At 71.7% G+C, this 57,671-nt stretch carries 39 protein-coding genes, 1 rRNA gene and 1 pseudogene (1 of these 41 running past the window's edge); 23 read left to right on the top strand and 18 right to left on the bottom strand.

Annotation, left to right across the window (positions count from 1 at the left end):
* On the bottom strand, positions 1-71 hold the 5' portion of the coding sequence (locus ABZ312_RS26200) for a 5-(carboxyamino)imidazole ribonucleotide synthase (protein WP_500328635.1). Its footprint begins 1,069 nt before the window's first position; the window shows 71 of its 1,140 coding nt (coding positions 1-71); the start codon lies at positions 69-71; its stop codon lies off the left edge, out of view.
* A 163-nt stretch (positions 72-234) separates the two neighbouring features.
* On the opposite strand from ABZ312_RS26200, the gene ABZ312_RS26195 reads away from it, so the two are divergent.
* Positions 235-732, top strand: a complete 498-nt coding sequence (locus ABZ312_RS26195; protein WP_500328698.1) for a GtrA family protein — start codon at positions 235-237, stop codon at positions 730-732.
* Positions 733-739: 7 nt separating this feature from the next.
* On the opposite strand, the gene ABZ312_RS26190 is transcribed toward ABZ312_RS26195, so the two are convergent.
* A complete protein-coding gene (locus ABZ312_RS26190) occupies positions 740-2,008 on the bottom strand; it encodes a sensor histidine kinase (RefSeq protein ID WP_500328634.1) in 1,269 nt (422 codons plus the stop codon).
* Positions 2,009-2,045: 37 nt separating this feature from the next.
* On the bottom strand, positions 2,046-2,720 hold the full coding sequence (locus tag ABZ312_RS26185; protein ID WP_018559726.1) for a response regulator transcription factor: 675 nt from the start codon (positions 2,718-2,720) through the stop codon (positions 2,046-2,048).
* Positions 2,721-3,062: 342 nt separating this feature from the next.
* Between ABZ312_RS26185 and ABZ312_RS26180 the strand changes: the two genes are divergently transcribed.
* On the top strand, positions 3,063-4,565 hold the full coding sequence (locus tag ABZ312_RS26180; RefSeq protein WP_500328633.1) for a peptide MFS transporter: 1,503 nt from the start codon (positions 3,063-3,065) through the stop codon (positions 4,563-4,565).
* Between the two features lie 514 nt (positions 4,566-5,079).
* Here the strand turns inward: ABZ312_RS26180 and ABZ312_RS26175 are convergent.
* Positions 5,080-6,423: a UDP-glucose dehydrogenase family protein gene (locus ABZ312_RS26175; protein WP_500328632.1), complete on the bottom strand. Its 1,344-nt coding sequence runs from the start codon at positions 6,421-6,423 to the stop codon at positions 5,080-5,082.
* Between the two features lie 180 nt (positions 6,424-6,603).
* On the opposite strand from ABZ312_RS26175, the gene ABZ312_RS26170 reads away from it, so the two are divergent.
* On the top strand, positions 6,604-7,671 hold the full coding sequence (locus ABZ312_RS26170; protein WP_500328631.1) for an LCP family protein: 1,068 nt from the start codon (positions 6,604-6,606) through the stop codon (positions 7,669-7,671).
* 83 nt (positions 7,672-7,754) lie between these two features.
* On the opposite strand, the gene ABZ312_RS26165 is transcribed toward ABZ312_RS26170, so the two are convergent.
* Positions 7,755-8,984, bottom strand: a complete 1,230-nt coding sequence (locus tag ABZ312_RS26165) for an LCP family protein (protein ID WP_500328630.1) — start codon at positions 8,982-8,984, stop codon at positions 7,755-7,757.
* 118 nt (positions 8,985-9,102) lie between these two features.
* Complete coding sequence (locus ABZ312_RS26160) at positions 9,103-9,366, bottom strand: DUF1876 domain-containing protein (RefSeq protein ID WP_499512179.1); 264 nt, start codon at positions 9,364-9,366, stop codon at positions 9,103-9,105.
* 117 nt (positions 9,367-9,483) lie between these two features.
* Here ABZ312_RS26160 and ABZ312_RS26155 point away from each other — a divergent pair, with 117 nt between their 5' ends.
* Complete coding sequence (locus ABZ312_RS26155) at positions 9,484-10,026, top strand: acyl-CoA thioesterase (protein WP_018559720.1); 543 nt, start codon at positions 9,484-9,486, stop codon at positions 10,024-10,026.
* A gap of 20 nt (positions 10,027-10,046) precedes the next feature.
* Here ABZ312_RS26155 and ABZ312_RS26150 read toward each other — a convergent pair whose 3' ends face one another.
* The gene (locus tag ABZ312_RS26150) at positions 10,047-11,492 is read right to left on the bottom strand and encodes an LCP family protein (RefSeq protein WP_500360290.1); all 1,446 of its coding nucleotides are present in this window, start codon (positions 11,490-11,492) and stop codon (positions 10,047-10,049) included.
* A 74-nt stretch (positions 11,493-11,566) separates the two neighbouring features.
* On the opposite strand from ABZ312_RS26150, the pseudogene ABZ312_RS26145 reads away from it, so the two are divergent.
* Positions 11,567-12,619: pseudogene (locus ABZ312_RS26145) on the top strand (glycosyltransferase family 2 protein); the annotation flags it as partial.
* Positions 12,620-12,635: 16 nt separating this feature from the next.
* Here the strand turns inward: ABZ312_RS26145 and ABZ312_RS26140 are convergent.
* From ABZ312_RS26140 to ABZ312_RS26120, 5 genes are all read right to left on the bottom strand, one after another.
* Positions 12,636-14,528 carry an LCP family protein gene (locus tag ABZ312_RS26140; RefSeq protein WP_500328628.1) on the bottom strand — a complete coding sequence of 631 codons (1,893 nt, stop codon included), beginning with the start codon at positions 14,526-14,528 and terminating at the stop codon, positions 12,636-12,638.
* Positions 14,529-14,733: 205 nt separating this feature from the next.
* Entirely contained in the window at positions 14,734-16,383 is a 1,650-nt protein-coding gene (locus tag ABZ312_RS26135; protein WP_500328627.1) for an LCP family protein, read from the bottom strand.
* A 54-nt stretch (positions 16,384-16,437) separates the two neighbouring features.
* The gene (locus ABZ312_RS26130) at positions 16,438-18,204 is read right to left on the bottom strand and encodes an LCP family protein (RefSeq protein WP_500438901.1); all 1,767 of its coding nucleotides are present in this window, start codon (positions 18,202-18,204) and stop codon (positions 16,438-16,440) included.
* 120 nt (positions 18,205-18,324) lie between these two features.
* On the bottom strand, positions 18,325-19,560 hold the full coding sequence (locus ABZ312_RS26125; protein WP_500438900.1) for an LCP family protein: 1,236 nt from the start codon (positions 19,558-19,560) through the stop codon (positions 18,325-18,327).
* 129 nt (positions 19,561-19,689) lie between these two features.
* Entirely contained in the window at positions 19,690-20,442 is a 753-nt protein-coding gene (locus tag ABZ312_RS26120; protein WP_500328624.1) for a TIGR03089 family protein, read from the bottom strand.
* Positions 20,443-20,558: 116 nt separating this feature from the next.
* Between ABZ312_RS26120 and ABZ312_RS26115 the strand changes: the two genes are divergently transcribed.
* The 3 genes from ABZ312_RS26115 (at position 20,559) to ABZ312_RS26105 (ending at position 24,350) form a co-directional block, all read left to right on the top strand.
* Positions 20,559-22,118, top strand: a complete 1,560-nt coding sequence (locus tag ABZ312_RS26115; protein ID WP_500360747.1) for a peptidoglycan recognition protein family protein — start codon at positions 20,559-20,561, stop codon at positions 22,116-22,118.
* Between the two features lie 64 nt (positions 22,119-22,182).
* Positions 22,183-23,265, top strand: coding sequence for a mannose-1-phosphate guanylyltransferase (manB, locus tag ABZ312_RS26110; RefSeq protein ID WP_500328622.1), 1,083 nt, complete (start codon positions 22,183-22,185; stop codon positions 23,263-23,265).
* Between the two features lie 107 nt (positions 23,266-23,372).
* Complete coding sequence (locus ABZ312_RS26105) at positions 23,373-24,350, top strand: DNA-3-methyladenine glycosylase family protein (RefSeq protein ID WP_500328621.1); 978 nt, start codon at positions 23,373-23,375, stop codon at positions 24,348-24,350.
* Positions 24,351-24,402: 52 nt separating this feature from the next.
* Here ABZ312_RS26105 and ABZ312_RS26100 read toward each other — a convergent pair whose 3' ends face one another.
* The gene (locus tag ABZ312_RS26100) at positions 24,403-27,891 is read right to left on the bottom strand and encodes a DNRLRE domain-containing protein (protein ID WP_500438899.1); all 3,489 of its coding nucleotides are present in this window, start codon (positions 27,889-27,891) and stop codon (positions 24,403-24,405) included.
* Positions 27,892-28,185: 294 nt separating this feature from the next.
* On the opposite strand from ABZ312_RS26100, the gene ABZ312_RS26095 reads away from it, so the two are divergent.
* Together ABZ312_RS26095 and ABZ312_RS26090 are read left to right on the top strand one after the other, a co-directional pair.
* Positions 28,186-35,244 carry a ricin-type beta-trefoil lectin domain protein gene (locus ABZ312_RS26095; protein ID WP_500438898.1) on the top strand — a complete coding sequence of 2,353 codons (7,059 nt, stop codon included), beginning with the start codon at positions 28,186-28,188 and terminating at the stop codon, positions 35,242-35,244.
* A gap of 38 nt (positions 35,245-35,282) precedes the next feature.
* A complete protein-coding gene (locus ABZ312_RS26090; RefSeq protein ID WP_500328618.1) occupies positions 35,283-36,185 on the top strand; it encodes a hypothetical protein in 903 nt (300 codons plus the stop codon).
* A gap of 536 nt (positions 36,186-36,721) precedes the next feature.
* On the opposite strand, the gene ABZ312_RS26085 is transcribed toward ABZ312_RS26090, so the two are convergent.
* The 3 genes from ABZ312_RS26085 to ABZ312_RS26075 are packed head-to-tail and all read right to left on the bottom strand — an operon-like array spanning position 36,722 to position 39,529.
* Complete coding sequence (locus tag ABZ312_RS26085) at positions 36,722-37,990, bottom strand: coenzyme F420-0:L-glutamate ligase (RefSeq protein WP_500328697.1); 1,269 nt, start codon at positions 37,988-37,990, stop codon at positions 36,722-36,724.
* A gap of 32 nt (positions 37,991-38,022) precedes the next feature.
* A complete protein-coding gene (gene cofD / locus ABZ312_RS26080) occupies positions 38,023-38,994 on the bottom strand; it encodes a 2-phospho-L-lactate transferase (protein ID WP_500328617.1) in 972 nt (323 codons plus the stop codon).
* A 25-nt stretch (positions 38,995-39,019) separates the two neighbouring features.
* On the bottom strand, positions 39,020-39,529 hold the full coding sequence (locus tag ABZ312_RS26075) for a cysteine dioxygenase (RefSeq protein WP_500328616.1): 510 nt from the start codon (positions 39,527-39,529) through the stop codon (positions 39,020-39,022).
* A gap of 588 nt (positions 39,530-40,117) precedes the next feature.
* On the opposite strand from ABZ312_RS26075, the gene ABZ312_RS26070 reads away from it, so the two are divergent.
* From ABZ312_RS26070 to ABZ312_RS26060, 3 genes are all read left to right on the top strand, one after another.
* A complete protein-coding gene (locus tag ABZ312_RS26070; protein ID WP_018559705.1) occupies positions 40,118-40,381 on the top strand; it encodes a WhiB family transcriptional regulator in 264 nt (87 codons plus the stop codon).
* Positions 40,382-40,534: 153 nt separating this feature from the next.
* Positions 40,535-44,323, top strand: a complete 3,789-nt coding sequence (locus tag ABZ312_RS26065; protein ID WP_500438897.1) for a glycosyltransferase — start codon at positions 40,535-40,537, stop codon at positions 44,321-44,323.
* Positions 44,320-45,801, top strand: a complete 1,482-nt coding sequence (locus tag ABZ312_RS26060) for a DUF5719 family protein (protein WP_500328614.1) — start codon at positions 44,320-44,322, stop codon at positions 45,799-45,801. Before ABZ312_RS26065 ends, ABZ312_RS26060 begins: the two co-directional genes overlap by 4 nt.
* A gap of 46 nt (positions 45,802-45,847) precedes the next feature.
* On the opposite strand, the gene ABZ312_RS26055 is transcribed toward ABZ312_RS26060, so the two are convergent.
* Positions 45,848-46,300 carry a metallopeptidase family protein gene (locus ABZ312_RS26055; protein WP_500328613.1) on the bottom strand — a complete coding sequence of 151 codons (453 nt, stop codon included), beginning with the start codon at positions 46,298-46,300 and terminating at the stop codon, positions 45,848-45,850.
* A 302-nt stretch (positions 46,301-46,602) separates the two neighbouring features.
* Here ABZ312_RS26055 and ABZ312_RS26050 point away from each other — a divergent pair, with 302 nt between their 5' ends.
* The 8 genes from ABZ312_RS26050 to ABZ312_RS26015 all read left to right on the top strand — a co-directional run bounded on the left by ABZ312_RS26050 (position 46,603) and on the right by ABZ312_RS26015 (position 54,870).
* A complete protein-coding gene (locus tag ABZ312_RS26050) occupies positions 46,603-47,022 on the top strand; it encodes a DUF3499 domain-containing protein (protein ID WP_078619945.1) in 420 nt (139 codons plus the stop codon).
* Between the two features lie 138 nt (positions 47,023-47,160).
* Complete coding sequence (locus ABZ312_RS26045) at positions 47,161-48,519, top strand: phosphomannomutase/phosphoglucomutase (protein WP_500360454.1); 1,359 nt, start codon at positions 47,161-47,163, stop codon at positions 48,517-48,519.
* Between the two features lie 188 nt (positions 48,520-48,707).
* The gene (locus ABZ312_RS26040; protein ID WP_431967699.1) at positions 48,708-48,887 is read left to right on the top strand and encodes a Trm112 family protein; all 180 of its coding nucleotides are present in this window, start codon (positions 48,708-48,710) and stop codon (positions 48,885-48,887) included.
* A gap of 137 nt (positions 48,888-49,024) precedes the next feature.
* A complete protein-coding gene (locus tag ABZ312_RS26035; protein WP_500328611.1) occupies positions 49,025-50,176 on the top strand; it encodes an SIS domain-containing protein in 1,152 nt (383 codons plus the stop codon).
* Positions 50,177-50,180: 4 nt separating this feature from the next.
* Positions 50,181-51,389 carry a mannose-6-phosphate isomerase, class I gene (gene manA, locus ABZ312_RS26030; RefSeq protein WP_500328610.1) on the top strand — a complete coding sequence of 403 codons (1,209 nt, stop codon included), beginning with the start codon at positions 50,181-50,183 and terminating at the stop codon, positions 51,387-51,389.
* A 96-nt stretch (positions 51,390-51,485) separates the two neighbouring features.
* Positions 51,486-52,430 (top strand): cation diffusion facilitator family transporter, encoded by a 945-nt coding sequence (locus tag ABZ312_RS26025; protein WP_500328609.1) that lies wholly within the window; start codon positions 51,486-51,488, stop codon positions 52,428-52,430.
* A 238-nt stretch (positions 52,431-52,668) separates the two neighbouring features.
* Positions 52,669-54,120 carry an adenosylhomocysteinase gene (gene ahcY, locus ABZ312_RS26020; protein ID WP_500328608.1) on the top strand — a complete coding sequence of 484 codons (1,452 nt, stop codon included), beginning with the start codon at positions 52,669-52,671 and terminating at the stop codon, positions 54,118-54,120.
* 129 nt (positions 54,121-54,249) lie between these two features.
* Positions 54,250-54,870, top strand: coding sequence for a hypothetical protein (locus tag ABZ312_RS26015; protein WP_500438896.1), 621 nt, complete (start codon positions 54,250-54,252; stop codon positions 54,868-54,870).
* A 24-nt stretch (positions 54,871-54,894) separates the two neighbouring features.
* On the opposite strand, the gene ABZ312_RS26010 is transcribed toward ABZ312_RS26015, so the two are convergent.
* Entirely contained in the window at positions 54,895-55,914 is a 1,020-nt protein-coding gene (locus tag ABZ312_RS26010; RefSeq protein WP_500328606.1) for an RDD family protein, read from the bottom strand.
* A 95-nt stretch (positions 55,915-56,009) separates the two neighbouring features.
* Between ABZ312_RS26010 and ABZ312_RS26005 the strand changes: the two genes are divergently transcribed.
* A complete protein-coding gene (locus tag ABZ312_RS26005; RefSeq protein ID WP_500328605.1) occupies positions 56,010-57,017 on the top strand; it encodes a stage II sporulation protein M in 1,008 nt (335 codons plus the stop codon).
* A 584-nt stretch (positions 57,018-57,601) separates the two neighbouring features.
* Positions 57,602-57,671 (top strand): 16S ribosomal RNA (locus ABZ312_RS26000); the annotation flags it as partial.

Genomic DNA, 57,671 nt, shown 5'->3' with positions numbered 1-57,671 from the left:
GGGATGCCCGCCTCGTGGGTCATACGGGCGAGCTGGCCGCCGCCGATCATGCCGACTACCGGGAATGTCACAGTCACCAGGATATCGGGGCACGAATGTCGCACCGACCGCCGTCCCACGGGGGCCCCGGATAGCATGAAGGTCACTGACCAGACACAGACGGGGCCGAACGATCACATGGACGGTGCGACCGGGTCCAGCACCCGCGCAGGACTGCGGAACGGGCTGACCGCGATGACCCGCGAGATCGCCAAGTTCGGGGCGGTCGGCGGGGCGGGGGTCCTGGTCAACATCGGGGTCTTCAACTTCGTCCGGCACGTCACCGACCTCCAGGTCGTACGGGCCAGCATCATCGCGACCGTCGTCGCGATCGTCTTCAATTACGTGGGCTTCCGCTACTTCACCTACCGTGACCGCGACAAGTCGGGCCGTACCCGCGAGCTGACCCTCTTCCTGGCGTTCAGCGCGGTGGGCCTGGTGATCGAGAACGGGGTGCTCTACACGGCGACCTACGCCTTCGGCTGGGACAGCCCGCTGCAGAGCAACGTCTTCAAGTTCATCGGCATCGGCGTGGCGACCCTGTTCCGCTTCTGGTCCTACCGCTCCTGGGTGTTCAAGGCGCTGCCCGTCCGCGAGACGGTGCAGCAGGCAGAATCGTTCCTGGTCGCTAAGGGCACCGAGACCCCCGGCGCCAGGACCGGAACCCACGGCGCCCGGTCCTCCGCGCGCTGAAGGCCGGCTAGCGCTTCTCCGTGCCCCTCCCGCGGGTGGCCCGGTCCTCCCCTGCCAGGAAGAGCGCGAAGACCGGAGGACGCTGCTGCAGCAGCTCCAGCCGGCCTCCGTCGGCCTCGGCCAGGTCGCGCGCGACTGCGAGGCCGATGCCGGTGGAGTTGCGGCCGCTGACCGTGCGCTCGAAGACCCGGGCCCCCAGCTCCGGCGGCACGCCCTGCCCCTCGTCCGTGACCTCGACCACGACCTGCGTCCCGGTAACCCGGGTGGAGATCGCGACCGTGCCGGAGCCGTGCATCAGCCCGTTCTCGATCAGCGTCGCCAGCACCTGGGCCACCGCCCCGGGGGTGCCGACCGCGCGCAGCCGCTTCTTGCCCGCGGAGGTGATGGCCCGGCCCGCGCTGCGGTACGCCGGGCGCCACTCCTCCACCTGCTGCTTGATCACGTCGTCGATGTCGAAGACGACCGCCGAGCCGGTCCGCGGGTCCCGCGCGTTGGTGAGCAGCCGCTGCACGACGTCCGTGAGCCGTTCCACCTGACCGAGTGCGATCGTCGCCTCCTCCTTGACGGCGTCCTCGTCCTCGGCCGTGGCGATGATCTCCTCCAGCCGCATCGACAGCGCCGTCAACGGCGTCCGCAGCTGGTGGGAGGCGTCGGCCGCCAGGCGCCGCTCGGCGGTCAGCATCCGGGCGATCCGCTCGGCGCTGCGGTCCAGCACGTCGGCGACCCGGTCCAGCTCCGGCACCCCGTAGCGCCGGTGGCGCGGTCTCGGGTCGCCCGAGCCCAGGCGCTCCGCGGTCTCCGCCAGGTCGGTCAGCGGGCTGCCGAGCCGGCGCGCCTGGCGCACCGCGAGCACGACGGCGGCCAGCACCGCCAGCAGCGCCACCGCCAGGATGATCAGCAGGGTGCGGCCGATCTCCTGGCTGACCTTGCTGCGGGACTCCTCGACGGTGACGATCTCGCCCTGCTCGCCGGTCTGCCGGGAGGAGATCACCTGGCCCGTGGGCCTGGTGCCGATGGTGATCGGGTCCGCCCCGGGGATCTGCACCAGCGCGTACCGCCCGGGAGCGATCTGCTGGGCCAGCACCTCGCGGCTGATCCGCTCCTCGCCGATCATCCTGCTCTCGACGATGCCGACCAGCCGGACCGCCTCCGAGTCCACGCTCTCCTTGGCGCTGTTCTCGATCGTCCGGGCCTCCACCAGGACGAGGGAGACACCGAAGACGGCGATGACGACGAGCACCACGGCGAGCGTGGACTGGATGAGACGGCGGCGCATGAGTGAAGCGTCTCAGACCGTGAGGGCCCCGGGCGTGCTAGTTCTTCTCGAACCGGAAGCCGACACCGCGCACCGTGGAGATGTAGCGGGGGGCCGCCGCGTCGTCGCCGAGCTTCTTGCGCAGCCACGAGATGTGCATGTCCAGGGTCTTGGTGGAGGACCACCACGTGGTGTCCCAGACCTCGCGCATCAGCTGCTCCCGGGTGACCACCCGGCCGGCGTCGCGCACCAGCACCCGTAGGAGGTCGAACTCCTTCGCGGTGAGCTGCAGTTCCTCGTCGCCCATCCACGCGCGGTGCGACTCGACGTCGATCCGCACGCCCTGGGTGGAGGGATGCTGGGCCTCGGCGGTGCCGCGCCGCAGCAGCGCCCGCACCCGGGCCAGCAGCTCGGCCAGCCGGAAGGGCTTGGTCACGTAGTCGTCGGCGCCGGCGTCCAGGCCGACCACCGTGTCCACTTCGTCGGCGCGGGCGGTGAGCACCAGCACCGGGAAGCCATGGCCTTCGGTGCGCAGCCTCCTGCACACCTCCAGCCCGTCCATTCCGGGCAGCCCCAGGTCGAGCACCAGAAGATCGAAGGAGCCGAGCAGGGCGGCTTCGAGCGCCGCGGGTCCGTCCTCGCGCACCTCGACCTCGTACCCTTCGCGGCGCAGCGCGCGTGCGAGCGGTTCCGAGATGGATGCGTCGTCCTCGGCGAGCAGTACGCGGGTCATGGGCTGATGGTAGTCCGCCCGGAGAAACCGCACGCCGGGCGGGCCGTCACTGTTGTGAGGTACATCTCAAGTCATCCCATATAGCACATCTCGCGCTGCCATAAGGTAACGAAAGGCCCGAAACAGCCCATGGGACCTCTGGCGCGCCCCACGCGTCGAAGGACCCTTCTGCGACGGGACCGGTCCCCACCAGTATTTCAGTCAACGACCTGTAGGCCGGGGCCGCGCCTGTGAAGGCGTCGGCCGTGGATCCCGGTGCGCCTTGGTGCGCCCCGGTGCCGGTCACCCCCCACCCGGGCGCGCACCGCTCTCGCAGCGCGTCCCGAGAAGCAAGGAAAGTCCATGGCGTCCAGCCTGACTGAGGGCCTTGCCGCGCCGAACTCCGGATTCAGCGGCAGGAACTTCCTCGGCCACCCCCGCGGCCTGGTCACTCTCTTCCTGACCGAGACGTGGGAGCGTTTCAGCTACTACGGCATGAGGGCGCTGCTCGTCCTCTACCTGACGGCCTCGGTCGCGGACGGCGGCCTCGGCATGAAGGCCGCCACCGCCTTTGCCATCTACAGCGTCTACACCGCCACGGTGTACCTGCTGGCGATGCCGGGCGGCTGGTTCGCCGACCGCCTGTGGGGCCCGCGCCGTACGGTCGCCATCGGCGGCGCGATCATCATGATCGGCCACTTCCTGCTGGCCGTGCCGGTGAAGGCCTCCTTCTTCGTCGGCCTGGTCTTCATCGCCGTGGGCTCCGGCCTGCTGAAGTCGAACATCTCGACGATGGTCGGCCAGCTCTACCCGGACCGCAACGACCCGCGCCGCGACGGCGGCTTCACGATCTTCTACATCGGCATCAACCTCGGCGCCTTCCTCGCCCCGCTGGTCATCGGCACCGTCGGCCAGCAGGTCAACTGGCACCTGGGCTTCGCCCTCGCCGGTGTCGGCATGGCGCTCGGCCTCGCCCAGTTCCTCATCGGCACCAAGCACCTCGCGCCGGTCTCCAGCGTGGTCCCCACGCCGCTGGACGTCGCCGAGCGCGCCGGCCTGATGAAGAAGGCGCTGCTGTGGCTGGTCGCCGCCGTCGTCTTCTACGGCGTGGTCACTTTCACCGGCCACTTCACGATCAACTGGGTGCTGTGGCCCCTCTCCCTGCTGGGCCTGGCCGTGCCGAGCTTCTACTTCTGGCGCATCCGACGCGACCAGGAGCTCACCTCGGACGAGAAGACCAAGGTCACCGGCTACATCTGGTTCTTCATCGTGGCCGCCCTGTTCTGGATGATCTACGACCAGTCGGGTTCCACGCTGACGGTCTTCGCCTCCGAGCACACCGCGTCCACGCTGTGGGGCTTCGACTTCCCCGAGAGCTGGTTCCAGTCGCTGAACCCGCTGTTCGTGATGGCCCTGGCCCCGGTCTTCGCCGCGCTGTGGATACAGCTGCGCCGGAAGAACCCGAGCACGACCGTGAAGTTCGCCCTCGGTCTCATCGGCATCGGCGCCTCCTTCGTCGTGATGATGCTGGCGCAGGCCGCCGCCTCGGGCGACGCCAAGGTCACCCCGCTGTGGCTGGCCGTGGTCTACCTGATCCAGACCACCGCCGAGCTGTGCCTGTCCCCGGTGGGCCTGTCGGTCACCACCAAGCTGGCCCCGGCCAAGTACGCCAGCCAGATGATGGGCCTGTGGTTCCTCGCCGTGACGGCGGGCGACTGCGTGGCGGCCATCCTCCAGCTGGTCATCGGCGACGGCTTCCTGTCGGAGACCTCCTTCGCGGTCCAGGGCTTCGTGGCGCTCGCCGCGGGCGCGGCCTTCATCGCGTACCGCAAGCGCGTCATCCGGCTCATGGGCGACGTCCACTGACGTCTGTGCCCGCGCACGCGCCGAGGGCCCGGAGCGGCACGCTCCGGGCCCTCGGCGCCTCTATGTGCGGCGCCGCGGTTGTTGCTGTTGCGGTTTCTCCCCCACCCGCCCGCCCGATTGCCCGGCGCGGTCAGTGCGGGCCTGCGCACCGTGTGCCTGGCGTCGGTGCCGCGCCGGGGCACCTCCTCGGCGCTCGCGGCGCTGCCTCACGTCATTCGGTGCCGCGTGCTCCGCTCGTCTCCCCCGGCCGAAGGCTGGGGGAGACGAGCGGCGGACCCGGCGCCGAATACTGCAGGGCCAAACCGCGAGCGCTGTGGGGGTCACCCCGGCCGAAGGCTGGGGGAGTGCGCCGGCGCGGCCCCGACCCCAACCCAACAGTGCGCAGGCCCGCACTGACCGCGCCGGGCAATCGGGCGGGCGGCGGGAAACCGCCCGCCGCAGGCGCAAACAACCCGCACACGACAACGGGCCGCAAGGGGCACCCCGGGCCGGAACCACACCGCACCCCGGAGGGCTACGCGTGGGGGCGGCCCATCGCCCGGAACGTCCAGCCCGCCGCACGCCACACCGCCGGCTCCAGTGCGTTCCGCCCGTCGATGACGTGCCGGTGCCGGGCCACCGCCCCGAGCACCGCCGGGTCGAGCTCGCGGAACTCCCGCCACTCCGTGAGGTGCAGTACGACGTCGGCCCCGCGGACCGCCTCCAGCGCCGTCGCGGCGTACCCGAGCGTCGGGAAGAGCCGCCGCGCGTTGTCCATGGCCTTGGGGTCGTACACGGTGACCTGGCCGCCCTGGAGGTGGATCTGCCCGGCGACGTTGAGCGCGGGGGAGTCCCGCACGTCGTCGGAGTCGGGCTTGAAGGCCGCGCCGAGCACCGCGATGCGCTTGCCGAGGAAGCCGCTGCCGCCGCAGGCCTCGCGGGCGAGCTCGACCATGTGGCTGCGGCGGCGCATGTTGATGGAGTCGACCTCGCGCAGGAAGGTCAGCGCCTGGTCGGCGCCGAGCTCACCGGCGCGGGCCATGAAGGCGCGGATGTCCTTGGGCAGGCAGCCGCCGCCGAAGCCGATGCCGGCGCGCAGGAACTTGTCGCCGATCCGCTCGTCGTGGCCGATGGCCTCGGCGAGCTTCACCACGTCGCCGCCGGCCGCCTCGCTGACCTCGGCCATGGCGTTGATGAAGGAGATCTTGGTGGCGAGGAAGGCGTTGGCCGCCGTCTTGACCAGTTCCGCGGTCGGGTAGTCGGCGACGACGAAGGGGGTGCCCTCGCCGACGGGGGCCGCGTAGACCTCGCGCAGCAGCTTCTCGGCGTGCCCGGAGGCGACGCCGACCACGATCCGGTCCGGGTGGAGGGTGTCCTGGACCGCGAAGCCCTCGCGCAGGAACTCGGGGTTCCACGCCAGTTCCGCCCCGTCCCCTGCGGGGGCGAGCTCGGCCAGGCGGGCCGCCAGCCGTGCCGCGCTGCCGACCGGGACGGTCGACTTGCCGACGACCAGTGCGGGCCGCTGCAGGTGCGGGGCGAGCAGCTCGAAGGCGCTGTCGACGTAGCTCATGTCGCAGGCGTACTCGCCCTGCTTCTGCGGGGTGTTCACGCAGACGAAGTGGATGTCGCCGAAGGCGGCGACCTCCTCCCAGGAGGTGGTGAAGCGCAGCCGCCCGCTGGAGTCCGGCAGGCCGGCGACGTGGCGGCGCAGCAGTTCCTCCAGGCCCGGTTCGTACATGGGCACGCGGCCCGCCGCGAGGGTCTCGATCTTGGCGGGGTCGATGTCCAGGCCCAGCACTTCGAAGCCCAGCTCGGCCATCGCCGCGGCGTGCGTGGCGCCGAGGTAGCCGGTGCCGATCACGGTGAGCTTGAGCGCCATGCGGACGGTCCCTCCCAGGTCGTGGCCTGATTGCGAGGTTGAGCATAGCCCCGGGCGGTGACCGGGCTTTCCCCGGCGCGTGCACCGAAGGGGGCCGGGGCATGGGCATGGCACCGTCCCAGGCGCCACAATGCCCCCTACGCACGCGTGGGGAGCGGGTGCACAGGGTGGGGGTGGATCATGACGACGACGGATCCGGTGGGCCACGAGGAGACGGCGGTCCCGGAAACGGAGCGGGAAGCGGCGCCGGGGAGGACGGCGGAGCCGGCCCGCAGGAGGCGCAGTCGCACCCGGAGGGTGCTGCTGGGCGCGCTGGTCCTGCTGGCCGCGGGGGTGCTGGGGGTGGCCGGGACGCTGTGGTGGACGGTGGACCACTACACCGGCAAGGTGGCCCGCATTCCCAACGTGTTCCCGACGAAGGTGCCCGAGAGCGAGCAGCCGCAGGCCGCCAAGGGCGGTGAAACTTTCCTCCTCGTCGGTGTGGACACCCGCTCCGAGCTGCCGACCACCGGCCGGGACGCCAAGGCCCCGGAGTGGAAGCGCGGTGCCCAGCGCAGCGACACGATGATGCTGGTGCACCTGCCGGCCGACCGCGAGCACGCGTACGTGGTCTCGCTGCCCCGCGACAGCTGGGTCCCGATCCCGGGGAACGGCAAGGCCAAGCTGAACGCCGCCTTCTCCTGGGGTGGCCCGCCGCTGCTGATCGACACCGTGCAGCGGCTCACCGACGTGAAGGTCGACCACCTCGCCGTCATCGACTGGAGCGGCTTCAAGACCCTCACCGACGACATCGGCGGCGTGGACCTGGACGGGAAGCACATGAACGGCGAGGAGGCCCTCGCGTACGTCCGCTGGCGCTACGACCTGCCGCGCGGTGACCTGGACCGCACCCACCGCCAGCAGGCCTTCCTGCGCGCGGTGATCGCCAAGACGCTGACCAAGGACTCCATGAGCAACCCGCTGAAGGCGAAGGAGCTGCTGGACCGGGTCACCGGTGTGGTCAGCGTCGACGACCGGCTCTCCGACGGGGACCTGCGCGACCTGATGTGGAGCATGCGCGGGGTGCGCGAGGGCGACATGGTCTTCATGAACGCCCCGGTCGGCGGGCTCGACATGATCAAGGGCCAGTCGGTGGTGCTGCTCGACGAGAGCGGCACCGCGCGGCTGTGGGAGGCCATGCGCAACGACACCATGGCCGAGTACGTGGCGAACCACTCCCTCGACCGCCTGGGCTCCTCCACCCCGTGAGCCCCGCGGGCGAGCGGGAAGAACGGAGGGGCCGGCCGGGCGCGGTGTGCGCGCCCGGCCGGCCCCTCGGCCGTCCCACGGGGTCAGGAGTCGGGCGTGACCGTGACCTTGTCGTCGTTCTTCAGCTCCGAGACGAGCTGCTTGACCTTCGGCATGTCCCACTTGAGGGCGCTGCCCACGTTGGTGCTGATGGAGCCCGAGGTCGGCATGTTCATCGAGACGCCCTCACCGCCGGAGACGCTCTTCATCGCCCAGAACATCGACACCAGGTCCCACAGGCTCATGTCCTTGTCGACGATCAGCGTGTCCAGGCCCGCGCCCATGGTCGGGTAGAGCTTGAAGGGGTTCAGGACCGTGCTCGGCGTGGCCGTCTGGCCCGCGAGCGCGGCGAGGAACTTCTGCTGGTTCTTGGTGCGGCCCAGGTCGCCCTCGGCCTCCTGGTAGCGCTGGCGGACGAAGGCCAGGGCCTCGTCGCCGTTGAGGGTCTGCTTGCCCTTCTTGATGTGCAGGCCCGAGTTCTTGTCGTCGATGTCGCGGGGGATGTCCAGCTCGACACCGCCGACCGCGTCGACGAGGCCCGCGAAGCCGGCGAAGCCGATCTCCGCGTAGTGGTCGATGTGCAGGCCCGTGTTGTACTCGACCGTGCGCACCAGCAGCGTCGGTCCGTCTATCGAGTAGGCGGCGTTGAGCTTGTTCTGGCCGCGCGAGGCGAACGTCTTGCCGGACTCGGAACCCTTGAACTCGGGGATCGTGACGTAGGAGTCACGGGGGAGCGAGATCAGCGAGTTCCCGTTGTCACCGACGTGCAGGATCATCATCGAGTCGGTCCGCTTGCCCTCGGCGGAGCCGGTGTGCAGCTGCTTCTTCTGCTCGCCGGACAGGCCCTCACGGCTGTCGGAGCCGACGATGAGGTAGTTGGTGCCCTCGCCGGTCTCCGGGCGGTCTATGACCGTGCCGAGGTCCACCTCGCGGCGCACCTTGCCGTCCGCCCAGAAGTAGGTGCCGATCGACCAGGCGGCGACCACGACGACCAGACCGATCAGGACGGCCTTCACCCGCCGCTTGCGGCTGCCGGGCGGTGAGGTGCGGCCGCCGGTGGACGGCGGGCCGTACGAGCCGCCGCCGTGACCGTCGTGGCCCGCGCCCGGGCCTGCGTGACCGGGGACGCCGCTGCCGTACGCCTGCTGGCGCGGCACGCTGCCGGGAGCCGCCGCCGCACGGCGCGGGGACAGCTCGGGGGGCAGCGGCGGCTCGGAGATCTGCTGCTGCCGCTGGTTCCTGTTGTCGGACCAACCGTCGGGCCATGCGTTCATGTACCGCAGTGTGCCCTGCCGCCCTGCCCGGCAGTGCCTCCGTGGCGCTTCTGAAGCAGAGCTGATGCAAAGGTCACAGGACCGCGGTGATGCGGTGACCGGTTGTGTCCGGGTGCTCTCAGCCGGTGAGGTGCGTCGGGGCGTTGGTGTGGGTCTCGATCATTCCGGCGGCCTGTTCCAGCAGTTCGTGCGCCAGGTTGGAGCAGGCCCGGGAGGCGGCCACGTCCTCCCCTATGCGCATGTCCGGCTCGTCGTTCGGATTGCGCCGCGAATAGCCGTGGCCCACCACGCCCGGGGCGCCGTCCCCGGAGAGCGAGGCGGTGCAGGCGGTGCGGCTGCCGTCCTCCTCCAGCGACAGCTTGATCGTCCACGTCTTCTCCATGGCGGATCACCTCTTGGACTTAGGGACGTCGGCCCCTTTCTCAGCATCCGCCCGGCCCCGCCGCCGGGCAAGGTGTGCCCGGCGGGAGCACGGCACGGCAGTGCTTAGGGTGGAGCCATGTTCGAGGAGCCACCCCCGCACCCTGTCCCGTTCAAGCCCACGTCCGCCTCGCGGATCACGCTGGCGCACATCATGACCCACCACGACACGAACCTGCTGGGCACCGTGCACGGCGGCGTGGTCATGAAGCTCGTGGACGACGCGGCGGGCGCCGTCGCCGGACGGCACTCCGAGGGGCCCGCGGTGACCGGCGCCATGGACGAGATGGCCTTCCTGGAACCGGTGCGGGTCGGCGACCTGCTCAAGGTGCAGGCCCAGGTCAACTGGACCGGGCGGAGCTCCATGGAGGTCGGCGTGCGCGTGCTGGCCGAACGCTGGAACGAGTCCGGCCCGGCGACCCAGGTCGCCAGCGCCTACCTGGTCTTCGTGGCCGTGGACGCCGAGGGCGCGCCGCGTCCGGTGCCCCAGATCGAGCCCGAGACCGACCGGGACCGGCGCCGGCTGCAGGAGGCGCAGATCCGCCGCACGCACCGGCTGGCCCGCCGCCGGGCGATCATGGAGCTGCGCGAGAAGCGCGCCGCCGAGGGCTTCGAGGACTGACGGCGCCCGGCGCCCGGCCCTCAGCCGCACGCGACGCGGTCGCCGCGCGCGGGCGGGAGCTCCACCGGCGGCGCCGCGGGCGGGTCCGGCTCACCGGCCCGCACCGGGGTCACGCCGTCGTAGTCCGCGCCCACGGTGATCCGCAGCGTCGACCCCAGCCCGGAGACCGCCCGCAGCTCGGCGTACGGCAGGGCCGTCCCCAGGGCCTTGGCGGAGCGGTCCCAGCCCGGGTCGTAGTGGATGACCGTGTACTCCGCGTCGTGCCGGACGGTGTTGCCGGGCGTACCGGTGGTGCGGAAGCCCAGGCGGCGCAGTTCCTTGTCCACGCGCGCCCCCAGTCCGTTGACCGTCGTCCCGTTGTTGACCTGGACGCGGATCGACTTGGGCGGCACGTCGACCTGTTCCGGCTCGGGCGCCGAGGGGCTGGGCGTGGCCAGGGGGCCGCCGTCCGGGCCGGTCAGCGGGCGGTCCTCGCGCAGCGCGTCGAAGATCCGCCCGGCGCCCTTCACGTCCCAGCGCAGGGTCGTGCCCACGCCCTGCACCCGGAACGGCGTGGCGTCCACCGGCACCGACGCGAACTCCACCGAGCTCGCCCCGAAGCCGCCCCGCAGCCCCGTGGCGAGCGCGATCAGGTCGTCCGGCTTGGTCTGCCGGTCCGCGCGCACCGAGCCCAGCGCGGCCCTGGCCACCTGGTCGAGCTTGACGGGGTTCTGCAGCAGCCCGATGTCGGTGACCCGGCGGACCAGGGCGGCCAGGAACCGTTGCTGGTTCTGCATCCGCGGGAGGTCGGGGCTCCCGGGGTAGTGACCGGAGCGCACGTACCGCAGCGCCGTGCCGCCGTCCGCGCGGACCGTGCCGGCGGGCAGGTCGAGGCCGGTCAGGGGGTCCCGCAGCGGCTGGGCGAAGCACAAGTCGACGCCGCCGATCTTGTCGACGGTCTTCATGAAGGAGCCGAAGTCGAACTCGGCGTAGTGGTCGACCTTGATCCCGGTCATCTTCTCGACCGTGCTGACGGCGAGCGAGGGGCCGCCCACCCCCCAGGCCCACTTCAGCTTGCCGGGGCGGGGCAGCTCCGCGTACGAGTCCCGCGGCAGGGCGACCACGCTGACCCGCCTGCCGTCCCGCGACAGGTGCGCCAGCATCATCGTGTCGGTGCAGTCGCAGGGCTCCCCGCCCAGGCGCAGCGCGGTGCGCTGCGCCGCGGTCAGCCCGCGGCGCACGTCGGTGCCGACCAGCAGGAAGTTGGTGCCCTTGGTGGGGTTGGGCCGGTTCTTCATCCCGGCGAAGGCGTCCACCCGCGCCAGGCGGTCGTCCATGTGCCCCAGGACGGCGTGCCCGATCCCGCTGGCGGTCAGGATGCCCAGCGAGACGGCGCCGAGGACGCGCATCCCGCGGCGCACGGGCGACCGCTTCCGGGCCCGGCGGGCGGCTGCGATGGGCTGCTGACGGCGACGAGCGACGGTCATGGAGTCACGCTAAGGAGTCATACCGTCGTACGGGATGAGCCCCGCCCGCCTGCACGTGTTCGTATCATCCGTTCGCGGTAACGTGTCCGGCTGTGAACGCTGCGACCCCCCACGTGCTGCCCGCCGTCTCCGTGATCATGCCGGTGCTCGACGAGGAGCGGCACCTGCGCAACTCCGTCCGCCACATCCTCGAACAGGACTACGCGGGCGAGCTCGAGGTCGTCATCGCCCTCGGCCCCTCCACCGACCGCACGGACGAGATCGCGGCGGAGCTGGTGCGGGAGGATCCCCGCGTCCACACGGTGCCCAATCCCACCGGCCGCACCCCCGCCGCCCTGAACGCCGCCATCAAGGCCTCCCGGCACCCCGTCGTGGTGCGGGTCGACGGCCACGGCATGCTCTCGCCCGACTACATCGACACCGCGGTGCGGCTGCTGGAGGAGACCGGCGCCGCCAACGTCGGCGGCATCATGCACGCCGAGGGCGAGAACGACTGGGAGCGCGCCGTCGCCGCCGCCATGACCTCGAAGATCGGCGTCGGCAACGCGGCCTTCCACACCGGCGGCGCCGCCGCCCCCGCCGACACCGTCTACCTCGGGGTCTTCCGCCGTGAGGTGCTGGAGCAGCAGGGCGGCTACAACGAGGAGTTCATCCGCGCCCAGGACTGGGAGCTGAACTACCGCATCCGCGAGGCCGGCGGCCTGATCTGGTTCTCGCCCGAGCTGCGCGTCTCGTACCGTCCGCGGCCCAGCGTGCGCGCGCTGGCCAAGCAGTACAAGGACTACGGACGCTGGCGCCGCGTGGTCACCCGTTACCACCAGGGCTCGGTCAACCTGCGCTACCTGGCCGCCCCGGCCGCCGTCGTGGCCATCGCGGCGGGTGTGGTGGTCGGCGCAGCGGTCACCCCGCTCGGCTTCGTCGTCCCCGGCGGCTACCTCGCGGCCATCGCACTGGGCTCGCTCCCGGCCGGCAAGGGCCTGTCCGCCCGCGCGCGGCTGCAGATCCCGGTGGCGCTCGCCACGATGCACATGGCGTGGGGCTACGGCTTCCTGACCAGCCCGCGCTCGCTCGCCCGGCGGGTCATCGCCAGCCGCCGCCCGGCGGTCCGGGCGGCGGCCGACGCGTGATGCGGCGGGTGGACCCCTACCAGCTGTAGTAGGAGTTCACCTTCATGCACGCCGAGTCGTCGGAAGCGTTGAGCGCGCTCGCGCTGTCCAGCACTTCCTTGGTGTCGGAGCTGCTGGCCGCGGGGTAGGTCGACCCGGCGGTCCAGTCGGCGCCGATCACCAGCGTGATGCCCTCGGCGGACGAGGACTTCTTCACCGCGCCGGTGGGCAGCTTCAGCGCCTTCGCCACGGCCAGGGCGTCGGCCTGGTCGTCGTCGCTCGCGTAGGTGATCGTGCTGCCGGACTGCGACTGCGGCGTGGAGTCGGACTCGGCCTGGGTGAAGCCCAGGGTCTTCAGCTTCTCCGTGACCGTGCTCGCCCGGCCGGGGGTGGCGGGCACCGAGGTGCTGCCGGTGCCGTTCTGGACCGTCACCGCGATCTCGCCCTTGGGCGAGGCCTTCGCGGTGGCCGTGGCCGTGCCGGTCTTCTTTTTCTTCTTCGAGGCCTTGCCGTCCACGGCCTGGTCGTTGCGGAGCAGCGTGAAGAGCTTGGTCGCCGCGGAGGTCGGCACGACGTGCGCGGTCGGGTTCTGCGGGTCGGCGCCCCAGGGCATCGTCGTCATGGTGATGCGGTCGGTGGGAACGCCCTTGAGGTCGTTGCCCAGGTCGTAGAGCTTCTTGACCGTGCCGAGGCCGGTGTCGACGGTCAGCGCCTTGGTGGCGGCCTCCGCCAGGCCCGTCAGCTTGCCCGGGTCGTTGAGCTTCGCGCTGGACTTCAGCTGGCGCACCATCGCGTTCATGTACATGTGCTGGGCGTGGGTGCGGCCGATGTCGCTGCCGTCCTCGAAGCCGTGCCGGGTGCGGAGCCACTGGAGGGCCTGCTTGCCCTTGATGACGTGGTCGCCCTTGGTGAGCTTGAGCCCGGACTTGCGGTCCCAGACGTTCCCCTTGACGCAGACCGGGACGCCGCCGACCGCGTCGGCCATGGACACCACGCCGGCGAAGTCGATCATCATGAAGTGGTCGATGGATATGTCGGTGAGCTTCTCCCAGGTGGCCACGGTGCAGCCGGGGCCGCCGTGCTGGAGGCTCGTGTTGATCGTCTCCGACGTGGTCTCGGGGTAGACCCGCCCGTCGTCCGGGTCGGTGCACTTGGGGATGGTGACCCGGGTGTCGCGCGGAATGCTGACCACGGTCATGTTGCTGCGGTCCGCGGAGACGTGCAGCAGCATCTGGACGTCGGCGAGCGGCTTGCGGTCGGCGTCGGCCCTGGCGCCGCCGAGCTTCTGGTTCGCCTTGGACGCACGGCTGTCGGAGCCCAGCAGCAGGATGTTCAGCGGGGTCTGGCCGGCGGCGTTGGCCTTGCTCTTGGCGGCCTGGCTGTCGCCGAGGTTCAGCGCGTCCTTCTTGATGTTCGCGTTGAGGTGCTGGTAGTACGCGTAGGCGGCGCCGGCCGAGCCGAGTATCGCCACCGACGTGACGATCGCCACCCAGCGCAGGGCGCGCCTCTTGCCCTTCTTGCGGCGGCGGTTGCCGCGGCGGCCGCCGCCGTCGTGGCCGTCGTCGTCCGCCCCGTCGCCCTGCGTCGCGGTCAGGGTGCCGGTGGACGCCCCGTCGCCCCCGTCGTCCTCGTAGGCGCCGTGGCCGGCCCGGTGGCCGTCGTCGCCGTAGCCCCCGGTGTCGTAGCCCCCGGTGTCGTAGCCCGCCGGCTGGTAGGGCGCGTACGGCTCCTGGGGCGGGTACCCGCCGCGCTGCGGCTCCTGCGGGCGGTAGCCGCCGCGCTGGGGCTGCTGCGGGACCGTCGGGTGCGGGGTGGGCTGCTGCGGGACGTACGGCTGCCCGTGACCGTTCCCGTACGGAGAGTCGTCCCATCCGGGTTCGTGAGGATCGTAGGGGGCGTTCCGCCCTCCGGGGATGCTGCCGTGGCGCATGTGTGCCCTCCCATGACGCGCTGGTCACTACGGTCACCGGTTGCGCCGCAGCGCGCGGATCGTGGGTGATTCTCAGCTGTGCGACTGTCAAGGTCCTGTGGAACCGGAACAGCCCTGCTCGCGGATGGTTGGAGGTCACGATACATAAACCGCGACGGGGTCAAGGCACTCGCTTCTTATCGCCTGTGTAAAACGATCGTGCGCATTACCCCAAACCGGGATCCCAGCGATATGGCCTGTACACGTCCATGCAGGCCGAATCATTCGCTCCGTTCAGTGCCCCGGCGCTCGTGGGCAGCGATCCGTCGTCGTCGGCGGCACCCTGGAAGACCGTCCCGTCCCGCCAGTCCGCGCCCACGACGAGTGTGACGGAGGCGACATGTGAGGATTCCTTCACAACACTGGCGGGGAGCTTGAACACCTTCGCCACGGCGAGCGCGTCCGAGCGGCCCTGCGCGCCCTCGGCGGCCGGGTACTCGATCACGGTGGCCGCCGACGGCTGCGGTGCGGTGGCCGCAGCCGCCTTCCCGAACCCGCCTTGACCCAACGCCGTCGCCAGGGCGCGCGCCCTGCCGTTCACGGGAGTGCCCGTGGCGTCGCCCGCGGTGCCGTTGACGACCGAGACCGGGATGTCCGCGGCGGGCCGCGCCGCCGGGCCGGTGGGCTCCTTCTTCGCCTTCTTCTTCCCCTTGTCGTCGAAGGGGAGGTCGTGGACGAGCCGCGACCACACCTTGGGGGCGGCCACCGGGTCCGGCATGTAGTGCTGGTCGTTCTCGGTGTCCGTGACCGGCGGCATGGTCAGCATCGTGATCCGGTTCGACGGGACGCTCTTGAGCTGCATGCCGAGGTCGAAGAGCTTCTTCGGGGTGCCGATCTCCTCCGACACCTGCAGCGCGTTGGTGGCGGCCTCGGCGAGGCCCCGCAGCCGCCCGCCGTCGGTGAAGACGTTCTGCGAGCGCAGCTCCCGCACCATCGAGTTCATGTACATGTGCTGCGCCTTGGCGCGCCCGAGGTCGCTCTCGAAGGCGTGCCGGGTGCGCAGCCACTGCAGGGCCTTCTTGCCGGTGATCTTCTGCGTGCCCGCCTTGAGCTTCAGCCCGGAGCCGCCCGGCTGCTGCGGAGTCGGGTGGTCCCACACCGGTTGCTCCACGCAGACCTCGACGCCGCCGACTGCGTCGGCCATCTTCACCACACCCGCGAAGTCGATCATCATCCAGTGGTCGATGTAGACCTTGGTGAGGTTCTGCACGGTGGCGAGCGTGCAGCCGGGGCCGCCGCGCGCCAGGCTCTCGTTGATGATCGCGTGCGTGGTGGCGGCGAACTTCTTGCCCGTCTGCGGGTCGGTGCACTTCGGGATCGGCACCCGGGTGTCGCGCGGGATGCTCACCACGGACATGTTGCTGCGGTCGGCGGAGACGTGCAGCAGCATGATCACGTCCGCGCGGGGCGGTTCGCCCTTGGTGTACCTGGCGCCGCCGAGCTTGAGGTTCTCCGCGGAGTTACGGCCGTCGGCGCCCAGCAGCAGGATGTTCAGCGCGTTCGTCGGCGCCTTGGCCACGTCGCTGTCGCCGCTGTTCCGCTTCCCCTTGCGGAGGTTGTGGCTGAGGTGCTCGTAGTACGCGTAACCGGCCCCCGCCGTCCCGAGTATGAGCACCGCGAGGGTGACCGCGATCCACCGGACGACCCGGCGTCTGCGGCGCTGCGGCGGCCGTGCGCCCGGCTGTCCGCCGCCGCGCCCAGGGTCCGTGTGCGCGGCGCGCGCCGCGTCCGTGCCCCGCTGCGCGGCCCCGTCCCGCGGGTGGTCGTCGTAGAGGCTGTCGTCCCAGCCGAGATCGCGCACACGACTGTCCGTCATCGTCCGGTTCCCACCCCTGATACCCCTGTCGACCCTGGTGCCCGTGCCGGGCGGCTACTTTGCGCACACGCTCTTGTCGTCCGCCTCGACCTTCTGGATGCCCTCGGGTGCCTTCGTCGGCGGGGCGATCGGCGTGCCCGCCCGGGTGAAGTCCTTGCCGAGGGTGAGCGTCATGTTGGCGCGCGGGGCGGCGTCCTCGGTGCCCTGCTTGAGCGCGGAGGCCGGCAGCCCCATCATGTCGGCCAGCCGGCGCGCCTGGTCGGCCTGGTTGGGGGCGTACTCCAGCGTCGTCTTCTGCAGTTCGGTGGGCGCGTTGCCGCCGTTGGTGGAGCGGCTGACGCCCTCGTCGTTCTGTAGCCAGTTGACGGTGTCCTGGGCGGCGCCGAAGACCCCGCTGCCGTTCAGCACCTCGACCCGCACGTTGATCGCGTCGGCCTTGGGGCCCTTCAGCTTGGCCGCATCGGACGCCTTCTGCTTCTTCTTCACCTCGGTGAGCGAGACGTCGTTGCGCACCATGGTGAACAGTTGCGGCGCCTTGCTCTCGTCCAGCACCACGGTGGCGTGCACCTTCTCGGCCGGGTTGTCTATCACCGGCACGGTCGCGAAGGTGATGTTCTTGGTGTCGACCCGGCTCAGGTCCTTGGCGAGTTGGCTGAGCTTGGGCACGCTGCCGATGCCGGTGTCGACGGTGAGCGCCTTCGTCGCCGTGTTCGCCAGCTTGAGCAGCTTCGTCGGACTGGTCAGCGTGTCGCCCGACTTCATCGTGCGCATCATCGAGCTGAGGAACTGCTGCTGCAGCTGGATGCGGCTGAGGTCGCCGCCGAAGCCGACGCTGTGCCGGGTGCGGACGAAGGCCAGCGCCTGCTCGCCCGCGACGACGTGCCGGCCCTTGTCCAGCTTCAGGTGCGAGTCCGGGTCGTCGATGTCCTTGGCCAGGCACACCTCGACGCCCCCGACCGCCGTCGACAGGTCCTTCACCGCGTCGAAGTTGGCCATCATGAAGTGGTCCGGGGTGATGCCCGTCAACGCCTTGACGGTGCGCATCGTGCAGCCCGGGTCGCGGCCGTACTGGCCCAGGCTGGTGTTGAAGCGGACGTCGCTCTCACCCGGGATGATCTTCGTGGAGCCGTCGGACTGCTTCGTCGGGCAGTCCGGGATGTCGGTGATGATGTCCCGGGGGATGCTCAGCGCCGTCGCGTTGGAGCGGTCCTTGGAGACGTGGAAGAGGATCGTGGTGTCGGCGTGGCCGACGTTGGCCGCGTCGCCGTACTTGCCCTTCAGGCCCTGCCGGCTGTCGGTGCCGATGACCAGGATGTTGACCGGTCCGGTGGAGGTGGCGTTCTTGGAGCCGATGCCCGGGTCGATCGTGTGGATGTTGCCGTTGAGCTGCTGGTACAGCGCGTAGACGCCCACGCACGCCGCGATGACCACGACCCCGAGCGTTCCGGCGGTCCAGATCAGGGCCCGCTTCTTGGTGGACTTCCGGGACTTGGGCCGGCGCCGGCTGGTGCGCGCGGCCGCCCGGCCGCCGCCCTCGCCCCTGGTGCCGCCTGCCCGGTTGCCGCCCGCCGCCCTGCCGGTGCCCGCCGCGCGGCCGTCCGTCGTGGCGCGGCCCTCGCCCTCGGCGCCGGAACGGCCCTGCCGCGCGCGGCTCCCGCCCTGCGGCTGGACGCGCGGTGTCCGCCGGCCCGTCCCCTGCGCGGGGACGCCGGGTTCCTGCTGCTGCGGGGGGTCCAGCCGCAACTGGTAGCTGCCCGTCTCGGGATCGAAAACCCACTGATCCGCCGGGTCGACGTGCTGCCTACGGCCTTGCGTGTCCACGGTCGATCGAGTCCTCCGTCTCGGCCGCTGCAACAGGCCGGATCGCTCACACTAACCCCACAGTTCAGCGTGTACGCCCGTCGCTGACAAATTCCGCTCTCCTACACCTGGACAAACTGTTCAATCCCCACTGCCGCCGCACACGTCGCGGTCGGCGGTGGTGCCGCGGTACGAGGGGGAGGCGCTCGCCGACCCCGACGGTGTGGGAGTTGCGGGAGAGGCGGTGGAGGTTCCGCCGGCCGTCGGGCGGGCGGAGCCGGAGCCGGTGCCCTCGTCGCCCTCGACGGTCACCTGCCCGTCCTCGCGCAGGGTCGTGAACAGTTCGTCCGCGGCGGGTTGCACCAGTTCGTCACGGTTGGGGTCCGCCGTGTACGGACGCCGCGGCACGGTCAGGAAACGCACCTGGTCCGTCGGCGTCTTGCGCAGGCTCTGGGCCAGCTCGTACAGCTCGGCCAGCGAGTCGAGACCCTCGTCCGCGGTGAGCGAGGAGGTCGCGGCGTCCAGCAGCGGGTAGAGCTTGGCGGGGTTGAGCAACACGCCCGTGGAGTCGACCTTCTGCACCAGGGAGGCGAGGAACTGCTGCTGGCGGTCCATGCGCTGGGTGTCGCTGCCGTCGCCGATGCCCTTGCGGGCCCGGACGTAGCCGAGTGCCTGCTCGCCGTGCAGCTCCTGGCGGCCGGCCTCCAGGTCCAGGTGCGCGTCCTCGTCGTGCACGGCGTGCGGCACGCAGACCTCGACGCCGTCGACCGCGTCGACCATCTTCTTGAAGCCGTTGAAGTCCACCACGAGGTGGTGGTCGACGCGGATCCCGGTGAGCTTCTCCACCGTACGGATCGTGCAGGCGGCGCCGCCGAACTCGAACGCCCAGTTGAACTGGGCGAACTGGGGATTGGTCATGCTGCCGTCGGACCGCCGGCAGGAGGGGATGTGGACCATGAGGTCGCGCGGGAGGCTGACCGCCGTCGCGCTCTTCCGGTCCGCGGCCAGGTGCAGCAGTATCGCGGTGTCCGACCGCTGGGTGCCGGTGTCCTGGCCGTACTTGCCGTTCCCGTCGCCACGGTTGTCCGAACCCAGGAGCAGGATGTTCTCGGCGGTGGTCGCCTCGGGCAGCACCTTGGGCCGCTCGGACTGGACCCGCATCAGCTCGTGGGCGGTGTCCGTGTCCGTGTGGATGTTCCCGTCGAGCTGCTTGTACAGGTACCAGGAGACCCCGGCCCCTGCCAGCAGCACCAGGGACACGACGACGGCGAGGACGCGCAGCCAGGTGCGGCGGCGCTTCCTCGGCGCGGTGTCGGCGGGAGGGGGGTCGGCGGGAGGGGCGTCCTCGGCTTCCGGCGAATCGGCTGGCGTGGTCACGTCCGGGCCCGTCCTTACAGGTGCTGCTGATGATCAGGTCACCTATAGAGACCGTCCAAACCCGTCCTCGGTTGTGCGGAGTTGTTCAGTTCCGTCCGAGGGCTTCAGGGACGGTGGGCCGGTGTGAGCTCAGGCCGTGTGGGTCACCCGCTCGCTCTCCCGGCGTTTGTCCAGGTCGGCGGGGGGAAGCCGGTCCAGGTTGCGGCAGAGCACGACGGAGGCGCCCGCCGCCAGCGGTGCCAGCAGCCCGGCGGCCAGACCGTCCCAGTCGTCGTACGGCCGGCCCGAGAGCAGCCGCGCCCCGGCCGTCAGTCCCAGGGCCGCGGCGGACGCGCGGGCCCGTTCGACCACCTGCGCGCCGGTGAGCTCCTCCCCGCCCGGCAGCTCCAGCGCGGGCGCCTCAGCGTCCACCGGCGCGTACGGGACGAAGCGGTCGCCCTGGGAGGGGACCTCGACCGCGTAGTCGAGGAAGCCCTCCGGCGGCTGCGGGAAGCGGCCGCCCAGCGGGCGCAGCGCCAGCGCGACCCGCTCGCCGGAGCAGGCGCGGGCCTCCTCCAGGGCGTCCGGGCCGGAGACCACGAGGTCGGCCTCGCCCGGGTCGCCGCCCGGCACCACGACCACGCCGGTGGAGAAGCAGGCGAGCACCCATACCGCGGTCTGCCAGTGCGCCGGCAGCAGCAGTGCCGCACGGTCACCCGGCTGGGCGCCCAGTTCGTCCTGGATGAGGTTGGCGGTCTTGGCCACCCAGTTGCCGAAGGTGGCCACCGACAGTTCGACGCGTTCGCCGGTGGCGTCGTCGTAGAAGGTGACCAGGGGCCGGGCGGGGTCCGCCGCGAGCGCGGAACGCAGCAGGTCGGCGGGTGTACGGGCAGTCGATGTCACGCGGCCCAGGCTACGTCAGGCGGGACCGTCCCGGGTGCCTCTGATGGGCCGGCAGAACAGGACGGCCCGTCAGATCCCGGCTGCGCGTTCTGGGGCGTTATGTAACTGTTCTTCCCATGCGTGCACTTCTTGCGACGTCGATCTCCGCGGCGTGCATGGCTGCCCTCGCCCTGCCGCTCGCCTTCCCCTCCGGTGCCACCGCCACCATCCACGCGCCGGTGCGGGCGGCCGCCCCCGACACGCCCCCCGGCGACACCCACACTCTGCCGCTGGCCCCGCTCGCCACCTCCGGCCGCGCCATCGGCACCCCGCTCGCCCAGGGGCTGCCCGCCCGTGCCGTGCGACCGTTCTCCCTGATCGGCATCACCTGGGACGACGTCGGCACCGACCTGCGGGGCACCGTCCAGGTCCGGACCCGCGCCACCGGCACCGGCATCTGGTCCGGCTGGCGCACCGTCGAGGCGCACAACGACGACGCCCCCGACGCCGGCTCGCCCGAAGGCTCGGCCTCACCGGTGCGCGGCGCGACCGCCCCGCTGTGGGTCGGCCGTTCCGACGGGGTCGAGGTGCGGGTCGTGCCCGAGGCCCCCACCGGCAGGCGCGGAGTGCGGCCCGGCCTGCCCAGGGGACTGCGACTGGAGATGGTCGACCCCGGGGACGAACCGGGTGACGGGTCCGGCGACGGCCCAGGCGACGACCTGGGCGGCAGCTACCTCGACCCCGACGCCGCGCTGGACCCCGGGCCCGCCGGTCCGGGGGTCGGCGGCCCGGACGGCGGTGGCCCGGACGGCGGTGGCCCGGACGGCGGTGGCCCGGACGGCGGTGGCACCACGGGCGGCCCCTACAACGGCGGCGACCCCTTCGACGGCGTCGGCCCCAGCGAGGCCGGCGACCCGCTCGAAGGCGTCGGGCCCAGCGAGGGGGGCGACCCGCTCGGCGGCCGCCGCCCGCAGGACGGCACCACCACCGACACCGCCGCGGACCCGAGCGACACCTCGGGCACCCCGGTCGAGTCCCCCTTCGTCCCCGCGCTCACCCGGTCCCAGACCGAGGCCCTCACCGGGCATCGCTTCACCGGCGCGCGCCCCCGCATCGTCACCCGGTTCGGCTGGGGCGCCGACGAGCAACTGCGCAGCGAGGAGTCGGAGTTCACCGACGACGTCAGCGCGATCTTCGTCCACCACACCGCCACCGGCAACGACTACGAGTGCTCCGACTCCCCCTCGGTCATCCGCGGTATCTACCGCTACCACGTCAAGAGCAGCGGCTGGCGCGACATCGGCTACAACTTCCTCGTCGACAAGTGCGGAGACATCTACGAGGGCCGCAGCGGCGGCGTCTCCAAGGCCGTCTTCGGCGCGCACACCCTCGGTTTCAACGAGCACACCATGGGCATCGCCGTGCTCGGCGACTACTCCGAGGAGCAGCCCACCCGTGAGGCCCTGTCGGCCGTCGCCCGGCTCGCCGCGTGGAAACTCGGAATTTACGGCCGTGATCCGGAGGGCATGACATACCTGGTGTCCGGAGGGAGCAACAAGTACCCGAAGGGTACGCGGGTCCGCATGAACGTCATCTCGGGCCACCGGGACGGATTCGCCACGCAATGCCCAGGAACGGAGTTGTACGACGATCTCGGCATCATCCGCCGCACCGCGGCGGGGCTCCAGGGCCGCTGATCGCACCCTGCATAGGATTGGCCGCTCATGCGTTCGGCCCGCCAGGAAGCGGAGACAAACACAGGTGACTGAAGCGATCCTCTTGGTCGGCGGCAAGGGCACCAGACTGCGCCCCCTGACGGTGCACACGCCCAAGCCCATGGTCCCCGCGGCCGGCGTCCCGTTCCTCACCCACCAACTGGCCCGGGCGCGCGCGGCGGGTGTCGAGCACATCGTCCTGGCGACCTCCTACCTCGCCGAGGTCTTCGAGCCGCACTTCGGCGACGGGTCCGCCCTCGGGCTGCGCCTGGAGTACGTCACCGAGGACGAGCCGCTCGGCACCGGCGGGGCCATCCGCAACGTCGCCGACCGCCTGGACTGCGCCCCCGGCGACCCGGTCCTCGTCTTCAACGGGGACATCCTCACCGGCCTCGACATCGCCGGCCTGGTCGCCACCCACCGCGACTCAGGCGCCGACGTCTCCCTCCACCTGACCCGGGTCGAGGACCCGCGCGCCTTCGGGCTCGTGCCGACCGACACCACCGGCCGCGTCACCGCGTTCCTGGAGAAGCCGGAGACGCCCGAGGAGATCGTCACCGACCAGATCAACGCCGGTGCCTACGTCTTCCAGCGCTCCGTCATCGACTCCATCCCCACCGGCCGCGCGGTCTCCGTCGAGCGCGAGACCTTCCCCGGCCTGCTGGCCGACGGTGCCCACCTGCAGGGCATGGTCGACTCCACCTACTGGCTCGACCTCGGCACCCCGCACGCCTTCGTCCGCGGCTCCGCCGACCTCGTCCTCGGCCACGCGCCCTCCCCGGCCGTCCCCGGCCGCTGCGGGGAACGCCTCGTCCTGGAGGGCGCCCGGGTCGCCGACGACGCCAAGCTCACCGGCGGCACCGCCGTGTCCGCGGGCGCCGTCATCGGCTCCGGGGCGGTCGTCGAGGGCAGCCTGGTCCTGGCGGGCGCCGTCGTCCACCCCGGAGCGACCGTCGTCGACTCCCTCATCGGCGCGGGGGCGGTCATCGGCGAGCGCACCGTCGTCCACGGCTCCGTCATCGGCGACTCCGCGCACATCGGTGCCGACAACGAACTGCGGCACGGGGTGCGCATCTGGTGCGGCGCGGTCATCCCGGATGGCGCGGTCCGCTTCTCGTCCGACCAGTAGGCGACCGGCTGCAGGCCGGTGACCGCCCAGGACCCCGGCCGGCGGGCGCACCCCGCCCACCGGCCGGAAACCCGGAAGCCGCAGGGCCCACGCCGTACCCTCGGAGGGTGCACCCCGAGCAGAGCCGACTCCTCCGCGCCGCGACCGGCCGCGTCCCCGGCCCCCGCACGCCCGGCCGCACCCGCCGCTGGACCCCCCGCGGCCCTCTGGACCTCGGCCTCACGCTCGGCCCCCTGCGCCGCGGCCCCGGCGACCCTGCGTTCCGCGTCGGCGCCGACCGCGCGGTCTACCGGGCCTCGCGCACCCCCGAGGGCCCCGGCACCCTGCGCATCGCCCGCCCCTCCGGCGGCGAGGTCGAGGCCGAGGCGTGGGGCCCCGGCGCCGACTGGCTCCTGGACCGCCTCCCCGGCCTGCTCGGCGACGCCGACGACCCCGCCGCCTTCACCGCCCGCCACCGCGTCGTCCACGAGGCCCACCGGCGCAACCCCGGGCTGCGGCTGACCCGTACGGGCCTGGTGCTGGAGTCCCTCATCCCCGCGATCCTCGAGCAGAAGGTCACCTCCGACGAGGCCTACCGCTCTTGGCGGGTCCTGCTGTGGCGCTTCGGCGAGCCCGCCCCCGGCCCCGGCGAGGAACTGCGCATGCGCGTGATGCCCGACGCCCGCGGCTGGGCCATGATCCCCTCCTGGGAGTGGCACCGCGCCAACGTCGACGGCAAGCGCTCCGCCGCCGCGGTCCGGGCCGCCCGCGCCGCCGCCCGCATGGAGCAGGCCACCACCCTCGCCCCCGCCGACGCCCTCGCCCGCCTCCAGGCCGTTCCCGGTATCGGCCCCTGGACCGCGGCCGAGACCCTGCAGCGCAGCAACGGCGACCCCGACGCGATCACGGTCGGCGACCTCCACCTGCCGCACACCGTCGGCTACGCCCTCACCGGCGCCCACCGCTGCGACGACGCGACCATGCTCGAACTCCTCGAGCCCTACGCCGGCCAGCGCCACCGCGCCGCCCGCATCATCCTCCTCACCGGCCGCCGCCCCCCACGTCGCGCCCCGCGCATGGCCCCGGGGAACATCGTGGCCCTCTGACCGGTGTGGAAACGGGTCAGAGGGCCGGGGAGGCCGTGGGCCGGCCGACGGGTCAGCCCATGGTCATCTTGGTCTTCCAGCCCACCCCGTCGGTGTTAGTGATGACGACGGTGCCGGCGCCGCTGAGCGCGGTCCTGCTGCCCGCGTAGAAGCGCACCGTTCCGTCGACCCGGAGCGTCCAGATGTCCGGGATGGCGTCGCCGTTCGCGTCCGGGGTCCCGTAGAAGACCCGGATGCTGGAACTGCTCCAGCCGGACGCCCCGTACTCGGTGTCGACGCCGCCTTCCGAGTTCACCGCCGCGGCCAGCGAGTCGAGCTTCACCCCGCCCGTCGCCGGGTCCTTGATGCCGGTGCGCAGCAGGAGCCGGGCACTGACGTCCGTCCGGTAGACCAGGTCGGTCACCCCGTCGCCGGTGACGTCCTGCACGGTGACGATGTCGCGTTCCGTCCACGGCGAGCTGGAGAGCCGGACGGCCTGATCCACGGTGGCGCCGTTGTAGCCGACGAAGGCCCAGATCGCGTCACCGACGGTGAGGAAGAAGTCGGGCTTGCCGTCCCCCGTGGCGTCCCCGGCGGAGACAATCTGGGTGATGGTGTTCGGAGCCGGTGCGTTCGAGGGCAGCAGGATCTCCCGACGCTTGTCGATGTTCACCGCGCCGTAGCCGTCGCCGGGGTAGACCCACAGCTTGCCGTCCTTGATCGCGACCAGGTCCTGCAGTCCGTCGCCTCCGTAGACGTCCCCGAGGTGGGTGATCTGCGTGTTCTTCCAGTAGCCCGAGGGCGGGGCGATGTAGAGCGGGACGTCGTCGTCACCGCCGTTGGGATCCTTGGCCGGGTTCTCCCGGTAGGCCCCGGACATCGAGTAGCCCAGCATGCCGGTGCCCTTGGTCAGGTCGGCCGGGTTGCCCTTGCTGGGGTACAGGCGCAGGTTGCCGTTGGCGTCCACGACCATCAGGTCGGGGAATCCGTCGCCGGTGAAGTCGCCCGCCTTGTCGGCCTCGTCACGCGGGGTGACGTAGAAGAAGTACTTGCGCGGATCCGACGCGTTCCCGGCGCCGTCGACGGCCCGGACGTACAGCACATTGGGGCCGGCCAGCGGCGGCTTCGCGCCCGACCAGGTCGTCAGCGTCGATGTCGGCGCCCCGTTGGTGCGCGTGACCGATCCGGTGTACGAGGCCGAGTTGAAGCCGTACTCGAACTTCACCACGTCGGTCTGCGCCGCCTTGAAGGTGAAGGCGCCCGCGGTGCCGAACTTGACGGTGCTCCACTTAGAGTCCTCGACGCCATTCTTGAAGCCGTCGTCGCTCGCGTCGGCGTCCGGGTACTGCGTCGAGGTCACGGTGGGCGGGGTGGGCCGGGCGCTGTCGAAGACGAACCGGCACGGTGTCGAGGTGGGGGTGTAGGCCGAGGTGGTGCCCTGCTTGTCCAGCGACTTGGCCCGCCAGGAGTAGGTGGTGCCGTTCTTCAGGCCACTGGTCGAGAAGGGATCGGTGTGCACCCGCGCCGACGAGGTCTGGCTGCCGGCCGAGACCTTGGCCTTGCTGCCCAGCAGGTTGCCGGAGCCGCCGGTCGGCCAGAGCTCGAAGGTGACGGACGCCAGGTTGCCGTCCTTGTCGCTGCTGCTCGCCCAGAAGGTGATCGACGAGGCACCGACGTTGATGTAAGGGGACGTGGTGTCGCAGGAGAGCTCGGGGTCGAGGTCCAGGCGTGAGGGCGCGGCCGGCGGGCGGTTGTAGACGAGCTCGACGTACGGGGAGAAGTCGCCGTCGGCCTGGAACTTCTTCCAGGAGTAGGCGGATCCCTCGTCACCCGCACGCAGGCCGATGGTGAGCGTGCTCCAGCCGCCGGCGACGGCCTTCTGGGCGGCGGGCTTGACGTCGAAGGCCTCCCAGTCGTCCGGGCAGGAGGACCGGTAGCCGTGCGAGAAGCTCCTGTTGCCCAGCTTGTTGCCGCTGGTCATCGACGGCGCGTTCTTCCACGTCGTCTTGTTGCTGATCGGACCGGTCAGGTACACGTTCATCGTCCGTGCGCTGCACGACCACGCGTAGGTCTCCAGCAGCCTCAGCTTGGCGCTGATGACGGTGGCGCCCTTCAGGTCCGGGTTCCAGTCGATGCTGAAGAACGAACGCGAGGTGCCCCAGGTGTCGGACTCGAAGCCGACCCGGGCCTCGTGGGTGCCCTTGTTGAAGTTGCGGCCGTTGTAGAAGTTCGCGTTGGGGTGCCGGCTGTACGCGGTCGTCCAGTCGTTGGTGTGCTTGCTGACGGACGGGTCCACGAAGACCGGGTAGACGGTGTCCGGATCGGCGAGGAACTCCTGGTCCGGGGTGAGCGTCCACGTCGTCCCGTTCAGGTCCGTCCCGACGAGCGTGCCGTGGGAATCGGGCTGCGGGCCGGAGAGTGACGGCAGGTCCAGCGTCGCCGCCCCACCGCTGTGCGTCGGCTCCGGCAGGGCCTCGGGCGGGACTGTGGGGTCCGGCCCCGCACCCTCGGTGGCCGAGGGATCCGCCGCCTCGTCGGTTGCGTCCGGCAGCACCTCGTGGAAGGTGTCGCCGTTGTCGTCGTCGGCGACGCTGTCGCTCGGCTCGGGAGAGGCATCGGACGGCGACTCCGTGTCGTCCGGTGCCCCCGTCCCGTCGGACGAGAGGCTCTCCGCCGCGGTGGGTGCGGCGGTGCTGCCCGCCTGCCCGTCGGTGAGCGCCGGGGTGCCCGCGCTGTCCCACATCAGCGGGGTGGGGGAGAGCGCCACCTCCTCACCGGCGGGGTCGTCGGCGCTGACGATGCCCGTCACCGGGTCGAGCGCGAAGCTCAGGTCCGGCGAGGACAGGCCGTACGACAGCTGCGCCACCCGCGGGTCGGCGGCGGCCTGCCGGTTCTTCACCACGAGCACCTGCCCGAAGCCCCCGTCCTCCGCGGTCAGCACCAGGTCGGCCCCGGGGAGGATCTCCGGATACAGCGCCCGCGAGCCGTCGATGATGGGGGTGGGGACGGCATCCGGCCAGGTCAGGACAATCTGGTGGCCGCCGGTGTCCAGGGTCACCAGAGCGTTCCCGGCGGGCGGCTGCCCGACCGCGGGAGCCAGGAGCGGCACCCGGCGGACACCGGCGCTGCCCCGGTCCGAGCGCTTGCCGGGCTTGCGAGCCCCGGCCGAGAACGTCATCCGCACGTTCGTCGCCCGGGGGGCCCAGCCGTCGCGGGTGCGGGCCAGCGTGGTGTCGATGGGCCGCCAGTGACCGTCCACCTCGGCCCGGACCGGGGTCGCGTGGACGCGCCGGCGCATGGTCCCGTCGGGCAGCGCCCAGGTGGTCTCGTAAGCGGTGCGCAACCCCGTCGCCTCGACCGGCTTCCCGGTCCGCGCGGCCCGGCCCACCGCGGCCGCCTCGCTCAGCGGTGCCGCGGCAGCGGGCCGGTGCGCACCGGCGTCGCCGTGCTCGTTCCCGGCGCCGCTCAGTCCCGCGTACGTCAGGCCGCAGGCCGCGACGGCGGTCACGACGGCCGCCGCGACGGCCCGACGGCCGGGTACGCGGCCCCACTTGCTCGTCATGGGCGAGTTTCCCTTCCCCCCGTGGACAACGGGTCCAGATGATGTCCGAAGGAGGGGCCGCCGTCACGCGTGGGTCGCGGCCCCGGGCCCGGTGAAGGGGGCCCGACGGGGCGTACGGTCCTGCTTTGGTGGCGCTTGACCGGTACATGACGTGATCATTGCCACACGCTCACGGATAGCCCTGGCTTTCCTCACAGCCAACGCACAAAATCAGCACGATCTTTGACGTGGCTTCACCTGTGCTCTGTCCAGGCGTCGCCTTGTTTGTCGGGTTGACCCGGGGGGAATTCCGTCGTGCCCTTCTTCCTGTCCGCGCGCCGTCGGCGTCGCCGCTCCGCCCTGCTCTCGGGCACGGTGTTCGCGCTGTCGCTGGCGTTGTTCCCCACACAGGCCTACGCCTCGCCGCCCGATCCGAGCAGCGCGGAGGTGCCCCGCGAGGACGTGGCGCTGCTGCCGCTGTCCGAGGAACGGCTCGTCGGCGGCACGACACGGAACGCGGCGCTGGACAGCATCGCCGTCGAGGCCCCGGCCGACCAGACCGAGGCCCCGGCCGGCACCACGACGCCCGCCACGTCCGGGAGTGCCCCGGTCTCCTTCGGCGGAACCCCCCAGCAGCCCACGGCGCTACGCACGGGCGTGGGTACGAGCGCAGCCACGGCCACCCCCGCCGGGTTGGAGCCCGCGGGCGATCTGCCGGTCAAGCTCGGCCAGGCCCCCGACGCCCCGGCCCCGACCGGCACCTGGCAGGTCGCCGTCTCCGACCGCACCGCCCCCGCCTCCGACGGCGTCGACGGCGCCGTGGTCACCGTGACCGCGCCCACCACCGGGTCGGTGCCCGTCTCCGTCCAGCTCAGCTACAAGACGTACGAGAACATGTACGGCGCCGACTGGGCCTCCCGCCTGCAGTTCGTCCAGTTCCCCGAGTGCTACCTGACCACCCCCGAGGTGGAGGAGTGCCGGCAGTACACGGAGCTGGAGACGGCCAACGACCCCGACGCGAAGACCGTCACGGCCACGGTGGACACCGCCGCGGACGGCACGACAGCCCCCGCCTCCGCCTCCGTGCAGGCCCACTCCTCCTCCGGCATCCTCCAGGCCTCCTACGTCCGGCCGATCGCCGCCACCGGGGACAGGGCCGTCATCGGCGCCGTCGACTCCGGCGGCGGCCCGGGTGGTTCGTTCAAGGCGACACCGCTGGCCTCCGACGGCAAGTGGGCGGCGGGTGGGTCCTCCGGCGCCTTCTCCTGGTCGTACCCCTTGGATGTGCCACCTGCCCCCGCGGGGCCGAAGCCGGTCATCTCGTTCGAGTACAACTCACAGTCCGTGGACGGCAGGACGGCCGTCTCCTCCGCGCAGGCTTCGTGGGTCGGCGAGGGCTGGAACTACGACCCGGGGCACATCGAGCGCCGCTACCGCACGTGCAAGGACGACCGCGACCGCCTCGACAAGGACGATCCGTCGACGGCGCCCAACAACACGGCCAAGAAGGACAAGACCTCGGACCTGTGCTGGGTCTCCTACAACGCCGTCATGTCCCTGGGCGGCAGGACGGTCGAGCTCGTCCGCGTCGGCAGCACGGACGTCTACCGCCCGCAGCAGGACGACGGCACCCGCGTCGAGCGGAAGACCGGCGGTGACAACGGCGACAACGACGGCGAGTACTGGGTCGTCACCACCACCGACGGGACCACGTACTACTACGGTCTGAACAAGGTCGGCGGCGGCCATGCCGACACCGACTCCGTCTTCACCGTCCCCGTCTTCGGCAACCACCCCGGCGAGCCCTGCCACAAGGACGCCTTCGCCGATTCACGCTGCACCGACGACAACGGTGGCAAGCTCCAGCAGGCCTGGCACTGGGGCCTGGACAAGGTCGTCGACGTCCACGGCAACGCCATGGTCGTCACGTGGCACAAGTCGACGAACTACTACGCGGTGAACAAGAAGTTCAAGACGCCCGAGAAGTACGTCCGTGGCGGCTACCCGGAGACCATCGAGTACGGTCTGCGCGCCGGCGCCCTCACCTCGCCGTCCGCCAGGGTCGTCTTCGACGCGGTGCAGCGCTGCGTGGAGACCGACGGATCCTGCGCGGCGGACAAGTTCGACGACACCAAGAACCCGGCCTCCTACCGGCCGTGGTGGGACAGCCCCGGCAATCTCAACTGCAAGTCCGACTCCAAGCTGTGCCCGGCCTTCCCGTCCTTCTGGATCCGGATGCGCCTCGGTACCGTGACCACCTACGCCGCCCGCCCCGGAGTCGCCGGGCTCGGCAAGGTGGACGAGTACACGCTCCACCACTCCTTCCCGCGCGACTGGTACAACACGTCGCCCGGCCTCTGGCTCAACTCCGTCACGCGCCGCGGCTTCGCCCCCGGCGACGGCACCGGCACCCTGCTGACCTCGGCAGGCGTGAGTTTCGGCCCCTACGTGGTGTCCCAGGACGACCCGCTCGGCAGCTACCTGAAGGATCAGCAACTCCCCAACCTCGTCCCCAGGTCCAGGAACGAGCCCCGCCCCGGATTCACCCGCCCGCGGATCGGCACGGTGTCGACCGAGCATGGCGGCGACATCGAGGTCGTCTACCAGGGCGGCTGCAGAACCGAGCCGTCGGTGGCTCCCGAGGGCAACCGCGGAACCTGCTACCCGGTGCGCTGGTCCCCGGACGGCGACGTGGACAAGCCCGCGCTCGCCTGGTTCAACAAGTACGTGGTCGCCTCGGTCACCGAGACCGACAAGGTGACCGGGGTCTCCGACCGCGTGACCACCCGCTACACCTACTCCGATGCCGCCTGGGGCATGGACGACGACGAGTTCTCCAAGCCGTCCCTGCGCACCTACAGCGTGTGGCGGGGCTTCCAGCGGGTGGCCACGGTCAAGGGCGCCAAGAACAGCGCGACCGTGGGTGTCCCGCAGACGCAGTCGTACTCGGTCAACAGGTACTTCAGGGGCGCGGGCGGTGCCGTCAAGGATTCCACCGGTGCCGTCACGCTCGTCGGCGACGACCGGACCCAGTACGCCGGCATGGTGGCGGAGACCATCACCTACGACGGCGGAGGCGGCCGCGTCGTCAGGCGCACCGTCAACTTCCCGTGGTCGCAGGAGACCGCCTCACGCACTCGCGGCGGGGGGTTGGACCCTCTGACGGCCTACCGCTCGGGCATCAGGCGTACGGACGACATACAGACGGTCGACTCCAGCTGGCAGGCCGTCCGCACCGAGACGACGGTCGAGCCCGACCACGGGCTCCCCGTCCAGGTGGAGACCGCGGTCGTCAAACCCGACGGCACAGGGGAGAAACTCAGTGACCACTCCTGCGCCAAGGCCGCATACGTCAACAACGAGGCCGCCAACCTCATCGGTCTGACCAAGCAGGTCCGCAAGACGGCCACCTCCTGCGCGGACTACGACTCCGCGGATCCGGCGACCCAGCTCCTGACCGCCACGCGAACCAGCTACGACGACGGCGCCTGGGGCGACACCCCTGTCCGGGGCCTGGCCACCAGTGTCGCCACGACCAACGGTGCCGGTACCGCGTACTCGGTGGTCACCGGCACGACCTACGACCCGCTGGGCCGGGTCCGCAAGGTGACCGACGCCCGCAAGAAGCCCACGGAGACCCAGTACACCCCGGGTGACACGGGTGGCCCGGTCACCTCGATCAAGACCATCAACGCCGCGGGGCACGCCACCGTCACCACGATGGACCCCGGCCGCGGGCTCCCGCTCACCGTGACGGATCCCAACGGTCGCGTGACCCGCAGCGAGTACGACGGCCTCGGCCGCCTGGTCAAGGGCTGGTCGCCCGCGCGTTCCTCGGGGAACCAGACCCCGGACGTGGTGATCGGGTACCAGATGGCGACCGCCACCTCGACCGTGACCAAGCCGACCGCGGTGACCGTCCAGAGCATCAAGGACGACGGTACCTACGCCCGGCAGGTCACGATCTACGACGGCCTCATGCGGCCGGTCCAGACCCAGAACGAGGCCCATGGCCCCGGTCGCGTCATCGCCGACACCCGCTACGACGACCACGGCCTCGTCCGTGAGCAGACCGGCTCCTACCTGGCCAAGGGAGAGCCCGAGGCGGCGCAGTTCAAGCGGCAGAGCGACAGCGTCGTGCCCAGTCTGACGCGCACCGTCTACGACGGCCTGGAACGTCCGGTCAAGGCGACCACCGTCCGTCTGGGCCAGGCGGTGTATTCCAACCCGACCACCTACGGGGACGACTGGACGCTCAGCCGTCCGCCCGGTGGCGGCGCCCCGGCGGTCAAGAGCACGACGGACGCTCTCGGGCGTGTCACCCGCATCCAGCACTACACCAATGTCGACCTCAGCGACTGGCGCAGCACCTGGTACTCCTATGACGCCCGGGGCAACCGCACCCAGGTCAAGGACCACGCCGGCAACCTGTGGACGTTCACGTACGACGCGCGAGGCCGCCTTGCCGCCTCCACCGACCCGGACACCGGCGAGACCCGGTTCGGTTACGACGAGCTGGACCGGCAGACCAGCCTGACCGACTCCAAGCTGAAGACGGTCTACACCTCGTACGACGACATCGGCCGCGTGACCGCCGTACGGGAGGGCTCGGAGACCGCCGCGCCGGCCAAGGAGTTCACCTATGACCCGGACGGTGCGCTGGGCCAGCTGGCCTCCTCAGTGCGTCACGACGCCACCGGTGACTACGTCAACCGCATCACGGCCTACGACGTGGGTTACCGGCCGACGGCGCGCGAGGTCGTCATCCCGGCCCACGCCGACACGGCGGGTGTCTCCGGCACCTACCGGTACAGCTACACCTACACCCCCACCGGCAAGCCGCTGACCACCACGATGCCCGCGATCGGGGGGCTCGCCGAGGAGAAGGTCGTCACCCGGTACGACAGCGACGGACTGGCCGAATCCACCTCCGGGCTCAGCTGGTACACCACGGACGTCACCTACTCCCCGTACGGCGAGCCACTGCGCACGGTCAGCGGACCGCAGCCCTACCGGGTATGGACCACCAACTTCGTCGACGAACCCACAGGACGCCTGCAGCGCACGGTGTGGGACCGGGAGACGGCCAACTCGCACCGGATCGCGGATACGTACTACTCGTACGACCGCGCGGGCAACCTCACCTCCAGCGCGCGGAAGCAGACGGACGCGTCCGGCTCCGCATGGGACAACCAGTGCTTCACCTACGACTACTACGGTGAACTCGTCCAGGCCTGGACCTCGAACATCGTGCCCGGTACGGCCGGTACCGGCTGCAAGTCCGTCTCCGGCACCGCATGGGGATACCGGCAGGACGGGCAGACCTCGGCAGGCCCCATCGCCGAAGCGCCCGACTCGGCGACCGATGCCGCTTCCCCGGACGGCGACCTGGCGGCCTCGCTCGGCGCGGCCGCGCCCGCGTCGGGGACCGTCGCCACGGACGCCACGTCCTACTGGCAGTCCTTCACGTACGACGTGGTGGGCAACCGTGCGTCGCTGACCGAGCACAGCGCCGCCAATCCCGCGCAGGACGTGAAGAGCACCTACGCGTACGGCAAGACGGTCACCGGCAACGGCACCAGCGCTCCCTCGCTGACCCAGCCGCACACGCTCACGGGCGTCACCCCGTCGGTGGGTGCCGCGTCGAGCTACACCTTCGACGCCGAAGGAAACAACGAGACCAGGTCGCTGCCCGGTGGCTCCCAGACGCTCAAGTGGAACGCCGAGAACAAGGTGAGCGAGGTCGCGGGCTTCGCGGAGGGCGCCGGGCCGATCGTGGGGATGTCCGGCAAGTGCCTGGACAACGCGGGTGGCTCCACGGCCGACGGCAACCCCGTCCAGCTCTACACGTGCAACAACACCATCGCGCAGCAGTGGAGGCTGACCGGCGACACCCTGCGGGTACAGGGCAAGTGCGCGAGCGTCAACGGCACGGCCAACGGGACGAAGGTGCTGCTCGCCACCTGCAACGGGGGCGAATCCCAGAAGTTCGTCGTCCGCCCCTCGGACAAGAGCCTGTACAACCCGGTGTCCGGCAAGTGCGTCGACGTCCCCGGCTCGAATGACGCCGACAGCACCGACCTGCAGCTCTACACCTGCAACACGTCCGCCGCCCAGCAGTGGACGCCCGCCGACCGTGTCACCTACGTCTACGACGCCGAGGGCACCCGCGTCCTGGAGCACACCGCGGCCGGCAACACCCTCCACCTCGGCGAGACCGACCTCGAGACGGACGTCAACGGCAAGCCCATCCGGGCCACCCGCTCCTACAGCCACCCCGGAGCCCCCACGGTCGTCCGGGTCGCCGGCAAGGGCAGCGCGACGGGCCACAAGCTCAGCGTCCTGCTGAGCGACCCCCTGGGGACGGCTACGGCCTCCGTCGACGAGGCCTCGGGTCAGACCGTCACCAAACGCTCCTTCAAGCCCTTCGGTGAGATCCGCGGGACAAAGCCAAGCACCTGGCCCAACACGCACAGTTACCTCGGTTCGGGGCTCGACGACACCACGACCGCGCTCACCCACCTCGGGGCGCGCGAATACGACCAGTCCACGGGCCGGTTCCTCTCCGCCGACCCGGTGCTGGACATGGGCGACCCCCTCCAGATGAACGGGTACGCCTACAGCCACAACAACCCGACCACGCACAGCGATCCCTCGGGCCTGTACGACCCGGACCTCATGGAGTGGAAGCGCCAGGAGGAGCGGAAGAAGCAGGCGGAGTTCAACTGGCGCAAGATGTGGACCGACCGTCACGACACGGCGGTCATGCTCAGGGCGGTGGCGCTCCGGGTCTGGGACTGGCTGCACAACAAGGGCCAGGGCAGGGTCACCACGAGCAGGACCGACAACTACATCAAGGGCGGTTCCTACAAGAACCCCAAGAAGGAGCCCGGTTACGCCGACCTGATCTACTGGACCGACAAGACCGTCTACGTCTGGGAGATCAAGCACAAGGGCGGCGATGCGGAGGCGCAGGGGCCCGGGCAGCTCGCCAATTACATCAGGCAACTGACCAAGCAGCTCCGCGCCAAGGGCGACACGCGGGACGTCGTCACCGGCTTCAAGTTCCCCGTGTCGCAGACCGGCACAAACCAGGGGAACGTCAAGGAACTGATCACGGTTTCTTCCTCGACGACGGACGCCGGTATCGAGGTGTACACCCACCAGAAGGCGAAGGACCCGAAGGACGACTGGAAACCGATACCCCATCCGGTGCCCGAAAAGGTGAATGAGCCCTCTTACAAGAGGGCCTGGCACGGATTCCAGGACTGGTGGCACGAAAACATCGAGAACCATGACTGGTCGCAAAATCCGCTTACTCCGGAATCCGGTGGCGGCCCGATCTTCGTCCCGCCCCTGGCGCCCGTGTTCTGAGCCTGTGATATATTCCGCGCATGGCTGAGGGATTTCGAGTGAATTCCAGTATCCGGGCGGAACTCGACTTCGCGCTCCCGGAGGGCGGCACCGCCCTCCGGGAGCTGGTCGAGCCTTGGTTCGCCGACGCGGTCCGGGAGTTGGCCGGAAGCGCCATGGATCCGTTCGCCGGTGCGCTGGACCTGACGGGCCGGGAATCCGCGCTCACGACGGCGGGCGCCCCCTACGGCCGCCCCGGAGAATTGTGGGGATCGCTCTGGATCGCGCGAGTTCTGAAAAGCGGCCGCAAGCGTTCCGGACGGGTCTTTTCCCCGAAGAATTGGGAGAAATTCCTGCGGGATGTGGAGTCCGTGCCGCTCGAGGCGGAGCTGAGACTGGCCGTCCTCGGTCCTGACGGCTATCCGGGCAGCACCTGGATCACCATCGGCGCCAGGCGGGACTACGAGGCACCCGAGTGGGTGGCCCTGACGGTGGACAGGTCGAGCGAGGAATTCGAGAAGGCCCAGTCCGCCTGGCACGACCTCATCATCCGGCACGCGGATTCCGGAAGGGGTACGGCGCTTTTCGGCTGCATCGCCGACGACATGGACAGCACCACCGGCCGGAGCTCCCTGGAAGCGGCACTCGGCCTCTTCCAGGACGAGACGTTCCCCGTCCTCGACCGGAATGTGCGGGGCTATTCGTGGATCACCGTGTGCTCGCCCGGTGTCGCGGAGCTGCTCGGCGGCGCGGAAGCAGTCCGTAGGGACGGAACCTTCGCGCAGGTTCGTCGGATGGCCGGAGGGTCACTGTTCCTCAAAGCCACCGAGGACGTCCGTGAGTACGGGGACGACAGGGTCCTGGCCGTGTTCGAGTCCCTGCGCGCCGTACTCCCCGCAGGGACGCCCTCCTCGTTCATCTCGGACAGGAAAGTCCGTCTCGTCTTCCGCGACGCACGGTGAGGCGGACGATCGCCCTCGCAGGGGCCGCGATGCTGCTGGGGTCCCTCATGGGGTGCGGTACGCGACAGGCCGGCGACCCGGGGGCCGGTACGAGCGCGCCCCGGCCGGCCGACGCGAACAGTGTCGCCGCCGACGTGAGTGGTGCGGCGGAATCCGCTGGACTCAAGGCCGCGGCCTCGGCGTCGCCCGAGGACCACGGCTGTGTCGTCGGTCTCATGGCGCAACCGATCGGGAAGGAGCCCGCCCGGACGATCGATGCGGCACTCGACCGGCTCCACGAGAACGGGTGGAGCGGTGAGGAGCGATCGCATCCGGGGGGCATCCCTCAGGTTCGCCTGACGCGCCAGGGCTGGACACTCCTGATCCGGGACTACTCGCAACCCTCCGACGCGGTACGCGACATCACGGGTCTTGTCGCTCTCAAGGCCACCAGGGACGACTGTGGGGCCACTTCGGAGCCGCACCGGTCACCGCGTTCGCCACGGTGACCGGCCCCGGCCCGCGGCCCGGGAGGCGTGTGCGGCCCGAACGGCCCGTCACCGCACCGCGATGAACGCCTCCGCGCTCCGTCCCGGCCGCTCCTTCGGCGGCGCCGCGGGGCGGCCGACGGCGACGGCTCCCATCGGGTCCCAGTCCCCCGGCAGGTCCAGCACCTCGCGCACCACGTCGCGGCAGAACATCGTGGAGGACACCCACGCCGACCCCAACTGCTCGCCGGCCAGCGCCACCAGGAAGTTCTCCACGGCCGCGCCCATGGCGACCACGAACATCTCGCGCTCCGCCGCCGACCGTCGCGGGTCCGGGTAGTCGTGCGCCCCGTCCGCGACCAGGCAGGGCACCACCAGGTACGGCGCCTTGCGCAGGACGTCGCCGCGGCGCACCCGCTTGGCGATGGACTCCTCGCTGCGGCCGTCGCGGCGCAGGTCCGCGATCCACGCGTCGCGCATGGCGTCCAGCAGCCGGACCCGTGCCGGTTCCGACTCCAGCAGCACGAAGCGCCACGGCGTCGTGTGGTGCGGTGCCGGAGCGGTGACCGCGAGGGCGACGGCGCGCCGTACGGCCGCCCCGTCGACGGGCTCGTCGGTGAACTCGCGGATCGTGCGCCGCAGGGAGACCGCCTCGCGGACGGCCTCCGAAGTGCCCAGCCGGAACATGTCGTTGGCGGCGACCCGGACGAGGGCGCGGCCGCCCTCGCCGTCCTCCTCCGAGGGCAGCACCAGGCGGTCCAGACCCCGTACGAGGGCGACGGGCGCCCCGGTGGACTTGCCCTTCACCAGGTCACCGGCCGCGGCGAGCTCGTCGGCCAGGGCCGTGACCGTGACCGCCAGTTCGTTGCCGTGGGAGTCGGTGGCGCCCCGCAGGTCGTCCAGCACGCGCAGCCCGGCCGCGCCGATCGCCACGTCGGTCAGGCCCTCGCGCCAGGGCCGCCCGAAGGTGTCGGTGACGACCACGCCGACGTTGACGCCGAGCGCGTCCCGCAGCCCCGCCCGGATGGCGCGGGCGGAGGCGTCCGGGTCATCGGGCAGCAGCAGCACGGTGCCGGGGGCCGTGTTGGAGGCGTCCACGCCGGCCGCGGCCATGACGAAGCCGTGCCGGGTCTCCACGATCCGGGTCGGCCCGCGCCGTGCGACGAGCCGCACCGTCTCGGCGTCGATCGCGGCCTCGCGGTCGGTGGCGCGCACCACGCGCCCCTCCGCCTTGCTGACGATCTTCGAGGTGACGACGAGGACGTCGCCGTCGGCCAGTTCCGGCGTGCTCGCCGCGATGAGCTTGGCCAGGTCGGCGCCGGGCTCGACCTCGGGCATGCCCGTGACGGCCCACACGCGGTAGGAGGCGATCACGCCCGCACCTCCCCGGCCAGCGTCAGCGCCTCGCGGGCCATCGCGGCCGTCGCGTCCAGGTCCGTCATCATCAGCGGGACGGCCCGGCACCGGATGCCGGCGGCCTCGACCTCGTCCACCGCCCCGGCGTCGACGGTGTCGACCAGCCAGCCGTCCAGGAGGCCGGAGCCGTAGTGCGCGGCGACCGCCGCCGCCGTGGACTCCACGCCGACCGCCGCCAGCACCTTGTCCGCCATGCCCCGCACCGGCGCGTTCCCGACGATGGGGGAGAGGCCCACCACCGGTACGCCCGCCTCGGCGATGGCCTCGCGGATGCCGGGGACGGCCAGGATCGTCCCGACCGACACCACGGGGTTGGACGGCGGGAAGAGGATGACGTCCGCCTCGCCGATCGCCTCCAGCACGCCGGGCGCGGGCTTGGCGCCCTCCGCGCCGACCGGCAGCACCGCGTACGCCGGGACGGAGGCCCGCAGCCGCACCCAGTACTCCTGGAAGTGGACCGCCTTGCGCCCGCCACCGGGGCCCGCGTCCGGGTCGTCGACGACGACGTGCGTCTCGATCCGGTCGTCGGTCATCGGGATCAGCCGCACTCCCGGCTTCCAGCGAGCGCACAGCGCCTCGGTGACCGCGCTGAGCGGATAGCCCGCGCCGATCATCTGGGTGCGCACGATGTGGGTCGCGAAGTCGCGGTCGCCGAGGCCGAACCACTCGGGCCCGACGCCGTAGGCGGCCAGTTCCTCCTTGACCGTGAACGTCTCGTCGGCGCGGCCCCAGCCCTGTGCCTCGTGGATCCCGCCACCGAGGGTGTACATGACGGTGTCGAGGTCGGGGCAGACCTTGAGGCCGAACAGGTGGATGTCGTCGCCGGTGTTGCCGATGACGGTGATGTCCGCCTCCGGCGCCGCCGCCTTCAGGCCGCGCAGGAAACGGGCTCCCCCGATGCCGCCGGCCAGTACCACGATTCGCATGCGGACAGTCTGTCAGCCCGCCGCGTCAGCTTGCGAACGTCCCCTCGGTCGCGGGCTCCCCGGAGGTGCAGGCGTACGGGGTCATCTCCGTGAGGCCCGGGAAGTAGACGTGCAGGCTGACCGCGCCGTCCAGCGAGTCGTTGACCACCTCGTGGACGTAGCCGGGGGCGAACACCCGCTGATGCCCCGGCAGGAGTGAACGGCGGGTCCCGCCGTTGCCGCCGAGGGCGTGCTCGGTCAGTTCGCCCTCGAGGACGGTCAGCACGCCCGAGGAGCGGCCGTGGTCGTGCAGCCCGCTGCCCTGCCCCGGCACCCAGCTGAGCAGCCAGACCTCGTAGCCGGGTCCGGTCTCCAGGCGGTCGTACCAGCGCGTGGTGGCGTCGTAGCGGACGCGCGGCGCCCAGCGGCCGCGGTCGGCCGCGATCCTGCGGGCCAGCCCGGCGAATTCCGCGACGGTGGCGGGGTGGGCGGGAGCGGGCGGGAGGAGGTGGGGGATGGCGAGGGGGTCGCCGGCGATCGAGACGTCGCTGTTCATGGGTGCGGGAGTTCCTACGGGAAGTGAGGAGCGTCAGGCATGCGCATGAGGCTGTGCGGGCTGGGAAGAGTCCTTCAGCGGCAACAGCTGGAACAGCGACAGTGAGCTTCCACGGCGCGACGGAACTCGCCGAGGCGGCGGGTCCGGGCAGGCGCGTGGGTCACTGACATGCGCCCTAGCACACCGGGTCCTCGGCGGCCTGTCAACTTGATGTCGGGTTTGTCGTAAATCTTTCACCTGATCCGGCTATTCGACATGGCGAAAGGTTTGTGCGCCGAAGAGCCAGGAAAAGTGCCGACGCAACCACACGGCTACGCAGGAACGTCTCCTCGTGAAACGTCGTTGTGTTTTCGTGATCGCATCGTGATCGCCGCCCCCAGGGGCGTCGACCGTGGTTGACGATGCGGGCGTTTGGGCTGATTTGAACACTTTCTGTCAGGCCTTGGTTCCGCAGGGTGAATAACGGGCCCAATAGCAGATCTCGGCTTGACTGGCCCGTATCGGCACACTTGTAATTTCACTCGTGTCGTTCGACCGTCGCAGGTAACGGCAACATCACGGGGACGCGAAAACAGACGAGGGGCGCGCATGACCGAGCTGTTCCAGCTGTTGCTGGCCGAAGAGGCCGACGAAGAGCTCGGGTGGCAGGAGCGCGCGCTGTGCGCGCAGACCGATCCCGAGTCCTTCTTCCCCGAGAAGGGCGGCTCCACCCGCGAGGCCAAGAAGGTCTGCCTCGCCTGCGAGGTCCGTTCCGACTGCCTCGACTACGCCCTCGCCAACGACGAGCGCTTCGGCATCTGGGGCGGCCTGTCCGAGCGCGAGCGCCGGCGACTGAAGAAGGGCGTCGTCTAGAGCCCTCCCCGGGCTCCCGCCCGGCACATCGGGGTTCGTACGTATATGTGCCCCGGACCCGGAAGGGCCGGCTCCCGCAACCGTTAGTGTGGGGGCCCGTCCGAGACGCCCAAGGCGTCGTCCGAAGTCCAGCGAACCGGGGCCCGAACCTCGATGTCCGTGAACAGTTCAGCCGGGACTCAATACGCCGCCCAGGCACCGGAGTTCCCGCGCCACGTCGTCACCGCCGTGCTCGTCGCCCACGACGGTGCCCGCTGGCTGCCCAACGCGCTCTCGGGTCTGGTCTCCCAGGACCGCCCGGTCCAGGACGTCATCGCCGCCGACACCGGCAGCGCCGACGACTCCGCCCGCCTGCTCGCCGAGAGCCTCGGCGACCACCGCGTCCTGCACCTCGCCCGGCGCAGTGGCTTCGGCGCCGCCGTCGACGAGTGCGTGCGCGCCGCCGAGCCCCTGACCGTGGAGCAACTGCCCTACCTGGGGCGGCCCAGCAGCTGGGACCCGGTCTCCCGCACCTGGAACGACGACGCCTACGACGAGCCCGAGGAGCCGCACGGCGAACCCGTGCAGTGGCTGTGGCTCCTGCACGACGACTGCGAGCCCGCCCCGGACGCCCTCCTCAACCTCCTGAGGGTCGCCGACGCCTCGCCGTCCGCCGCGATCATCGGCCCCAAGCTGCGCAGCTGGTACGACCGGCGCCAGCTGCTGGAGGTCGGCGTCTCCATCGCCCGCAGCGGCCGCCGCTGGACCGGCCTGGAGCGCCGCGAGCAGGACCAGGGCCAGCACGACCAGGTCCGCCAGGTGCTCTCGGTCTCCAGCGCGGGCATGCTGGTGCGCCGCGACGTGTGGGAGGACCTCGGCGGGTTCGACCGCCGGCTGCCGCTCATGCGCGACGACGTCGACTTCTGCTGGCGCGCCCAGTCCGCCGGCCACACCGTCCTCGTCGCCCCCGACGCCGTCCTGCGGCACGCCGAGGCGGCCTCCCGCGAGCGCCGTCCCGTCGACTGCGCCGGCCGCTCCGTCGTCAACCCGCACCGCGTCGACAAGGCGGGCGCCGTCTACACGCTGCTGGCCAACACCCGTGGCGCCCTCCTCCCGTACGTCTTCGCGCGCATCGTGCTCGGCACGGTGCTGCGCACCCTCGCCTACCTCGTCGGCAAGGTCCCCGGACAGGCCGTCGACGAGATCACCGGCCTGCTGTCGGTCCTGCTGCGCCCCGGCCGCCTCCTCGGCGCCCGCCACCGGCGTTCCCGGCCCGCCGTCCCGGCCTCCGAACTGCGGACGCTCTTCCCGCCGCCCGGCGCGACCGTACGGGCCACCGTCGAGCAGGTCGTCAGCAACGTCTCCGGCCGCGCGGCCGCCGACGCCTCCTCCGCCGGACGCCACGGCGGGCTGGACTCCGGGCCCAGCGGCGGCGACGACGACGGCGAGTACCTGGAGGTCGAGCAGTTCGCGCTGCTGAAGCGCGTCGCGCGGCAACCCGCCCCGATGCTCTTCGCCGTCCTGCTGCTCTTCTCCCTCATCGCCTGCCGCGCGCTCCTCGGCGGCGGCGCCCTGTCCGGCGGCGCACTGCTGCCCGCCCCCGCCGACGCCTCCGACCTGTGGGGCTCCTACCTCGGCGCCTGGCACGCCCTGGGCGCCGGCAGCACCGAGACCGCGCCGCCCTACCTGGCGATCGTGGCCACCCTGGCGAGCGCCCTGCTCGGCAGCACCGGCCTCGCCCTGACCGTGCTCCTCGTCGCCTCGGTACCGCTCGCGGGCCTCAGCGCCTACTTCGTGTCGCGGCCCCTGGTCGAGTCCCGGCTGCTGCGCGCCTGGGGCGCCGTCGCGTACGCCTTCCTGCCCGCCGCCACCGGCGCCCTCGCCGGCGGCCGGCTCGGCACCGCCGTCCTGGCCATCCTGCTGCCGCTCATGGCCCGCGCCGCCGTCTCCGCGGCGGGCCTGCGGATGTCCGCCGACGCCGTCGAGCGGGGGCTGCGGCCCGGCTGGCGCGCCGCCTGGGCCGTCGCGCTGCTGCTGACGATCACCACCGCGTTCACCCCCATCACCTGGCTCGTCACCCTGGTGCTCGCCGGCGTCGCCATCGCCACGCGCGTCGTGCGCGGGCAGGGCCGGCTCCTCGTCCCGCTGGCCATGCGCGCCGTGGCCGTCCTCGGCGCCCCCGTGGTGGTGCTCGCGCCCTGGTCGATCGGGCTGCTCACGCACCCCAAGCGCTTCCTGGACGAGGCCGGTCTGCCGTTCGGCGCCAAGTCCGCCACCGCCACCGACCTCCTCCTGATCAACCCCGGCGGCCCCGGCGCCGCCGGCGGCTACCTGCTCGCGGGCATCGTCCTGGCCGCGCTGGCCGCACTGGTGCGCGGCGAGCGCCGCTCGGCCATCGTCACCGCCTGGGCGGGCGCCCTGACCGGCCTGGTCTTGGCTGTCCTCGCCAACAGCACCTCCTGGGCCGGCCCCGCCACGCTGGTGTACGGCCTCGCCCTGCTCGCCGCCGCCGCGGTGGGCGCGGAGGGTGCCAAGGAACGGCTCGCCGCCTCCGGCTTCGGCTGGCGCCAGCCCGTCGCCGCGCTCGTCGCGCTGGCCGCCGTGCTCGCCCCGCTGTCCGCCGCCGTCGGCTGGATGGCCGGCGGCGCCGACGGCCCGCTGGAGCGCCGCGACCCGACCCAGGTGCCCGCCTTCGTCGCCGAGGAGAGCACCACCCGCGACCAGGCCCGCACCCTTGTCCTTTCGGGCACGCCCGCCCACGTCTCGTACGCCCTGGTCCGGGGCGCCGGCGCCCGCCTCGGCGACGCCGAGATCGCCGCCGCGGCCGGCAGCGACGCCCGGCTCGCCAAGATCGTCGGAAATCTCGTGGCCGGCTCCGGCGCCGACCAGGCCAGCCAGCTCGGCGGCTACGCCGTGCGCTACGTCCTCGTCCAGAGCGGCGCCCCGCGCGAGATGAGCCGCACCCTCGACAGCACCCCGGGCCTGTCCCGGCTCAGCCAGGCCGACGGCAGCGCCCTGTGGCGGGTGGACGACGACGTCGCCCGCATCACGATCGTCGAGCCCTCCGGCAGCGGCGACGACAGCGGCTCCGGCGACGCCGACGGCTCCGGTGAGGACGCCGACGCCCCCGCCGCCGTCGTCACCGTCGCCTCCGGCAAGGTGGAGGCCCACACCACCGTCCCGGCCGGCGCCGACGGCCGCGTCCTGCGCATCGCCGACCGCGCCGCCCCCGGCTGGACCGCCACCCTCGACGGCAAGGAGCTCACCGCCACCACCGTCGACGGCTGGGCCCAGGGCTTCCGGCTCCCCAGCAGCGGCGGCCGGCTCGACCTCGTCTACGACGACCCGTTCACGCACACCGTGTGGGTGTGGGTCCAGGGCTTCCTCGGCCTGGTGCTCGTGGTCATGGCCCTGCCGGGCCGGCGCCGCGAGGTCGACGACGACCTGCCCGACGCGGAGGCCGCGCCCGTGGCCGCAGCCGCGGCCGCCGGCATCCCGGCACAGGGCGGCGGCGACGGCCGTCGCGCCCGCCGGCTGCGCGCCGCCGCCGAGGCCGAGGGGGAGGCGGACGACGCCCCCGCGGAGCCCGAGGCCGCCGGGCCCGCGCACCAGGAGCAGGCCGAGTACGCGCAGTACGCCGAGTACGACCCCTACGCCGCCGGCCCCCAGCAGGACGACCCGTACGGCCAGGAGCAGTGGGCCGCGGAGTACACCAGCACCTACGGCTACGAGCAGCCCGCCCAGCCGCAGGAGCAGGTCTACGACCCGTACGGCTACGGCCAGGAGTCCCAGCAGCCCGGCTACGACCGGCAGGGCTACGAGCAGCAGTCCCAGCAGCCGCAGGGGTACGAGGAGCAGCCCCGGCAGCAGGGCTACGACGCTTCGTACGCCCCCTACGGCACCTACGACACGGACGCTTACGACACGGACGGCTACCGCCGCGACGGGAGCAACCAGCAGTGAACCGCAGCACCCTCTCCCTGATCGGCGTGACCGCCGCCCTGGCCGCGGTCGCCGGCGTCGCCACCGTCTCCGGCGCGGGTACCCCGGACGCGGCGCCCGCCGTGAGCGCGGCGCGGCTGCCCGTCGAGCGGTCCACGCTGGCCTGCCCGGCCCCGTCGGACTCGGACTTCGCCACGACCACGTACACCGCCTTCACGCCCAAGGGCGACTCCGCCGGCTCGGGTGGCGCCGCCGCCCTGCTGGCCGCCGCCGACCAGGACGGCAAGGCCGCGGCCAAGCGCAAGCCGGTCGCACCGCTGAAGGAGGCCGGCCAGCCGGTCACCGCGGTCACCGAGGCCTCCGACGCCCCCGCGCTCATCGGAACCGCCGACGGGGCGCTCGCCCCCGGCTGGACCGTGCAGCAGACCACGGTCGTCGACGCGGGCCCGGCCCGGGCGGTGCTGGGCGCCTCCTGTGCCGTGCCGGACAGCGAGTTCTGGTTCCCCGGGGTCAGCACCGGCGCGGGCCGGCAGGACTACGTCCACCTGACCAACCCGGACGACACCTCCGCCGTCATCGACCTCGCGCTCTACGGCGACAAGGGCGAGGTCAAGACCAGCACGACCGACGGCATCACGGTGCCGCCGGGCGCGACCGTACCCGTCCTGCTCTCCACGCTCACCACGGAGAAGTCCGACGCCCTCACCCTGCACGTCAGTGCCCGCAGCGGCCGGGTCGGCGCCACCGTGGAGGCCGAGGACGCCAAGGCCGGCGGCGACTGGCTGCCCGCCTCCACCGACCCCGCCGCCGAGGCCGTCATGCCCGGCATCCCCGGCGACGCCTCCGATGTGCGCCTAGTGGTCTTCGCGACCGGCGACAGCGACGCCGACCTCAAGCTGCGGCTCGCCTCCTCGGGCGGCGAGATCACCCCCGCCGGGCACGAGACCGTGCACGTCAAGAGCGGCATGACCACCGCCGTCGACCTCGGCGACGTCACCAAGGGCGAGGCCGGCTCGCTGATCCTCAGCCCCACCGACCCCTCCGACGAGGCACCCGTGGTCGCCGCCCTGCGGATCACCCGCGGCAAGGGCGCCGACCAGGAGACCGCCTTCCTGCCTGCCACCGCCCCCATCGGCGACCGCGCCAGCGCCGCCGACAACCGCACCAAGGGCTCGACGCTCGCCCTGACCGCGCCGGAGGGCGACGCCACCGTGCGGGTCGTCACCTCCGCCTCGACCAAGGGCGGCGAACCCGTCACCAAGAACGTCCCGGTCAAGCGCGGCACGACGGTCGTCCTGTCACCGCCCGCCCCCTCCACGGGGAAGGGCTCCTTCGCCGTCACGGTGGAACCCGCCTCGGGCGGCCCCGTCTACGCCTCCCGGATGCTCGCCCTGCCGGAGGGCGGCGTCCCGATGTTCACCATCCAGACCATGCCGGACGACCGGGGTCTGGTCGCCGTGCCGAAGTCGGAAGAGGACCTGTCCATCCTCAACCGCTGACGATCCGCGACCGGCACGGGCCCGCGGGCCCGTGCCGGTACCGGGATCAGCCCTCCCCGTACCGGGGGTCGACGTTCTCCGGTGACAGCCCGAGCAGTTCGGCCACCTGCTCCACGACCACGTCGTGCACCAGCAGGGCCCGTTCCTCGCGGCTCTTGGCCCGGATCTCCACCGGCCGCCGGTACACCACGATGCGGTGCGGGTTGCCCTTCTGCCCGCCGAGGAGCCGCCCCAGCGGCACCCCGTCGTCGAACCGGCCGTCGACCGCGGCGCCGTCGGCACCGTCCGCCGGCCAGGGCACCTCCTGTACCGCGAACTCCACCTCCGCCAGCTGCGGCCAGCGCCGCTCGAGCCGGTCCGCCGCGTCGCGCACCAGGTCGTCGAAGGCGTCGGCGCGGGTGCGTGCCAGGGGCACCTGCGGGGGCGCGATGGGGCCGCGCATGCCGCGGCCGTGTCGGTCGCGGTGGCGCTGGCGCGGTGCGGGCGAAGGGGTGTCCATCACCTCTGAGAGTAGCCGTCGGGAGCCCCGGTTATGCGGCTCCGTGACCGCTGCCACCACCACGGGGGACGAGGACTGGACATCCCCGTCGATGTCGCAGAATGTACGGTCGTTCGCCCCTGGCGCCCACGTGATTCCCCTGCCCTGACCGCTTCACCGATCGCAATTGGCATCATTTGCAGCGTTTGGTGATCGGTGTCCTCGGAGGGGCACCCGCACATTTCCGGCCCTTTGCAGGTCAGGTGTGTTGACCCCAGGTCGGACCTTCCCGGCCAACCCGGACGACACGACGGGGTGAGCTCCTGGGGAGTCGTCGCGGCCCGCTCAAGAGTGCGGTACCGTCCAACGTCGTGAGCCTTGTACGTCGCTGTTCGCGCACCGCGTGTGGCCGTCCCGCCGTCGCGACGCTGACGTACGTCTACGCGGACTCCACCGCCGTCCTCGGACCGCTCGCCACCTACGCCGAGCCCCACTGTTACGACCTGTGCTCGGAGCACTCCGAGCGCCTCACCGCCCCCCGCGGCTGGGAAGTCGTACGGCTCGCCACGGACACCGGCCCCACCCGCCCCAGCGGTGACGACCTCGAAGCGCTCGCCAACGCCGTGCGCGAGGCCGCCCGCCCCCAGGAGCGCGAGGGCAACGGCACCAACGGCCGCGGCGGCGACCCCATGGAGATCGCCCGGCGCGGGCACCTGCGCGTCCTGCGCTCGCCCGACTCCTGAACCGGCACCCCGCCATACCCCGCCCCGGGTCCGCACGTGCACCCGGGCTCCTCGTCGGCGCGTTCGGATCCGCCCGGTAGGTTGGCTCTTGCCACGATCCATCCACCGGCAACCGGATTCCAGAGCGGAGCACATGCGGTGACCGACCTCTCCCAGCTCGTGAAGGCGTACGACGTCCGCGGAGTCGTCCCCGACCAATGGGGCGAGCCGCTCGCCGAACTCTTCGGCGCGGCCTTCGTCACCGTGACCGGTGCCGACGCGATCGTGACGGGCCACGACATGCGGCCCTCCTCGCCCGGCCTGTCCCGGGCCTTCGCCCGCGGCGCGGCCTCGCGCGGCGCCAAGGTCACCGAGATCGGCCTCTGCTCCACCGACCAGCTGTACTTCGCCAGCGGCAAGCTCGACCTGCCCGGCGCGATGTTCACCGCCAGCCACAACCCGGCGCAGTACAACGGCATCAAGATGTGCCGCGCCGGCGCCGCCCCCGTCGGACAGAACACCGGCCTCGCCGAGATCCGCGAACTGGTCGAGCAGTGGTCCGAGACCGGCCTCCCGGCGAGCGACGCCACCCCCGGCGAGGTCACCCAGCGGGACATGCTCGCCGACTACGCCGCCCACCTGCGCACCCTGGTCGACCTGAGCTCCATCCGGCACCTCAAGGTCGTCGTCGACGCCGGCAACGGCATGGGCGGGCACACCGTCCCCACCGTCTTCGACGGGCTGCCCCTCGACCTCGTCCCGATGTACTTCGAGCTCGACGGCACCTTCCCCAACCACGAGGCCAACCCCCTCGACCCCAAGAACATCGTCGACCTGCAGGAGAAGGTGCGCGAGACCGGCGCCGACATCGGCATCGCCTTCGATGGCGACGCCGACCGCTGCTTCGTCGTCGACGAGCGCGGCGAGCCCGTCTCCCCGTCCGCGATCACCGCCCTGGTCGCCGCCCGCGAACTGGCCAAGCACCCCGGCTCCACCGTCATCCACAACCTGATCACCTCGTGGACCGTGCCCGAGGTCGTCAAGGAGCACGGCGGGACGCCCGTCCGCACCCGCGTCGGCCACTCCTTCATCAAGCAGGAGATGGCCCGTACCGGCGCCGTCTTCGGCGGCGAGCACTCCGCGCACTACTACTTCCGCGACTTCTGGAACGCCGACACCGGCATGCTCGCCGCGCTCCACGTCCTCGCCGCCCTCGGCGGCCAGGACGGCACGCTGTCCGCGCTCGTCGCCGAGTACGACCGCTACGCCGCCTCCGGCGAGATCAACACCGCCGTCGACGACCAGGCCGGCCGCACCGCCGCCGTCCGCGCGGCCTACGCCGACCGCCCGGGTACCGGCCTCGACGAGCTCGACGGCCTCACGGTCACCGGCGACGGCTGGTGGTTCAACCTGCGCCCCTCCAACACCGAGCCGCTGCTGCGCCTCAACGTGGAGGCGCGCGACACCGAGCTCATGGCCGGCGTCCGCGACGAGGTCCTCGCCATCGTCCGCGCCTGACGGCCGCCCCGCCGGAGGAGGCACCGCACCGCACCGCCTCCTCCGGCGGGGGACCGGGGCCCCGACACGGTCACGCGGCCCCGGCCGCCCGGCGATAGGCTGAATCGGCCGGTCCGGACGCGTACGCCCGCACACGGCGGACGCCCGGGAACCACGACCACGACACGACCACACGGGAGAAGCCACCCATGCCGCTCGTCGAAGCCAGCCTCCTGGAGATCCTCGCCTGCCCCGCCTGCCACGCGCCGCTGCGCGAGGACGTCGAGGCCACCGAGCTCACCTGCACCTCCGCCGACTGCGGCCTGGCCTACCCCGTGCGCGACGACATCCCCGTCCTCCTCGTCGACGAGGCCCGCCGCCCCGCCTGACGCGACCCGGCTGCCCGGCACCACACACCCGCCCGGCAGCCCGCGCCGTACGCACCACCGGCGCCGGCACGGGCACCCGCACCGCACGGCGCCCCGCGACACCCGACACAACCGGACCGGACCGGAGGTCACCCCCGATGCTGGACGAGACGCTGCTCGACGACCCCGACGCCCTCGCCCGCGCCGACACCCGCGGCCTCCTCCTCGGCGTTGCCGCCGCAGGCGCCCGCGTCCGCACCGCCGCCCGCCTCGCCCAGGAGGCAGGCGTCGGCGAACTCAAGCCCGACGGCCGCCCCCGCAGCGTCCTGGTCGCCGGCCCCGGCGCGGTCGCCGTCGCCGCCGTCGCCGAACTGCTGGCCGCCCTCGGCAACGGCAGCGGGCCCGTACTGCCCCTGCACCCCACCGGCCCCGCCCCGTACGACCTGCGGTGGGCCCTTCCCGGCTGGGCCGGCCCGCTGGACCTGCTGCTCATCGCCAGCCCCGCAGGCACCGAGGCGGGCCTGGCCGACCTCATCGAGCAGGCCTACCGCCGCGGCTGCACCGCCGCCGCCGTCGTCCCCGCCGGCTCACCCATCGCCGAGGCGATCCAGCAGGTGCGGGGCATGGTCCTGCCGTACGCCCCCGCGCCCGACCCGGCGTCCGTCGCGGGGGTCCTCGGCGAGGCCGCCGAGCCCGCCGAGGACCTCGGCGCCTTCTGGGCGCTGCTCACCCCGCTGCTCGCCCTCGGTGACCGCATCGGCCTGCTCGCCGCCCCGCCCGACGCCATCGAGCGCGTCGCCGACCGCCTCGACGAGGTCGCCGCCCGCTGCGGCCCCGCCACCGCCACCTACAGCAACCCCGCCAAGGCACTCGCCTCCGAACTCGCCGAATCCCTGCCGGTGATGTGGAGCGAGGGACCGGTCGCCTCCGTCGCCGCCCGGCGCTTCGCCGCGGCCATCGCCGCCCGCGCCGGACGCCCCGCCCTGCACGGCGAACTCCCCGAGGCACTCGACACCCACGGCGCGCTGCTCGCCGGCTCCCTGGCCGGCGCCCTCGACCCCGAGGACTTCTTCCGCGACCGCGTCGACGAGCCCGAGGACCTGCGCCTGCGCGTCGTGCTCCTGCACCGCCCCGGCAACGCCGCATCGAGCTCCGCCCCGCTCGCCCGCGAGCTCGCCACCACCCACGACACCCCGCTGAGCGAGCTCGCCCCCGCCGAGGGAGGCGACCTGGAATCCGCCGTCGAACTCCTCGCCGTCACGGATTTCGCCTCCGTTTACCTCGCCATCACATCCACCGGGAGATCATGACCGCATGGACCGCCTGACCAACACCATCCGCCCGTACGCCTGGGGTTCCACCAGCGCGATCCCCGAACTGCTCGGCACCACCCCCACGGGCGAGCCGCAGGCCGAACTGTGGATGGGCGCCCACCCCGGCGCCCCCTCCCGCATCGACCGCGGCAACGGTCCGGTCCCGCTCGACCAGGTCATCGCCGCCGACCCGGACGGTGAACTCGGCGCCCCCGCCGTCGAACGCTTCGGTCCCCGGCTGCCGTTCCTGCTCAAGCTCCTCGCCGCCGGCTCCCCCCTCTCCCTGCAGGTGCACCCCGACCTCGCCCAGGCCGCTGCCGGCTTCGCCGACGAGGAGGCCCGCGGCGTCCCCGTCGACGCCCCGCACCGCAACTACAAGGACGCCAACCACAAGCCGGAGATGATCGTCGCGCTCACCCCCTTCGAGGGACTGTGCGGCTTCCGCCACCCCGAGGAGACCGCGGCCCTCCTCTCCGGCCTCGGCGTCGACTCCCTCAAGCCGTACGTCGACCTGCTGCGCGCCCACCCCGAGGAGGCCGCCCTCCGCGAGGTCCTCACCGCCGTGCTCGGAGCCGAACGCGACGCCATGGCCGGCACCGTGGACGAAGCCGCCGAAGCCGCCGGCCGGCTCGCCACCGAGGGCGGACCGAACGCCGACGCCTACGCCGCCTACGCAGCCATCGCCCACGCCTACCCCGGCGACCCCGGCGTCATCGCCGCCATGCTGCTCAACCACGTCCGGCTCCAGCCCGGCGAGGCGCTCTTCCTCGGCGCCGGCATACCGCACGCCTACCTCAGCGGCCTCGGCGTCGAGATCATGGCCAACTCCGACAACGTCCTGCGCTGCGGCCTCACCCCCAAGCACGTCGACATCCCCGAACTGCTGCGCATCGTCCGCTTCCACGCGGGTGACGCCGGTGTCCTGCGCCCCGAGGCGTCCCCCGACGGCGAGGAGCTCTACGGCACCCCCATCGACGAGTTCCGGCTCTCCCGGTACTCGCTCGCCGCCGGCGCCGCCCCCCGCACCCCCCACGACCGCACCGCCCAGATCCTGCTCTGCACCGAGGGCACCGCCACGCTGCGCACACCCGCCGACCCGGCGGCCCCGGAACTCACCCTCGACCGCGGCCAGTCCGCCTACGTTCCCGCAGGCGAACAGGTCGAACTCACCGGCGAGGGGACCGTCTTCCGGGCCACCGTGGTGGCCTGACGCACCACGCGAAGCACGGCCCTGCAAGAATGTCCCGCCGTAACGCCGTAAAGACCGGGCAAAGACCAGGGCCGACGGAAGGGACCACCAGCACCTATGAGCGCGTCAGGCGGAACCAAGGCGATCGTCGCCGCATTGGGCGCCAACCTCGCCATCGCGGTGAGCAAGTTCGTGGCGTTCGCCTTCAGCGGCTCCTCGTCCATGCTCGCCGAAGGCGTGCACTCGGTGGCCGACTCGGGCAACCAGGCGCTGCTCCTGCTCGGCGGCAAGAAGGCCCAGAAGAAGGCCACCGAGGAACACCCCTTCGGCTACGGCCGTGAGCGGTACATCTACGGCTTCCTCGTCTCCATCGTGCTGTTCACCATCGGTGGCGTCTTCGCCCTCTACGAGGGCTACGAGAAGGTCCAGCACCCGCACGAGATCGAGCACTGGTACTGGCCCATCGGCGTCCTGGTCTTCGCGATCGTCGCCGAGGGCTTCTCCTTCCGCACCGCCATCAAGGAATCCAACGTGGTGCGCGGCAAGCAGACCTGGAGCCAGTTCATCCGCACCGCCAAGGCCCCCGAGCTCCCCGTCGTCCTCCTCGAGGACTTCGGCGCGCTCGTCGGCCTCGTGCTCGCCCTCGGCGGCGTCGGCCTGTCCCTGCTCACCGGCGACGGCATCTGGGACGGCATCGGCACCCTCTGCATCGGCGTCCTCCTCGTCGCCATCGCGCTCGTCCTCGCCTCCGAGACCAAGTCGCTGCTCCTCGGCGAGGCCGCCGGACCCGAGGTCGTCGCCCGCATCCGCGCGGCCATCGTCGACGGCGACACCGTCACCCGCCTGATCCACATGCGCACGCTCCACCTCGGCCCCGACGAGCTCCTCGTCGCCGCCAAGATCGCCGTCGAGCACGACGACACCGCCACCGAGGTCGCCCGCGCCATCGACGCCGCCGAGGCGCGCATCCGCGAGGCCGAGCCCATCGCCCGCGTCATCTACCTCGAACCGGACATCTACCGCGAGCAGTCGGCCGCCCCCACCGCCCCCACGGCGGACTGACCCCCTCCACACGACCTCCACGCACCTTCCGGACGCGCCCGGCCACTCGGTGTAGATTCGTCCCTAGCCAGACGTCGCTGCTGATGGCGGTCGGGCGGTCCGGAGACGGACCGGCCGAGGGAGAGAGGGCCTCCGACGGGCTGAGCTGCGGTCGAGGGAGACGTATGTCCGCATGCCTCCCCCCGCCCCGCAGCGGAAAGCCGATGTCCGTTCTGGAAGCACCCCACGAGGAGACTGCATGTCCCCCGTCACCAACGACTTCAAGGTCGCCGACCTCTCCCTGGCCGCCTTCGGCCGCAAGGAGATCACCCTCGCCGAGCACGAGATGCCCGGCCTGATGGCCATCCGCGAGGAGTTCGCCGCCTCCCAGCCGCTGGCCGGCGCCCGCATCACCGGCTCCCTGCACATGACCGTGCAGACCGCGGTCCTCATCGAGACCCTCGCCGCCCTCGGCGCCCAGGTCCGCTGGGCCTCCTGCAACATCTTCTCCACGCAGGACCACGCCGCCGCGGCCATCGCCGTCGGCCCGAACGGCACCCCCGAGAACCCGCAGGGCATCCCCGTCTTCGCCTGGAAGGGCGAGACCCTCGCCGAGTACTGGTGGTGCACCGAGCAGGCCCTCACCTGGCCCGACTCGCCCACCGGCGGCCCGAACATGATCCTCGACGACGGCGGCGACGCCACCCTGCTGGTCCACAAGGGCGTCGAGTTCGAGAAGGCCGGCCAGGCCCCCGACCCCTCCACCGCCGACAGCGAGGAGTACGAGCAGATCCTGCTGCTCCTCAACCGCACCCTCGGCGAGAACCCCCAGAAGTGGACCCAGCTCTCCTCCGAGATCCGCGGCGTCACCGAGGAGACCACCACCGGCGTCCACCGCCTGTACGAGATGCAGCGCGACGGCACCCTGCTGTTCCCGGCGATCAACGTCAACGACGCCGTCACCAAGTCGAAGTTCGACAACAAGTACGGCTGCCGCCACTCCCTCATCGACGGCATCAACCGCGCAACCGACGTCCTCATCGGCGGCAAGGTCGCCGTCGTCTGCGGCTACGGCGACGTCGGCAAGGGCTGCGCCGAGTCGCTGCGCGGCCAGGGCGCTCGCGTCATCATCACCGAGATCGACCCCATCAACGCCCTCCAGGCCGCGATGGACGGCTACCAGGTCACCACGCTCGAGGACGTCGTCGAGACCGCCGACATCTTCGTCACCACCACCGGCAACCGCGACATCATCCTCGCCGAGCACATGCAGCGCATGAAGCACCAGGCGATCGTCGGCAACATCGGCCACTTCGACAACGAGATCGACATGGCCGGCCTCGCCAAGATCCCCGGCATCGTCAAGGACGAGGTCAAGCCCCAGGTCCACACCTGGACCTTCTCCGACGGCAAGGTCCTGATCGTGCTGTCCGAGGGCCGCCTGCTCAACCTGGGCAACGCCACCGGCCACCCCTCGTTCGTGATGTCCAACTCCTTCTCGGACCAGACCCTGGCCCAGATCGAGCTGTTCACCAAGCCCGAGGAGTACCCGATCGGCGTCTACGTCCTGCCCAAGCACCTCGACGAGAAGGTCGCCCGGCTCCACCTCGACGCCCTCGGCGTCAAGCTCACCACCCTGCGCCCCGAGCAGGCCGCCTACATCGGCGTCCCGGTCGAGGGCCCCTACAAGCCGGACCACTACCGCTACTGACGCCGCCCGGGCCGCCCGCACGACAGCGCGCCACCGGCCCCGACGGCACCACAGGAGCCACCCCGCAGGCCCCCGCCCCCGGCGGGGGCCTGCCCCGTCGGGCCCCCGCCCGCTTTGTAAGGTCGAACCATGCCCCGCGGCCGCTACTCGTTCCACGACACCCACGACCACACCCCCCTCGGCGAAGAACACTTCCACTGCGCCACCGGCCCCGCCGGCTGGCGCTACACCGCACAGAACACCCACCCCGACGGCGGCCACGCCGGCTCCGTCGACCTCACCATCGACGAACTCGGCCGCCCCATCCGCCTGGAACTGCACGCCGCGAGCTGGCAGGTCCGCGGCGCCGCCCTCGACGGCCTCACCTGGGTCCGTACCGACCCCTCCGGCGAACACGCTCAGGAGGGCAATGTCCCCGCCCACGCCTTCACCGGCGCGTCACCCGCGTTCTACGTCGCCACCGCGCGCCTGCTCCGCCTGCGGCCCGGCTCCCCGGCCACCCGCGTACGCCTCGTCGCATTCCAACCCCCCGTGCTCGCACCCCGCACCCTCGACCAGTCGTGGGCCCTGATCACGAGCGAAGCACACACCACCGACAACGACCCCCTGCTCGTGGACAAATACCAGGTCAACGACCTGGAGACCGGTGAACAGCACACCGTCCACATCGCCGGCGACGTCGTCCTCTCCGCCCCGGGCATCGAACTCGAGGACCTCGAGTCACCCCCGTCCCGGTTCCCGACGGACTGACCCCGCCGACGCAGCGGCGACCCCTCACGCCGGAGGCGCGAAGCCCGTCGACGAGGACGAGGAGGAGGGCGACGTCGAGGACGAAGGCACCGGCGCCTGAGGGGCCTGCCCCCCGCGCCCCGGCGGCACCGCGTCCCCCCGTACTCCGCCGTCCGTACCGGGCGCCACCCAGCCCACCGCAGGCGGCACCGGCGCCCAGCCCTTCCCCGGCTCTTCGACCCCGAAGCCCCCCGGCTCGGCGACCCCGTCGGCCGGAGCACCGACCGGAGCGCCGAAGACCCGGCGCGCGTCCCGCGCCTGCCGCTCCGCCACCACAGCCGCCAGGAACCCCGCCGGCGGCGTCCCCTCCGGCACCGTGGCCCCCGTGCACGCCACGACGTCCCCCGCGAGCCGTTCCGCCATCGACCAGCCCACCCGCGGATCCAGCTGATGCATCCGCGACAGGTACTGCCGCACTGCCAGCCACAGCCCCTCCGGCACCGCCGACAGGTCGACCCCCGCCAACTGCCCCGCCAGCCACGGCGGCGCGGGTGGCATCGGCCGCGGCGACCGCGGCACCGGAATCCGTTCCCGCACCACCAGCGTCCCCGCGAAGACGTCCCCGATCCGCCGACCGCGCGCCGACACCAGCGAGGCGATGCAGGCGATCACCCCGAGGAACATCTGGATCTCGACCACCCCGACCGCCCCGCGCACCAGCGCGTGCCGGAACCGGATCGGCCCCCCGTCGTCCCGCACCACCCGCAACCCGCAGGCCAGCTTCCCCAGCGACCGCCCCCGGGTCAGCGTCTCCACCGCGATCGGCACCCCGAACAGCACCAGCACCAGCGAGGTCACGTACACCGCCGCCACCGCCGCCCCGTCCATCGACGCCGTCGCCACCATCAGCACGATCGACACGACCAGGTAACCGCCGATGTACACGACGCCGTCCAGCGCCGCCGCCAGCGCCCGGCTCGGCAGCTTCGCCGGGTGCAAACCCAGTTCGACCGCCTCACCCGTCACCAGCCGGCCGGCACCGCCCGCCGCGCTCGCCTCACCCATGCGGGAACCCTCCTCCTGCCCACCCCGGACCCGGAGCGACCAGTCTGCCCCGTCTGCCAAGCTGGGACCTCCCCGGCCAGCCAGGAGCAGCGCCCATGGACCTCGACGTCTTCGCAGCCGCCCACCGCCACGAGTGGGACCGGCTCGACACGCTGCTGCGCCGGCGTCGGCGCCTGTCCGGGGAGGAAGCCGACGAACTCGTCACCCTCTACCAACGCGCCGCCACCCACCTGTCCCTCGTCCAGTCCAGCGCCCCCGACCCCGCACTCGTCGGACGGCTCACCACGCTCGTCGCCCGCGCGCGCAGCGCCGTCACCGGCGCCCGCACCCCCGGCTGGCGCGACGCGGTTCTCTTCTTCACCCGCGCCTTCCCCGCCGCGATATACCGCTCGCGCCACTGGTGGGTCCCCACCGCGCTCGTCTCCACCGCGGTCGCCGCCCTCATCGGCTGGTGGGTCGCCACCCACCCCGAGGTCCAGTCCGCCATCGCCGCCCCCGACGAACTGCGCGCCCTGACCCGCCCCGGCGGCGAGTACGAGGCGTACTACTCCAGCCACCCCGCCGCCTCCTTCGCGGCCCAGGTCTGGACGAACAACGCCATGGCAGCCGGCTACTGCCTGGTCCTCGGCGTCTTCCTCGGGCTCCCCGTCCTCTACGTACTGTTCGAGAACATGCTCAACCTGGGTCTCGGGCTCGGCCTCATGGGCTCCGCGGGCCGCCTCGACACCTTCCTCGGACTGCTCCTCCCGCACGGCCTCCTCGAGCTGACCGCCGTCTTCGTCGCCGCCGGCACAGGACTCCGCCTCGGCTGGACCGTCGTCGACCCCGGCCCGCGCCCCCGCCGTACGGCCCTCGCCGAAGAAGGCCGGGCCGCGATCGGCATGGCCATCGGCCTCGCCGCGGTCCTCTTCGTCTCCGGCGCCCTCGAAGCCTTCGTCACCCCCTCCGGCCTGCCCACCTGGGCCCGCATCGGCATCGGCGTCACCGCCGAGCTGCTCTTCCTCGTCTACGTCTTCGTCATCGGGCGCCGCGCGGCCCTCGCCGGCGAGACGGGCGACCTGGAACGGGCGGACCGCAGCGACGTCCTGCCCACCGCGGCGTGACCCGGACGGCCGGCGCCGACGATGTGCATCCGGCGTTGCTGACCTGCTAGTCTCCTCTTCGCCCCAAGACACCTGTTGACACGGGTGGCACGGGGAGGTAGATTTGAGCAGTTGCCTCGAACTGGACATGTTCGAGGGTCAGCGGCTAGGATCTAGCCCGCTTCGAAAGACTATCGATCGCATCGCACCTCTCAGAAAGAACTTTCTGAGTGGTCTTTTGTGTCGCTATTCATAGAGGCAAAACCTCGGCGGTAATCGGACGCGAAAGAGTCTGATAAAGTCGGAGACGTCGAAAGGCGAAAGCCGGAAGACAAACCCCGCTCCAATAGGGGGCCGGAAACGAAGAGCGGAAACGCGAAACGATCTGGTAAGGTTGGAGACAACGAAGGGAAAGCCCGGAGGGGCCGGTGAAACGGTCTCGAAGGAAGCTTCCGTTCCTTGAGAACTCAACAGCGTGCCAAAAGTCAACGCCAGATATGTTGATACCCCGTCCATCTCGGACGAGGTTCCTTTGTAGAAAACACAGCGAGGACGCTGGGCACGTCGGGATTATTCCTCCCGATGGTGCCGCTCTCGTGAAGACATTCACGGAGAGTTTGATCCTGGCTCAGGACGAACGCTGGCGGCGTGCTTAACACATGCAAGTCGAACGGT

It is taken from the genome of Streptomyces sp. NPDC006207 (assembly GCF_040613835.1).
In the GTDB taxonomy this organism is placed as follows: Bacteria; Actinomycetota; Actinomycetes; order Streptomycetales; family Streptomycetaceae; genus Actinacidiphila.
This window is presented reverse-complemented; position numbering and strand designations above follow the sequence as displayed.

Excerpts from the sequence above, each read along its gene's own strand:
- ABZ312_RS26135 (WP_500328627.1), bottom strand. The coding sequence starts at position 16,383 with ATGACGGACAGTCGTGTGCGCGATCTCGGCTGGGACGACAGCCTCTAC.
- ABZ312_RS26190 (WP_500328634.1), bottom strand. The coding sequence starts at position 2,008 with ATGCGCCGCCGTCTCATCCAGTCCACGCTCGCCGTGGTGCTCGTCGTC.
- ABZ312_RS26170 (WP_500328631.1), top strand. The coding sequence starts at position 6,604 with ATGACGACGACGGATCCGGTGGGCCACGAGGAGACGGCGGTCCCGGAA.
- ABZ312_RS26115 (WP_500360747.1), top strand. The coding sequence starts at position 20,559 with ATGCGTGCACTTCTTGCGACGTCGATCTCCGCGGCGTGCATGGCTGCC.
- ABZ312_RS26175 (WP_500328632.1), bottom strand. The coding sequence starts at position 6,423 with ATGGCGCTCAAGCTCACCGTGATCGGCACCGGCTACCTCGGCGCCACG.
- ABZ312_RS26015 (WP_500438896.1), top strand. The coding sequence starts at position 54,250 with ATGCCCCGCGGCCGCTACTCGTTCCACGACACCCACGACCACACCCCC.
- cofD (WP_500328617.1), bottom strand. The coding sequence starts at position 38,994 with ATGCGAATCGTGGTACTGGCCGGCGGCATCGGGGGAGCCCGTTTCCTG.
- ABZ312_RS26070 (WP_018559705.1), top strand. The coding sequence starts at position 40,118 with ATGACCGAGCTGTTCCAGCTGTTGCTGGCCGAAGAGGCCGACGAAGAG.
- ABZ312_RS26035 (WP_500328611.1), top strand. The coding sequence starts at position 49,025 with ATGCTGGACGAGACGCTGCTCGACGACCCCGACGCCCTCGCCCGCGCC.
- ABZ312_RS26160 (WP_499512179.1), bottom strand. The coding sequence starts at position 9,366 with ATGGAGAAGACGTGGACGATCAAGCTGTCGCTGGAGGAGGACGGCAGC.
- ABZ312_RS26055 (WP_500328613.1), bottom strand. The coding sequence starts at position 46,300 with ATGGACACCCCTTCGCCCGCACCGCGCCAGCGCCACCGCGACCGACAC.
- ABZ312_RS26150 (WP_500360290.1), bottom strand. The coding sequence starts at position 11,492 with ATGACCGTCGCTCGTCGCCGTCAGCAGCCCATCGCAGCCGCCCGCCGG.
- ABZ312_RS26005 (WP_500328605.1), top strand. The coding sequence starts at position 56,010 with ATGGACCTCGACGTCTTCGCAGCCGCCCACCGCCACGAGTGGGACCGG.
- ABZ312_RS26165 (WP_500328630.1), bottom strand. The coding sequence starts at position 8,984 with ATGAACGCATGGCCCGACGGTTGGTCCGACAACAGGAACCAGCGGCAG.
- ABZ312_RS26010 (WP_500328606.1), bottom strand. The coding sequence starts at position 55,914 with ATGGGTGAGGCGAGCGCGGCGGGCGGTGCCGGCCGGCTGGTGACGGGT.
- ABZ312_RS26195 (WP_500328698.1), top strand. The coding sequence starts at position 235 with ATGACCCGCGAGATCGCCAAGTTCGGGGCGGTCGGCGGGGCGGGGGTC.
- ABZ312_RS26085 (WP_500328697.1), bottom strand. The coding sequence starts at position 37,990 with ATGCCCGAGGTCGAGCCCGGCGCCGACCTGGCCAAGCTCATCGCGGCG.
- ABZ312_RS26180 (WP_500328633.1), top strand. The coding sequence starts at position 3,063 with ATGGCGTCCAGCCTGACTGAGGGCCTTGCCGCGCCGAACTCCGGATTC.
- ABZ312_RS26140 (WP_500328628.1), bottom strand. The coding sequence starts at position 14,528 with ATGCGCCACGGCAGCATCCCCGGAGGGCGGAACGCCCCCTACGATCCT.
- ABZ312_RS26075 (WP_500328616.1), bottom strand. The coding sequence starts at position 39,529 with ATGAACAGCGACGTCTCGATCGCCGGCGACCCCCTCGCCATCCCCCAC.
- manA (WP_500328610.1), top strand. The coding sequence starts at position 50,181 with ATGGACCGCCTGACCAACACCATCCGCCCGTACGCCTGGGGTTCCACC.
- ABZ312_RS26025 (WP_500328609.1), top strand. The coding sequence starts at position 51,486 with ATGAGCGCGTCAGGCGGAACCAAGGCGATCGTCGCCGCATTGGGCGCC.
- ahcY (WP_500328608.1), top strand. The coding sequence starts at position 52,669 with ATGTCCCCCGTCACCAACGACTTCAAGGTCGCCGACCTCTCCCTGGCC.
- ABZ312_RS26185 (WP_018559726.1), bottom strand. The coding sequence starts at position 2,720 with ATGACCCGCGTACTGCTCGCCGAGGACGACGCATCCATCTCGGAACCG.
- ABZ312_RS26040 (WP_431967699.1), top strand. The coding sequence starts at position 48,708 with ATGCCGCTCGTCGAAGCCAGCCTCCTGGAGATCCTCGCCTGCCCCGCC.
- ABZ312_RS26100 (WP_500438899.1), bottom strand. The coding sequence starts at position 27,891 with ATGACGAGCAAGTGGGGCCGCGTACCCGGCCGTCGGGCCGTCGCGGCG.
- ABZ312_RS26065 (WP_500438897.1), top strand. The coding sequence starts at position 40,535 with ATGTCCGTGAACAGTTCAGCCGGGACTCAATACGCCGCCCAGGCACCG.
- ABZ312_RS26155 (WP_018559720.1), top strand. The coding sequence starts at position 9,484 with ATGTTCGAGGAGCCACCCCCGCACCCTGTCCCGTTCAAGCCCACGTCC.